46 protein-coding genes and 1 tRNA gene (2 of these 47 cut by a window edge) are annotated in these 57,671 nt (G+C 72.2%); 25 read left to right on the plus strand and 22 right to left on the minus strand.

Features of this window, described 5'->3' with window-relative positions:
- Positions 1 to 963: the 3' portion of a glutamate-1-semialdehyde 2,1-aminomutase gene (hemL, locus tag RY94_RS02210; protein ID WP_043441054.1), read on the plus strand. It extends 384 nt beyond the left edge of the window; 963 of the gene's 1,347 nt are visible here — the last part of the coding sequence; its start codon lies beyond the left edge, outside the window; its stop codon occupies positions 961 to 963.
- A 7-nt stretch (positions 964 to 970) separates the two neighbouring features.
- Here the strand turns inward: hemL and RY94_RS02215 are convergent, their stop codons facing one another.
- Complete coding sequence (locus RY94_RS02215) at positions 971 to 1,714, minus strand: 3'-5' exonuclease (protein ID WP_082045984.1); 744 nt, start codon at positions 1,712 to 1,714, stop codon at positions 971 to 973.
- Between the two features lie 66 nt (positions 1,715 to 1,780).
- On the opposite strand from RY94_RS02215, the gene RY94_RS02220 reads away from it, so the two are divergent.
- Genes RY94_RS02220 through RY94_RS02230 form a run of 3 tightly spaced genes read left to right on the plus strand, consistent with a single transcriptional unit; the run spans position 1,781 to position 9,108 of the window.
- Complete coding sequence (locus tag RY94_RS02220) at positions 1,781 to 2,245, plus strand: MGMT family protein (RefSeq protein ID WP_082045985.1); 465 nt, start codon at positions 1,781 to 1,783, stop codon at positions 2,243 to 2,245.
- A gap of 57 nt (positions 2,246 to 2,302) precedes the next feature.
- Positions 2,303 to 5,656 carry an ATP-dependent helicase gene (locus tag RY94_RS02225; protein ID WP_231554380.1) on the plus strand — a complete coding sequence of 1,118 codons (3,354 nt, stop codon included), beginning with the start codon at positions 2,303 to 2,305 and terminating at the stop codon, positions 5,654 to 5,656.
- Entirely contained in the window at positions 5,656 to 9,108 is a 3,453-nt protein-coding gene (locus tag RY94_RS02230) for an ATP-dependent helicase (RefSeq protein WP_231554381.1), read from the plus strand. The genes RY94_RS02225 and RY94_RS02230 overlap by 1 nt, the downstream gene beginning before the upstream one ends.
- A 116-nt stretch (positions 9,109 to 9,224) precedes the next feature.
- On the opposite strand, the gene RY94_RS18605 is transcribed toward RY94_RS02230, so the two are convergent.
- Positions 9,225 to 10,712, minus strand: a complete 1,488-nt coding sequence (locus tag RY94_RS18605; protein ID WP_052273832.1) for a phosphotransferase — start codon at positions 10,710 to 10,712, stop codon at positions 9,225 to 9,227.
- Positions 10,713 to 10,874: 162 nt separating this feature from the next.
- On the opposite strand from RY94_RS18605, the gene nudC reads away from it, so the two are divergent.
- The 3 genes from nudC to RY94_RS02250 all read left to right on the plus strand — a co-directional run bounded on the left by nudC (position 10,875) and on the right by RY94_RS02250 (position 14,498).
- Entirely contained in the window at positions 10,875 to 11,831 is a 957-nt protein-coding gene (gene nudC, locus RY94_RS02240) for an NAD(+) diphosphatase (RefSeq protein ID WP_043441059.1), read from the plus strand.
- On the plus strand, positions 11,831 to 13,936 hold the full coding sequence (locus RY94_RS02245; RefSeq protein ID WP_043441062.1) for an ATP-dependent DNA helicase UvrD2: 2,106 nt from the start codon (positions 11,831 to 11,833) through the stop codon (positions 13,934 to 13,936). Before nudC ends, RY94_RS02245 begins: the two co-directional genes overlap by 1 nt.
- Positions 13,937 to 14,006: 70 nt before the next feature.
- Positions 14,007 to 14,498 carry a M48 metallopeptidase family protein gene (locus RY94_RS02250; RefSeq protein WP_231554382.1) on the plus strand — a complete coding sequence of 164 codons (492 nt, stop codon included), beginning with the start codon at positions 14,007 to 14,009 and terminating at the stop codon, positions 14,496 to 14,498.
- Here the strand turns inward: RY94_RS02250 and RY94_RS02255 are convergent.
- Positions 14,495 to 15,934: a zinc-dependent metalloprotease gene (locus RY94_RS02255; protein ID WP_082046001.1), complete on the minus strand. Its 1,440-nt coding sequence runs from the start codon at positions 15,932 to 15,934 to the stop codon at positions 14,495 to 14,497. The two genes, RY94_RS02250 and RY94_RS02255, sit on opposite strands and share 4 nt — an antisense overlap.
- A gap of 361 nt (positions 15,935 to 16,295) precedes the next feature.
- On the opposite strand from RY94_RS02255, the gene RY94_RS02260 reads away from it, so the two are divergent.
- From RY94_RS02260 to RY94_RS02270, 3 genes are all read left to right on the plus strand, one after another.
- The gene (locus RY94_RS02260; RefSeq protein ID WP_043441069.1) at positions 16,296 to 17,390 is read left to right on the plus strand and encodes a YlbL family protein; all 1,095 of its coding nucleotides are present in this window, start codon (positions 16,296 to 16,298) and stop codon (positions 17,388 to 17,390) included.
- A gap of 322 nt (positions 17,391 to 17,712) precedes the next feature.
- The gene (locus RY94_RS02265; protein ID WP_043441450.1) at positions 17,713 to 20,652 is read left to right on the plus strand and encodes a UPF0182 family membrane protein; all 2,940 of its coding nucleotides are present in this window, start codon (positions 17,713 to 17,715) and stop codon (positions 20,650 to 20,652) included.
- Between the two features lie 67 nt (positions 20,653 to 20,719).
- Positions 20,720 to 20,793: transfer RNA gene (locus RY94_RS02270), tRNA-Met, on the plus strand.
- 122 nt (positions 20,794 to 20,915) lie between these two features.
- Here the strand turns inward: RY94_RS02270 and RY94_RS02275 are convergent.
- The 6 genes from RY94_RS02275 to RY94_RS02300 all read right to left on the minus strand — a co-directional run bounded on the left by RY94_RS02275 (position 20,916) and on the right by RY94_RS02300 (position 28,147).
- Complete coding sequence (locus tag RY94_RS02275) at positions 20,916 to 21,293, minus strand: DUF1622 domain-containing protein (protein WP_052273833.1); 378 nt, start codon at positions 21,291 to 21,293, stop codon at positions 20,916 to 20,918.
- A complete protein-coding gene (locus tag RY94_RS02280) occupies positions 21,286 to 22,683 on the minus strand; it encodes a hypothetical protein (protein ID WP_043441074.1) in 1,398 nt (465 codons plus the stop codon). Before RY94_RS02280 ends, RY94_RS02275 begins: the two co-directional genes overlap by 8 nt.
- Before the next feature lie 117 nt (positions 22,684 to 22,800).
- Positions 22,801 to 23,229, minus strand: coding sequence for a DUF7144 family membrane protein (locus RY94_RS02285; protein WP_043441075.1), 429 nt, complete (start codon positions 23,227 to 23,229; stop codon positions 22,801 to 22,803).
- A gap of 416 nt (positions 23,230 to 23,645) precedes the next feature.
- On the minus strand, positions 23,646 to 25,037 hold the full coding sequence (locus RY94_RS02290) for a cryptochrome/photolyase family protein (protein ID WP_043441076.1): 1,392 nt from the start codon (positions 25,035 to 25,037) through the stop codon (positions 23,646 to 23,648).
- Between the two features lie 135 nt (positions 25,038 to 25,172).
- Complete coding sequence (locus RY94_RS02295; RefSeq protein WP_043441077.1) at positions 25,173 to 25,970, minus strand: PspA/IM30 family protein; 798 nt, start codon at positions 25,968 to 25,970, stop codon at positions 25,173 to 25,175.
- A gap of 59 nt (positions 25,971 to 26,029) precedes the next feature.
- Entirely contained in the window at positions 26,030 to 28,147 is a 2,118-nt protein-coding gene (locus RY94_RS02300; protein ID WP_043441078.1) for a TPM domain-containing protein, read from the minus strand.
- Positions 28,148 to 28,513: 366 nt separating this feature from the next.
- On the opposite strand from RY94_RS02300, the gene RY94_RS02305 reads away from it, so the two are divergent.
- The 4 genes from RY94_RS02305 (at position 28,514) to RY94_RS02320 (ending at position 32,777) form a co-directional block, all read left to right on the plus strand.
- On the plus strand, positions 28,514 to 30,004 hold the full coding sequence (locus tag RY94_RS02305; protein WP_043441080.1) for a S1C family serine protease: 1,491 nt from the start codon (positions 28,514 to 28,516) through the stop codon (positions 30,002 to 30,004).
- Positions 30,005 to 30,201: 197 nt separating this feature from the next.
- Positions 30,202 to 31,029: an electron transfer flavoprotein subunit beta/FixA family protein gene (locus RY94_RS02310; protein WP_197060566.1), complete on the plus strand. Its 828-nt coding sequence runs from the start codon at positions 30,202 to 30,204 to the stop codon at positions 31,027 to 31,029.
- 44 nt (positions 31,030 to 31,073) lie between these two features.
- The gene (locus RY94_RS02315; protein ID WP_043441082.1) at positions 31,074 to 32,021 is read left to right on the plus strand and encodes an electron transfer flavoprotein subunit alpha/FixB family protein; all 948 of its coding nucleotides are present in this window, start codon (positions 31,074 to 31,076) and stop codon (positions 32,019 to 32,021) included.
- Positions 32,022 to 32,024: 3 nt separating this feature from the next.
- Complete coding sequence (locus tag RY94_RS02320) at positions 32,025 to 32,777, plus strand: PIG-L deacetylase family protein (RefSeq protein ID WP_043441084.1); 753 nt, start codon at positions 32,025 to 32,027, stop codon at positions 32,775 to 32,777.
- Between the two features lie 137 nt (positions 32,778 to 32,914).
- On the opposite strand, the gene RY94_RS02325 is transcribed toward RY94_RS02320, so the two are convergent.
- From RY94_RS02325 to folP, 7 genes are all read right to left on the minus strand, one after another.
- Complete coding sequence (locus RY94_RS02325) at positions 32,915 to 33,772, minus strand: anti-sigma factor (RefSeq protein ID WP_197060567.1); 858 nt, start codon at positions 33,770 to 33,772, stop codon at positions 32,915 to 32,917.
- Between the two features lie 16 nt (positions 33,773 to 33,788).
- Complete coding sequence (gene sigK / locus RY94_RS02330) at positions 33,789 to 34,406, minus strand: ECF RNA polymerase sigma factor SigK (RefSeq protein ID WP_043441087.1); 618 nt, start codon at positions 34,404 to 34,406, stop codon at positions 33,789 to 33,791.
- Positions 34,407 to 34,586: 180 nt separating this feature from the next.
- The gene (locus tag RY94_RS02335) at positions 34,587 to 35,423 is read right to left on the minus strand and encodes a class I SAM-dependent methyltransferase (RefSeq protein ID WP_043441090.1); all 837 of its coding nucleotides are present in this window, start codon (positions 35,421 to 35,423) and stop codon (positions 34,587 to 34,589) included.
- Between the two features lie 19 nt (positions 35,424 to 35,442).
- Entirely contained in the window at positions 35,443 to 35,910 is a 468-nt protein-coding gene (locus RY94_RS02340; RefSeq protein WP_043441092.1) for a tRNA (cytidine(34)-2'-O)-methyltransferase, read from the minus strand.
- Positions 35,911 to 35,919: 9 nt separating this feature from the next.
- Positions 35,920 to 36,912, minus strand: a complete 993-nt coding sequence (locus tag RY94_RS02345; protein ID WP_043441095.1) for a J domain-containing protein — start codon at positions 36,910 to 36,912, stop codon at positions 35,920 to 35,922.
- A gap of 242 nt (positions 36,913 to 37,154) precedes the next feature.
- A complete protein-coding gene (locus RY94_RS02350) occupies positions 37,155 to 37,898 on the minus strand; it encodes a pyrimidine reductase family protein (RefSeq protein ID WP_043441096.1) in 744 nt (247 codons plus the stop codon).
- Entirely contained in the window at positions 37,895 to 38,839 is a 945-nt protein-coding gene (gene folP / locus RY94_RS02355; protein WP_156134978.1) for a dihydropteroate synthase, read from the minus strand. Before folP ends, RY94_RS02350 begins: the two co-directional genes overlap by 4 nt.
- A gap of 102 nt (positions 38,840 to 38,941) precedes the next feature.
- Here folP and RY94_RS02360 point away from each other — a divergent pair, with 102 nt between their 5' ends.
- Genes RY94_RS02360 through RY94_RS02375 form a run of 4 tightly spaced genes read left to right on the plus strand, consistent with a single transcriptional unit; the run spans position 38,942 to position 42,804 of the window.
- Positions 38,942 to 40,165 (plus strand): cysteine desulfurase family protein, encoded by a 1,224-nt coding sequence (locus tag RY94_RS02360; protein WP_043441098.1) that lies wholly within the window; start codon positions 38,942 to 38,944, stop codon positions 40,163 to 40,165.
- Complete coding sequence (mnmA, locus tag RY94_RS02365) at positions 40,162 to 41,301, plus strand: tRNA 2-thiouridine(34) synthase MnmA (protein WP_043441100.1); 1,140 nt, start codon at positions 40,162 to 40,164, stop codon at positions 41,299 to 41,301. Before RY94_RS02360 ends, mnmA begins: the two co-directional genes overlap by 4 nt.
- Positions 41,302 to 41,357: 56 nt before the next feature.
- Positions 41,358 to 41,780, plus strand: a complete 423-nt coding sequence (locus RY94_RS02370; protein ID WP_052273834.1) for a chorismate mutase — start codon at positions 41,358 to 41,360, stop codon at positions 41,778 to 41,780.
- Positions 41,773 to 42,804: a hypothetical protein gene (locus tag RY94_RS02375; protein ID WP_043441102.1), complete on the plus strand. Its 1,032-nt coding sequence runs from the start codon at positions 41,773 to 41,775 to the stop codon at positions 42,802 to 42,804. The genes RY94_RS02370 and RY94_RS02375 overlap by 8 nt, the downstream gene beginning before the upstream one ends.
- A 24-nt stretch (positions 42,805 to 42,828) precedes the next feature.
- Here RY94_RS02375 and RY94_RS02380 read toward each other — a convergent pair whose 3' ends face one another.
- Positions 42,829 to 43,497, minus strand: a complete 669-nt coding sequence (locus RY94_RS02380) for a DUF4166 domain-containing protein (RefSeq protein ID WP_043441104.1) — start codon at positions 43,495 to 43,497, stop codon at positions 42,829 to 42,831.
- A gap of 73 nt (positions 43,498 to 43,570) precedes the next feature.
- Between RY94_RS02380 and RY94_RS02385 the strand changes: the two genes are divergently transcribed.
- Entirely contained in the window at positions 43,571 to 44,416 is an 846-nt protein-coding gene (locus tag RY94_RS02385) for a class I SAM-dependent methyltransferase (RefSeq protein ID WP_052273835.1), read from the plus strand.
- A 36-nt stretch (positions 44,417 to 44,452) separates the two neighbouring features.
- Here the strand turns inward: RY94_RS02385 and RY94_RS02390 are convergent, their stop codons facing one another.
- The 5 genes from RY94_RS02390 to RY94_RS02410 form a co-directional block, all read right to left on the minus strand.
- Positions 44,453 to 45,745, minus strand: coding sequence for a DUF58 domain-containing protein (locus RY94_RS02390; RefSeq protein ID WP_043441106.1), 1,293 nt, complete (start codon positions 45,743 to 45,745; stop codon positions 44,453 to 44,455).
- A gap of 62 nt (positions 45,746 to 45,807) precedes the next feature.
- Positions 45,808 to 46,938 carry an AAA family ATPase gene (locus tag RY94_RS02395; RefSeq protein ID WP_231554383.1) on the minus strand — a complete coding sequence of 377 codons (1,131 nt, stop codon included), beginning with the start codon at positions 46,936 to 46,938 and terminating at the stop codon, positions 45,808 to 45,810.
- Positions 46,935 to 48,227 carry a DUF4350 domain-containing protein gene (locus RY94_RS02400; RefSeq protein WP_052273836.1) on the minus strand — a complete coding sequence of 431 codons (1,293 nt, stop codon included), beginning with the start codon at positions 48,225 to 48,227 and terminating at the stop codon, positions 46,935 to 46,937. Before RY94_RS02400 ends, RY94_RS02395 begins: the two co-directional genes overlap by 4 nt.
- Complete coding sequence (locus RY94_RS02405; protein ID WP_052273837.1) at positions 48,224 to 48,883, minus strand: DUF4129 domain-containing protein; 660 nt, start codon at positions 48,881 to 48,883, stop codon at positions 48,224 to 48,226. Before RY94_RS02405 ends, RY94_RS02400 begins: the two co-directional genes overlap by 4 nt.
- A gap of 43 nt (positions 48,884 to 48,926) precedes the next feature.
- Positions 48,927 to 50,315 (minus strand): proline-rich domain-containing protein, encoded by a 1,389-nt coding sequence (locus RY94_RS02410; protein ID WP_156134980.1) that lies wholly within the window; start codon positions 50,313 to 50,315, stop codon positions 48,927 to 48,929.
- Positions 50,316 to 50,483: 168 nt separating this feature from the next.
- On the opposite strand from RY94_RS02410, the gene mtrA reads away from it, so the two are divergent.
- The 6 genes from mtrA to RY94_RS02440 all read left to right on the plus strand — a co-directional run.
- A complete protein-coding gene (gene mtrA / locus RY94_RS02415; protein WP_043441108.1) occupies positions 50,484 to 51,161 on the plus strand; it encodes an MtrAB system response regulator MtrA in 678 nt (225 codons plus the stop codon).
- A gap of 100 nt (positions 51,162 to 51,261) precedes the next feature.
- Complete coding sequence (gene mtrB / locus RY94_RS02420; RefSeq protein WP_052273839.1) at positions 51,262 to 53,064, plus strand: MtrAB system histidine kinase MtrB; 1,803 nt, start codon at positions 51,262 to 51,264, stop codon at positions 53,062 to 53,064.
- Entirely contained in the window at positions 53,064 to 54,800 is a 1,737-nt protein-coding gene (locus tag RY94_RS02425) for an LpqB family beta-propeller domain-containing protein (protein ID WP_043441111.1), read from the plus strand. The genes mtrB and RY94_RS02425 overlap by 1 nt, the downstream gene beginning before the upstream one ends.
- Positions 54,801 to 54,862: 62 nt before the next feature.
- Positions 54,863 to 55,909, plus strand: coding sequence for a ComF family protein (locus RY94_RS18540; RefSeq protein WP_052273840.1), 1,047 nt, complete (start codon positions 54,863 to 54,865; stop codon positions 55,907 to 55,909).
- Positions 55,910 to 56,017: 108 nt separating this feature from the next.
- Entirely contained in the window at positions 56,018 to 56,740 is a 723-nt protein-coding gene (gene hpf / locus RY94_RS02435) for a ribosome hibernation-promoting factor, HPF/YfiA family (protein WP_043441113.1), read from the plus strand.
- Positions 56,741 to 56,839: 99 nt separating this feature from the next.
- Positions 56,840 to 57,671: the 5' portion of a winged helix-turn-helix domain-containing protein gene (locus RY94_RS02440; protein WP_043441115.1), read on the plus strand. 380 nt of this gene lie beyond the right edge of the window; only the first 832 of its 1,212 coding nucleotides appear in the window; it begins with the start codon at positions 56,840 to 56,842; the stop codon falls past the right edge of the window.

A 57,671-nucleotide genomic window follows, 5' to 3' on the forward strand; every position in this document is an offset into this window, starting at 1 on the left:
CGGCTCGCCCGGGGCTTCACGTCGCGCAACCTCATCGTCAAGTTCGCCGGCTGCTACCACGGGCACGTGGACAGCCTCCTCGCGGCCGCCGGATCGGGCGTCGCCACCCTGGCGCTGCCCGGCTCCGCCGGCGTCACGGAGGCGACGACGGCGGAGACGCTCGTGCTGCCGTACAACGACGTCGAGGCCGTCGAGGAGGCCTTCCGCACGCACGGCGAGCACATCGCCGCCGTGATCACGGAGGCCGCTCCCGCGAACATGGGCGTCGTGACGCCGGCACCCGGCTTCAACGCGTTCCTCAGCCGCATCACCTCCGAGCACGGCGCGCTGTTCATCGTGGACGAGGTCATGACCGGGTTCCGCACCCACCCGGGCGGGTACTGGAAGCTCACCGGCGGCGCGGACGACGCCGAGCACCCGTGGACGCCGGACCTGCTGACCTTCGGCAAGGTCATCGGCGGCGGCATCCCGGCCGCGGCGCTCGGAGGGCGCGCCGACGTCATGAACTACCTGGCGCCGATCGGCCCGGTCTACCAGGCGGGCACGCTGTCGGGGAACCCGATCGCCATGGCGGCGGGTGTCGCGACCCTCACGGCCGCGACGGACGACGTCTACCGGCACGTCGATGCGCGGTCGCTCGAGGTCAGCGACGCCCTCACCGCGGAACTCGCGAAGGCCGGTGTGGACCACTCCATCCAGCGCGCGGGGAACCTCTTCAGCGTCGCGTTCGGCACCGCCGAGCACGGCGTCCGGAACTACGCCGACGCGCAGGCACAGGAGGCCTTCCGCTACGGGCCCTTCTTCCACTCCATGCTGGACTCGGGCGTGTACCTCCCGCCGTCCGTGTATGAGGCGTGGTTCCTCTCCGCGGCACACGACGACGCCGCGATGGAGCGCATCCACGCGGCTCTTCCGGCCGCCGCGCGGGCAGCGGCGGAGGCCGTGCCGGTCGACCAGCCGTAGTGGCCGGCTAGGTGTACTGGCCGACAGGCTGGGCCGGCGGACCGTCCGCCCGGTCCGCCGGCCGGTCGGGGGAGCAGCCGACGACGGGCCAGGCCCGCTCGATGACGGCGTCGGGTTCGGTCCGCCGGAGGTACTCCTCGAAGTTCGCCGCCTGCCGGTCGGCCCACACGACGAGCGAGGCATGCAGGTCCGTGGCGGGGCGCCGGAGGAACGCGAACCGCTCGGCGAGGACCGTTCCCACCCGGAGCGTCGCGAGGACGTCCGCGGCGGAGGTGTGGGCGTTCTCGAAGGGGATGGCGTAGTGCTCGCACATCGCCGTCAGGGTCCGCTTGCCGCGCCGGTAGCGGTCCGCCTGCTTGTCCATGATGTACGGGTCGATCACGGGGAAGGGCGCCGGGACCCGCGCGCCGTGGCGGCGCCCCTCCTGCGCCAGCACCGTGAAGTCGTACCGGGCGTTGAACGCCAGCACGGGGACGCCGGCGGCGAAGAGGCGTGCCAGCACGGCCGAGATCCCATGGACGACGTCCGTGGCAGGCAGGCCGTGCGCCTGCGCGTGGGACGTCGTGATGCCGTGGATGGCCGCGGCGCCGTCCGGGATGTCGACGCCCGGATCGGCCAGCCACTCATGGTGCTCGAGCACGTCGCCGTCCACGAGGACGATCGTCGCGGTGACGATGCGCGCGGTCAGCGGATCCCGCCCCGTCGTCTCGAGGTCGAATCCGGCCCTCGGCCCCTCATGCCAGCTCGTCATGGGATCACCGTACGGGCGGGCTCCGACCAAATAGGCGTGCAGCCCCGCCGGGCTAGGGTGGAGCGCATGGATCGACGACCCGCCGACGCGCACCACCCGGGCGGGCGGACCAGCCCGGCCCCCGCCGTCGGATCCGGCACCGGTGCTCCCGGCCCCGATCCCGACGACTACCGCGACGCCGTCCTCGCCGTCGCCGGGCTGATCCCCGCCGGCACGGTGCTGACCTACGGGGACATCGCCGAACTCCTCGACCGCGGCGGACCCCGGCAGGTCGGCAGGGCCCTCTCCCGTAGCACCGGGGACGTCCCCTGGTGGCGCGTCCTGCGCGCCGGCGGCCATCCGCCCCGCGGCCTGGCCCTGCGAGCCCGCGCACACTACGACACCGAGGGCACGCCGCTGTCCGTACCGCAGGGCAGTACCGACCCCGGCGCGTACCGCGTGGATCTGCGCTCCGCCCGCTGGTGGCCCACCGCGGACGAACAGGCCCTGCTCGACGACGTCGGCGCGTCCCTGGGACGCGCCGGTGCCTGATGCGCGGGCGCCGTTGCGCTGCCGCTGTTTGTCCGTGGCGTGTGATGGTCTTGACCCATGACGAGCACTCTTCCCGACGCCCCGCCGGCAGCGCCCGGTGACGGCACGGCCACGGCCGTGACCCCCGCGGAAGGGTACGACGCCGTGCTCCGGTCGCTGGCGGATGTGACCGGGCAGGTGCTGGTCCTCGGAGCGCCGGGCAGCGGCAAGTCCTCCCTGCTCACCGACCTCGCCGTCACCCGCATCGGGGGTGGAGCCGTGGAGCCGGAGGGACTGCTCCTCCTCGGGCCCACCCGTGCGGCGTCGACGCGGCTCCGGGACGAACTGACCGCCAAGCTGGACCGCAGCATCAGCACGGCTCCCGCCCGGACCTGGGCGTCCTACGCCTTCGACCTCATCCGCCGGGCCAGGGCCGAGGGACGCACCCCCGCCATCACGCGTGCACCGAGGCTGCTGTCGGGAGCCGAACAGGACCTCATCATCAAGGAGCTCCTCTCCGGACACGGACGCGACGGTGCTCCGGCGCTCGACTGGCCCTCCGGCCTCGCCCTCGCCCTGCCGACGCGCGGCTTCCGGCAGGAGATCCGCGACCTCTTCGACCGCGTGAGCGAATACGGGGTGTCCGCCGAGGAGCTCTCCGCCTGGGGCGAGCGCTTCGACCGCCCGGACTGGGTCGCGGCGGCCGCGCTCTACCGCGAATACCGCGACGTCCTCGACCTCCGCATGCCCGAGGCCTTCGACCCGGCCGGGATCCTCACCGCCGCCCGCGAGATCCTCGAGACGGACCGCGACTTCCTCGACCGGGAGCGGGGGCGCCTGCAGCTCATCCTCGTCGACGACTACCAGGAGGCCAATCCCGCCGTCCACGCCCTGCTGGGGCTCATCGGAGCAGGCAACGACGTCGTGATCACCTCCTGCCCCGACACCGTGGCGCAGGGCTTCCGCGGAGCACGCCCCGAGCTGACCGGACGCCTGTCCACCCTCTTCCGCCGCGGCGGGGGCCTGACCACCGTGACCCTGCCCGGATCGCTGACCCTGCAGGGCCCGCTCGCCGGGGCCTGGAGCAACGTCGCCGCCCGGATCGCGACGACCGGAACCAGTACGGCCTACCGGAACGTGGAGGGTGGTCCCGTCCCTCCCGTCCCCAGCGCGCCCGGGGCCAGGCCGGACGGTCACCGGCCGGAGGACTCCCGGGCCGCCGGCACGACGACGCACGGACCGGCCATGTCCGCCCACGTGCTCGACAGCGCGTTCCACGAACAGCGGTTCATCACCCAGCGCGTCCTCGAGGCGCACCTGTTCGGGGAGCGCAGCCTCGACGACATCGCCGTGATCGTCCGCAACGGAGCGCAGGTCTCCGCGGTGCAGCGGTTCCTCACCGCCCAGGGCATCGCCGTGAACGTCCCCGCCGCGGAGACCGCGATCCGGGAGGAGCCGGCCGTGCGTCCCCTGCTCGATCTGTTCGCCGTCGTCGTGGGCCGCGCGGACCTCGACACGGAGCTGTGCATCTCCCTGCTCACCTCACGGATCGGCGGTGCGGGCAGCCTGGATCTCCGGCGCCTGCGCCAGATCCTCCGGCGCACCGAGCTGCAGGAGGGTGGGGGGCGGACGAGCGACGAACTCCTCGCGGCCCTGTTCTCCGCGCCGGAGCAGATCGCCGCCCTGCCGTCGGAGGGGGCGCCGGTCCGGCGCCTCGCCCGCATGCTGGAGGCCGGACGGTCCGCCGTCGCCGACCCCGGACGCGATCCCGAGACCGTCCTGTGGGCTCTCTGGTCCGCGTCGGGGCTCGCGCAGCAATGGTCGGCCGCGGCCCTGTCCGAGGGGCCGTCCTCGACCCGCGCCGACCGCGACCTCGACGCGATGATGGCACTCTTCCACACCGCCGAGCGATTCGTGGAACAGATGCCCGGCGCCGACCCGGAACTGTTCCTGGACTACATCCTCAGCCAGGACATCCCCATGGACACGCTGACGACGCGCATCGCCCGCCAGGCGTCGGTGTCCGTGCTCACGCCCGCGAGTGCCGCCGGCAGGCACTGGCCGCTCGTGATCGTGGCGGGCGTGCAGGACGGCGTCTGGCCGAACCTCCGGCTGCGCGGAGAACTCCTCGGATCGGGCGAACTGCGCGCGCTGCTCGACCACGGGGAATCCTTCCGCAGCACCCGGGACCCGGTGTCGCTGCTGCAGGACATCCGGTTCGACGAGCTGCGGACCTTCTCGCTCGCCGTCTCGCGGGCCACGCAGGAACTGGTGTGCTGCGCCGTCGCCTCCCAGGACGAGCAGCCCTCCCCGTTCCTCGACGTGGTGGACCCCCTGCCGCCCGGGACCCCGGCCCGTCCGCGGACGGAGGTCCTGCGTCCCGTCACCCTCCGCGCGCTCGTCGCCGAGCTGCGGAAGTTCGCGCAGGACCCGCAGGCCGGCCCGGCCCTGTCCAGCGAGGCCGCCCGGCATCTCGGCCGGATGGCGGTCCTGGAGCCGCCGGTGCCGGGCGCGCACCCGTCCCAGTGGTGGGGTGTGCTCGGCATGACCAGCGAGGACCCGGTGGTGCCCGCGGACCAGCCGATCCCGGTGTCGCCGTCCAAGGTCGAGTCCGTGCTCGCCTCGCCCCTGAGCTGGTTCGTCTCCGCGGCGGGCGGGGAGCGGACCACCGACTTCGCCCGGTCCCTCGGCACGCTCGTCCACCAGATCGCCCAGGACCTGCCGGAGGCCACCGGTACCGAGTACGTGCGGGAGCTCGAGCGGCGGTGGCCCCAGCTGGGGATCAAGGACACCTGGGAGGGCCGATCCGACTTCCGGCGTGCCGAGACGATGGTCCGGAAACTCGCCGCCTACGTGCTCTCCATGCGCAAGGACGGACGGAGCCTGCTGGCCACGGAGGTCGACTTCGCGGTCGACCTCGGGCTCCGCCTGGCCGACGTGGAACGACTCGTCCGCCTGCGCGGGCAGATCGACCGGCTGGAGGTCGACGCCGAGGGTCGCTTCGTCGTCGTGGACCTCAAGACGGGCAAGAGTTCGCCCGTCGGGGCGGACATCCCACGCCACCCGCAGCTCGCCGCCTACCAGACGGCCCTCGCCGCGGGAGCCCGGCTCGGCGGCCAGGACCCGGAGGACACCTCGGACGCCGCCCAGGCCGCGCCCGGGGAGGCAGCGACGGCCGAACCGACCCCACCGGGCGGCGCCGCACTGGTCCAGCTGGGCACGAAGGCCAAGGGGGTCGCGGTCCAGGTGCAGCCACCGGTGGGACCGTCGGACACGTGGGCGAGGACCATGATCGAGGACGCCGCCGCGCTGATGTCCGCCGCGACGTTCGACACCGTCCACGACCCCCGCCGGTCGGGGTTCGGCGGCAGCGGATGCCGGCTGCCCGAAGTCTGCCCCCTGTGCGAAGAAGGAAAGCAGGTGACGCAGTAGTGGCCGCTGCACGACCGGCAGTACGGTATTCGGCCAGGGGACTGGCGGAGCTGCTGCACACGGACCCGGACGCCCCCGTCCAGTACCCCACCGACGATCAGGCACGCGTCATCGAGGCCCCCCTGGAACCGCTGCTGGTCATCGCCGGCGCGGGCTCGGGCAAGACCAAGACCATGGCGGACAGGGTCGTCTGGCTCGTGGCCAACGACCTCGTGCGCCCCGAGCAGGTCCTCGGCGTCACCTTCACCCGCAAGGCCGCCGGGGAGCTGGCGTCGAGAGTCAGGCAGCGGCTGGCCCAGCTCTATGCCGCGCTCGCCCAGGACGCCCCCGCACCGTCATCCTCACCCGCGGCCGGGGACGCGCTGGACCGGCTCGACCCCGCCATCTCCACCTACCACTCCTTCGCGAACGGGATCGTCCAGGACTACGGGCTGCGGATCGGTGTGGAACGTGATTCGGTGATGCTCGGTACCGCCCAGTCCTGGCAGCTCGCCCACGCCGTCGTCGAAGCGTACGACGGCGACTGGGAGCACTTCACGGCCGCGAAGAGCACGCTCGTGAAGGCGGTGCTCGACATGGCGGGGGAGTGCGCCGAGCACCTGGTCAGCCCGGCGACGGTCCGAGACGAGTTGCGCCGCCACATCGAGCACGTGGCGGCGCGGCCCTACGTCGCAGGCTCGAGCCGGGCCGCGACGCAGAAGGTCCAGGAGATGCTGGACAAACTGCGCACCCGCGTCACCGTCACCGAGCTGGCCGAGCACTACGCCGCGGCGAAGCTCGCGCGCAGGCAGCTCGACTTCGGCGACCTCGTCTCGCTCGCGGCGAGGATCGCCCGTGACATCCCCGAGGCCGGGGCCATGGAACGCGAGAAGTACCGGGTGGTGCTGCTCGACGAGTTCCAGGACACCTCCCACGCCCAGATGGTCCTGTTCTCGCGGCTGTTCGCCGACGGGCGGTCCGTCACCGCCGTCGGTGACCCCCACCAGTCCATCTACGGGTTCCGGGGAGCATCCGCGGGGCAGCTCGGCACCTTCCGCACCGCGTTCCCGAGGGTGACCACCGAGGGCCGGGCGCCGTCGGAGGTGGCGCACCTGTCGGTCGCCTGGCGGAACTCGACCTCCATCCTCGAGGCCGCGAACACGGTGTCGGCGCCGCTCAACGTGCCGGCCCCGTGGCTGCGCAACACCACGGTCCAGCAGGTCCCCGGCCTCGTGGCGCGGCCCGGCGCGCCGCTCGGCGAGGTCCTGCTGGGGCGGTTCCTCACGGATGCGCCCGCGGTCGGGTCCGACGCCCCGGACGCCTCTGCGGGAGCCGCAGGGCAGCCGCCGGTCGACCCGCAGCCGGCACTCAGTGAGGCCGAGGCCGTGGCCCGTGAGGTCCTGCGCCAGCGTCGGCGCAGCTTCGAGACCGGCGACGACGGATCGCCGCTCCGGCCCACCATGGCTGTGCTGTGCCGCGGCCGCAAGCAGTTCGAGCCGATCCGGCGCGAACTGGAGCGCGCCGGCATCCCGGTGCAGGTCGTGGGTCTCGGCGGCCTGCTGCGCACCCCCGAGATCGTCGACCTGCTCGCCACCCTGAGGGTCCTTGGCGACCCTGACCGTTCCGATTCGATGCTGCGCCTGCTGTCCGGTGCGCGGTGGCGGCTCGGCCCTGCGGACCTGATGGCCCTTGGGGACTGGTCCCGGCAGCTCGCCCGGACGCGTGAGGCCATGTTCCGCCGGGGTGGTCCATCCGCCGGCGAGCCCGACGGCGAGCTCGACCGCGAGCAGGGCAGGGACGCCGTCGTGGCCCCCGACCTGGCCGAGGCCGGCAGCCTGGTCGAGGCCGTCGACTACCTCCCGCCCCTGGACTGGGTGTCGTCGGCCGGCAGGACCCTGAGCGGCACCGCCCGGCAGCGGCTCGGGCTGCTGCGCCACGAACTGCGCGGACTGCGGAGCTTCGTGGGCGACGATCTCGGCAGCATGATCGGCGAGGTCGAGCGCACCATCCTGCTGGACATCGAGGTGGCCGCGAAACCGGGCGTGAGCATCCACGAGGCCCGCCGGAACCTCGACGCCTTCACCGAGGCCGTCGCCGGCTTCGTGTCCACCGCGGAGCGCGTGGACCTCCCGGCGTTCCTCGCCTGGCTCGAGGCCGCGGACCAGGAGGAGGACGGACTGCCGGTGACGCAGCTCGAAGCGAGCCGGGATGCGGTCCAGCTCCTCACCGTGCACGCCTCGAAGGGGTTGGAATGGGACGTCGTCTTCGTCCCCGGCCTCAACGACGGCTCGTTCCCGAGCGGCAAGGACTCCCGCTGGAGCAGCGGCGACTCCGCCATCCCGTGGCCCCTGCGCGGCGACGCGCCCGAACTGCCGCACTGGGACTGGGAGCAGCAGGACCAGAAGGAGTGGCTCGCCAGCGAGAAGGAGTTCACCGGTGAGGCGCGCGCGCACGCCGAACGTGAGGAACGGCGGCTCGCGTACGTGGCCTTCACCCGTGCGAAGTACGCGCTGGTGTGCACGTCCTCGGCGTGGGGCGGCGGTCGGTCGAAGCCGTCGGCGCCGTCGTCCTATCTGACGGACCTCGTGGCGCTCGCCGACTCCGGGACGGCCGGCGTCGTCCTGCCGCACTGGCTGCCGGAGGGGGAGGAGGGCGACGCGAACCCGGCGAACGCGAGCCCGGAGCGGGCGCGCTGGCCGTTCGATCCCCTCGGCGCCCGACGGGCGCCCATGGAACGTGCGGCCCAGGCCGTCCTCGAGCAGGCCGCCGCACCCGCCCCCGAGACCGAACCGGACGGCGGGCGCTGGGGGCGGGAGGTCCGGCTCGCCCTGGCCAGGCAGGCCCGCGAACGGGAACGCCTGCCCCTTGCCCTGCCGTCGCACATCTCCGCCTCGACCCTCGTGGAACTGCGCGAGGACGCTGCCGCGGTCATGCAGCAGCTGCGGCGGCCGCTTCCCCGGCGGCCGGGGTCGGCCGCCCGCAAGGGCACCGCGTTCCATGCCTGGATCGAGGAGTTCTACGGGGCCGGCGGGATGCTCGATCTCGGCGAGTACCCCGGCGGGGCAGACGCATACGTCGACGAGACCCTCGGGCTGGCGGACATGGCGGCCATCTTCGAAGAGTCCGAATGGGCCCTGCGGGAGCCCGCGGCGATCGAGGCGCCCATCGAGACGAAGATCGGCGGCATCGTGGTGCGTGGCCGGGTCGACGCGGTGTTCCGCGACGCCGACGGCGGCTGGGACCTGATCGACTGGAAGACGGGGCGGCCTCCGTCGCCGGACCGGCGCGCCGCCAAGGCGGTCCAGCTCGCCGTCTACCGGCTCGCGTGGTCACGGCTGAAGGAGGTGCCCCTCGAGACGGTGCGCGCGGCGTTCTTCTACGTCGCCGACAACCTGGTCGTGCGACCCCACGACCTCGCCGACGCGGGAGAACTCGAGAAGATCATCCGCGCGGCCGGCGCGGCCGGTTCCTGAGCGTCGGACCGGGTGCGGGCGGGTGCCTTCGCGGGCGTCGCCCCCCGTCCGGCAGCGGTGACCCTGCCCGCTTCGGGACGGTGGAGCGACGGCAACGGCCTTGCGCTCCGGCCGGGTCAGCGGCGGGACTGGACGATCGGCAGGGCGGAGGTGGCGACGTCGTCCGGGGAGCCTGCACCCGGTTCGGTGCCCGTCAGCAGCGTGACCTTCGACGAGGTCGTGACAGGCCGCTGGCGCCCCGCCGTGAGGCGGGCATGCGCCAGCGAGGATCCCGAAGGGGCCCCGTGGTCGCGGTGACGGTCGTCGTCGTCGGTCGGCGCTGCGCGCAGATGTGCCCGGTTCGCCGCGGCCTTCGGATCGAAGAGGTGGCTGCCGGTCCGCTCCGGGGTTGGAGCGTCGTCCGCCGCAGGAGCCCCGGTGTGTCCCGACGGCCGGTCGTGGTCGGCGGCGGCGCGGCCTCCGCCTGCGCAGTCCGGATCGTCGGATGCCGGATCGTGCGCGGCACGCTCCCGGGCACCGACAGCGCCGGCACCCGTACCGTCGGCATGCGCACCATCGGCACCGGCGCCGCTGGTCGGGCCGGGCGCTGCGTTCTCGGTGACGGAACCTCCGGCGGCATGCACGTCCGTGCCCAGGTCGTCGCCCCACTCGAGGCGCTGCTCGTGCTCGTGCCGTGCCCGTTCCGCTGCCTCGTGCTGTTCGCGTTCGATCGCCTCGACGTCGGCCTCGAGCGTGGCGAGCATGTCCTCCGCCTCGTCGATCATGACGGCGTCCTCGAGGGCGATCCCACGGACCAGCCACTGTGCCAGGGCGAACTCCGCAGCAAGCGCGGCGCGTCGGGACAGGTGGGGGTCGACGGCGGTGCCCCTGGCGGCCGCATAGGCCGTGTAGACGGCGTCGACGAACGAGGTGTCCTCCGCCGCGGCGAGCCACGCGAAGTCCTCGGCGGGGTCTCCGACGCACAGGTCGGTCCAACCGGTGACGGCCGAGACGCGACCCGCGGCGATGAGGAGGTGGTCCTCGTGGAGGTCGCCGTGGACCACGGCGGGGCTGAACCGCCAGAGGGCGACGTCCTCGAGCGCATGCTCCCAGCGGCGCAGCAGGACGGAGGGGATCTTCCCGGTGGTCGCGGCCTGGTCCAGTTCGTTCAGCTTGCGCTGGCGGTACTCGTCGGCCTCGTACCCGGGCAGGTCGGCGCGCTGCACCATCTCCGGCGGCAGCGCGTGGATCGCGGCGATCACACGGCCGAGCTCCTGCGCCATCGCGGGCCCGCCGGCGGTGAGCGCGTCGAGCGGGCGGGTGGTGCCGGCCAGGTGCGAGTACACGAACGTGCTGAGCTCCCCCTGGCGGACGCTGCCGGCCATGTGCGGGATGAGGAACGGCAGCTCCGCCTTGATGGCAGGCGTGAAGGCGCGCAGGGCCTGCAGCTCGGTCTCGAGACGCATGCTCGCCTCTGCATGCCGGGGCGAGCGGACCCGCCACTGCTTCCCCGCGTCGTCGACCAGCAGGGCGGAGTCGAAGTCCGCGGCGTCGTCGGGGGCGCCGGCGACGCCGGTCGGAGCGAGGCCAGGTACTGCGGCGCTGGCGATGGCTGCAAGTTCCATGGGTGTCCGTTTCACAAGATCAACCGTAGGGCGTTCCTGCTCCGGCCGCTTGCAGGAACGCGGCGAGTCGCCGGATGCACCACTCGTGTAGGCCCCCGCACTACTCCTCCACCGGCGTTCCGGTGAATGGGTTTTGGGAGTGCAAGAACGTACCGTAGAACCATGACCGATCCCCTCCGGACCCTCGTGCTCCCTCCCCTCGGATCGCTACCATTGTCGCGTGCCGCCACGGACCGGGACGGCGACGCCCGGACCGCCGAACACTTCCTCGAGGACCTGTGGGCGTCCGCGGACACACGGGTCCTGCCCCTCGCCCGGGGGAAGGCGCCGGTCGTCGACAGCGCCCTCCGTCTACTGGCTCCCGCGGACCTGGCCCGCCCGGACGTGGTCGTCTACCTGGGCCGCGTCGACGAGGGGTCCGCCGACGCCGGACGGCGCGTCGTCCTCGCCGTCCTCGAGGAGGAGGACGCCGCCGTCGCGCCCCTCGACCAGTGGTTCGGCCTGCGCGAGATCGCGGCATCGCTCGACGCGCGCGACACCGGACTCTTCGTGGCGGGGGCCGCGATCGCCAACTGGCACGCGACCCACACCCACTGCCCCCGCTGCGGTGCCGCCACGGTGCCGAGCCACGCCGGGTGGGTGCGCCGGTGCCCGCGGGACAGGTCCGAGCACTACCCACGCACCGACCCCGCCATCATCGTCTCCGTCATCGACGACGACGACCGCATCCTGCTCGGCTCCGCCGTCGCCTGGCCCGAGGGTCGCTACTCGACGCTGGCCGGCTTCGTCGAACCCGGCGAGTCCCTCGAGGCCGCCGTCGTCCGCGAGGTCGGCGAGGAATCCGGGATCGAGGTCCTGTCACCGGAGTACCTGGGCTCCCAGCCCTGGCCGTTCCCCGCGTCCCTGATGCTCGGTTTCACCGCGCGGGCCGCGCACACGAACGCCGTACCCGACGGCGAGGAGATGCGGTCGCTGCGGTGGTTCACGCGTGAGGAACTCTTCGCGGAGGTGCGCGACGAGAAGATCGTCGTGGCGGGCGGTGTCTCCATCGCGCGGGCCATGATCGAGCGGTGGTACGGCGGGCCGCTGGACGAGGAACCGTCGGGGGCGCGTCCCTAGTGTCAGGACAACTGCTCGAGGACAGCATCCTCGAGGGACTCGACGACGAACAGCGGACCGTGGCCAGCACCCTGTCCGGGCCGCTGTGCGTCCTCGCGGGAGCGGGCACGGGAAAGACCCGGGCCATCACCCATCGCATCGCGTACGGCGTGCACACGGGGGTCTACAAACCGCAGCAGGTCCTCGCCGTGACCTTCACCGCGCGCGCCGCCGCGGAGATGCGCACGCGGCTCCGGGACCTCGGGGCCGGCGGGGTCCAGGCACGGACCTTCCACGCGGCGGCGCTCCGGCAGCTGCAGTACTTCTGGCCGCAGGCCGTCGGCGGGCCCCTGCCGGCCCTCGTGGACCACAAGGCCCAGCTGATCGCGGAGTCGGCCCGCCGCCTGCGTCTGTCCACCGATCGCGCGGCGATCCGCGACGTCGCCGCGGAGATCGAGTGGGCCAAGGTCTCCATGCTCACGCCCGACGCCTACACGGCGGCGGCTGCGGGCCGGGCGGAACCGGCGGGCATGGACCTCATCACGGTGTCCCGGATCTTCTCGGCCTACGAGGATCTGAAGATCGACCGCAACCTCATCGACTTCGAGGACGTCCTGCTGACGACGGTCGCCATCCTCGAGGAGGACGAGAAGGTGGCGGCGACGGTGCGGGCACAATACCGCCAGTTCGTCGTCGACGAATACCAGGACGTCTCTCCGCTCCAGCAGCGCCTGCTCGACCTGTGGCTCGGCGAGCGGCGCGATCTGTGCGTCGTGGGCGACGCCAGCCAGACCATCTACTCCTTCACCGGGGCCACCTCACGCCACCTCCTCGACTTCACCAAGCGCTACGAGGGTGCGCAGGTGGTCAGGCTGGTGCGTGACTACCGTTCCACGCCCCAGGTGGTGCGCGCCGCCAACACGCTGCTCGCCGCGCGGGGCACGGAGGTGGACCGGCGCGCGGGCGAGACGACCTGGTCGGCCCCGCTCGAACTGGTCGCGCAGCGTCCCGCCGGCCCGGAGCCGGTGTACACCGAGTGCACCGACGACGACGCCGAGGCGGCGGAGTGCGCCCGACGTATCGGCGTCCTGCTGGGTGAGGGGGTCAAGGCCAGCGAGATCGCCATCCTCTACCGCACGAACGGGCAGTCCGAGGCCTACGAGCAGGCGCTCGCGAGCGCCGGCATCGGCTACCAGCTGCGCGGCGGTGAGCGGTTCTTCCAGCGACGCGAGGTCCGCGACGGGCTGCTGCAGCTCCGGGCCGCAGCGCGCACCCAGGGCGACGACGACGTCCCGCAGCAGGTGCGCGACGTCCTCGCGTCCCTCGGTTACACCTCCGTCGCCCCGCAGAACTCCGGCGCCGTCCGCGAGAAATGGGAATCGCTGGCCGCCCTCGTGGGCCTCGCCGACGAGCTCAGCAGGGTGCGCGGCGAGGCGTTCACGCTGCAGACGTTCGTCGCCGAGCTCGAGGAGCGGGCCGCGGCGCAGCACGCCCCGACCGTCCAGGGCGTCACCCTCGCCTCCCTCCACTCGGCGAAGGGCCTCGAATGGGACGCCGTCTTCCTGGTGGGGTTGAGCGAGGGGCTCATGCCCATCTCGTTCGCGGACACCCAGGAGGGGGTCGACGAGGAGCGGCGGCTGCTGTACGTGGGCATCACGCGCGCCCGGATCCACCTGTCGATGTCCTGGTCCACCTCGCGGTCCCCGGGCGGACGTGCCACGAGGAAGCCCTCGCGCTTCCTCGACGCGCTGCGGCCCGCGACCGCCGGCCAGGCGTCGTTCCGTCAGCCACGGGCGAAGGCCGGCCGCAAGTCCTCCGCTCCGGCGGTCTGCCGGGTGTGCAAGCGGCCCCTCCTCACGGGCGCCGAGCGCAAGATCGGTCGCTGCAGCGACTGCCCGGCCACCTACGAGGAGGAGACGTTCGAGGCGCTGCGGGCCTGGCGGCTCGCGGAGTCGAAGGAGAAGGACGTCCCCGCCTTCGTGGTGTTCACGGATGCCACGCTCGTGGCGATCGCCGAGGCGCGCCCTCAGACCCTGGATGAACTCGGGGACCTCGCGGGCGTGGGCTCCGCGAAGCTCGAGCGGTACGGTGAGGCGGTCCTGGAGATCATCAGTGACAGCGCCTGACACCGGCGGGCCGTCGCACCCCTCGCGGCTTCCGGTCGAGGTCAGGCGGTCGGCGCGGCGGAAGCGCACGGTGAGTGCGGACATCCGCGACGGCGTGCTGCGTGTGTCCATCCCGGGTCACTTCTCGCCCAGCCAGGAGCGCCAGTGGGTGGAGCGGATGGTGGAGCGGATGTCCGCGAAGTACTTCGCCCGCCCCGCCGTCGACGACGACGCGGCCGCATCTGCGCTGCAGGGCAGGGCCCAGGCGCTGGCGCGGCAGTACCTCGGCGGCAGGGGAGTGCCGTCCACGATCGGGTGGGTCACCAACCAGACCACGCGGTGGGCCTCCGCCACCCCGGCGCACCGTTCCATCCGCCTCTCGCACCGGCTGCAGGGCATGCCGGAATGGGTCGTCGACTACGTGATCCTGCACGAGATGGCACATCTGATCGAGCCCTCGCACAATGCCGTGTTCTGGGACCTGCTCTCGGCCTATCCGAGTACCGAGACGGCCAAGGCCTTCCTCGACGGCGCAGCCTTCGCCGCGCACCGCAACCTCACAGGAACGCCCGGGGAGTTCTAGGAGCGGGAATCGCCCCGCGCCCCGCCGTCGGAGCCGTCGTCCGGCTCACCGTCCGATTGCCCGTTCGAGCCGTCGTCGGATGTGCTGTCAGACGCAGGGCTGTCAGGCGCAGAGCCGTCGGGGCCGGTCGACCGCGCGGCGTCGCCGTCGTCCTCGAAGCCTCCGGCGAGGAGCCGCTGGAGGGCCGCGTCGACGTCGGCGTCGGAGGAGTCGAGCAGTCGACGGCGCCCGGCGAAGCCCGCGGGATCGTCGAGGTCCTCGGCTGTCGGCAGGAGGTCGGGGTGCTGCCACAGGGCGTCGCGCCCCTCGATGCCGCGCTCCTCGGTGAGGAGGGACCACAGGGCGGCGGCGTCGCGCAGCCTGCGCGGCCTCAGCTCGAGGCCCACCAGCGACGCGAAGGCGTGCTCGGCCGGACCCCCGGTGGCCCGACGGCGCCGGAGCATCTCCCGCAGCGCGCCTGCCGACGGCAGGTTCGCCGCCGCTGCTGCGGTCATCTCGTCCACCCAGCCCTCCACGAGGGCGAGCGTGGTCTCGAGCCGCACGAGGGCGGCGTCCTGCTCGGGTGTCTTCTCGGGCATGAACACGCCCTGCGACAGGGCGCCCTGAAGGCTCTCGGGGTTGGTGGGGTCGATGTCGCGGGCGGCTTCCTCGATCTTGCCCATGTCGATGTGGATCCCCCGGGCATAGCGCTCGATGCTGCCGAGGAGGTGGCCCGTGAGCCAGGGGATATGCGTGAAGAGCCGGACGTGGGCCGCCTCGCGCACCGCGAGGAAGAGCTGGACCTCCTGCTCGGGGATGTCGAGTCCCGCACCGAACGCCGCGACATTGGCCGGGAGGAGGGCCATCCGCCCGTCGGCGAGGGGGACCCCGATGTCCGTCGATCCGACGACGTCCTTGGACAGCGCGCCGACGGCCTGCCCCAGCTGCATCCCGAACATCGCGCCGCCCACGTTCTGGAGCATCGAGGCGGGGCCGCCCATCATGCCCATCATCGACTTCATCTCGTCGGGGAGCTGCCCGGTGATGGCGTCGGAGAGGGCCTTGGCGATGCTCGTCGCCACGGGTTCGGTGAGCCGCCGCCAGGTGGCCATGGTGGCCTCGACCCATTCGGCGCGGGACCACGCACGGCCGAGCTGTCCCGTGCTCGGGAACTCGGTCACCGGATCGAGCCACAGCTCGGCGAGTTTCAGTGACTCGTCGACGCTCCGGCGCTGGAGGGAGGTGACCGAGGGGTCGTTGTCCGACGCCGCCACCCGCCGCGCCTGATCGTGGGCCATCTGCCAGTTCACGGGTCCCTCGCTCGGCGCGGAGAACATCGCCTGGACCTGCTGCATCATCATGGCCATCGCCGCAGGATCGGAGGGGAGCCCGGCCGCCTTCGCGATCTCCTGGGGGTCGAAGCCTCCGGCCCCGCCACCGAACATCTTCGCCAGCATCTCGGACAGCGGGTCCTGGGGTGTGTCGTCGTCGTCGTTCGAGGGGTTGGATGGGTTGGTCACTGATACCACCGGTCCTGGGGGAGTCGCTCGGGTCCGGGCAGGAGGGGGGTCCCGCTCCCGCCGGCTGTTGAAGACACGCTACCGGCACGGCGTTGCCGCTGTCCCTCGAGCCGTCGGTCGTTCGCTGAGGGCAAAGCCCGCCCCGGCCCCGGGCGGCGCTCCATGACGCCGGTGGGAGGGCCGGGCGGCGAACACCCGGCATCCTCCCGGATCGACGCCGGCCGGAGCGTCTACTCTAGGTAAGCCGGGAGGCGCTGACCGCGCCGTCGCACGGCACGCGCCTACAGAGAGAAGCACAGTGACGCAGCCTGTCCACTTCGAGACGTACAGCCCCGAGGAACCCGCCCGTCCCAGGGATCCTCGCTTCCGTGCCATGGCCGTCTCCGGGAGCCTCGCCGTCGTCCTGTGCGCGGCCGCCGTGCTGCTGCCCTCGCCCTACATCATCGAGTCGCCCGGTCCCACCTTCAACACCATCGGGGAGATCGACGGCCAGGCGCTCATCCAGGTGGACGGCACGGAGAGCTTCCCGCCGGAGGGCGAGCTCGATCTCACCACCGTCCTCGTCAGCGGTGGTCCGAACGGCCGGGTGAACGTCCTCGACACCTTCCGGGCCTGGGTGGATCCGGACGAGAACGTCCTGCCGGAGCAGCTGGTCTACCCGGAAGGAACCACCTCCTCCGACGTCCAGGAGCGGAACGCCGTCGCCATGACGTCCTCGCAGGAGTCGGCGATCGCCGCCGCGCTCTCCCACGAGGGGATCGAGTACACCGAGGAGCTGTCAGTCGCCGGGCTGGCGGACGAGTCGGCATCGGAGGGTGTCCTGCAGGTCGGGGACATCCTGCGCACCATCGACGGGCGCGAGGTCGAGAACATCGAGACCCTCCGCAGCGTGCTGGCCGAGGCGGGCGGCGCTGCCGCCACCCTGGGGATCGTCAGGGACGGCGCGGAGACCGAGGTCACGGTCACGCCGAAGGAATCGGACGAGGGCGAGTTCCAGCTGGGTATCCTGCTCGCCTCCACGTTCGACTTCCCCTTCGACGTGTTCATCCAGCTCGACAACGTGGGTGGCCCTTCGGCCGGCACCATGTTCGCCCTCGGGATCATCGACAACCTGACGGAGGGCGACCTCACGGGCGGCAGGCACTTCGCCGGCACCGGCACGATCGACTCCACCGGCGTCGTCGGCCCGATCGGCGGGATCGCCCAGAAGCTCGTCGGAGCCCGCGCCGGCGGGGCGGACTACTTCCTGGCGCCCGCCGACAACTGCGACGAGGTGGTCGGCAACATCCCCGACGGCCTGACGGTCGTGAAGGTCGGGACACTCGAGGACGCCGTCGACGCCGTCGAGACACTGGGAGCCGGCGGGGACGCGTCCGCCGTGCCCTCCTGCTGAACCGCCGTCACGGGTCGGCGTCGCCCGACCGCCCGGGACGACACGGTTCGGTGACGATCCCCGCCCCCTCGACGCTGGGCGGGAACCTAATTGGTCCGGCCGAACGTGAACAGGGCAGAATGAAATCACGAAGGGCCTGACTGCGCGCTCTCCCCTGCCCGAGCCCGGGCTCGGGAGCGACGCGGAAGACCGGTCGGCGTGACCCGCAGCAGCTAACGATGAGGTAGATGTGACATCCGGACCAGACCGTCCGTTCGGCAGTAGCCCGAGCCCAGCACGTGGAACGACCAGCAGGCGCCGCAGTCCGCTGATACCGACGATCATCGTCGTGGCGGTGATCGTCATCGCCTTCGTCTACCTGTCGCAGGTCTACGCGGACGTGCTCTGGTACAACCAGCTCGGGTTCCTCGAGGTCTTCGTGACCGAGAACCTGACGCGCATCCTCCTCTTCGTCGTCGCGTTCCTCGTCATGGCGGCGGCCGTGTACTTCAGCCTGCGCATCGCGTTCCGCAACAGGCCGATCTACGCGCCGGACAGCGCCATCCAGGACAACCTCAACAGGTACCAGGCACAGCTCGAACCGATCCGCCGCCTGCTGATGCTCGGCATCCCCGTGGTCCTCGGTGCCTTCGCGGGCACGGCCGCCTCCTCGCAGTGGCAGCAGGTCCTGCTGTTCATGAACCAGGAGCCGTTCAACCGGCAGGACCCGGAGTTCGGCCTGGACTACGCCTTCTACATGTTCACGCTGCCCTTCCTGAACTTCGTGACGGGGTTCCTGATCAGCGTGGTCATCATCAGCGCCATCGCGACGGTCCTCACGCACTACCTCTACGGCGGCATCCGCCTGGAGGAGAAGGGCCTGTTCACCACCAAGGCGGCCCGGGTGCAGATCGCCGTCGTCGCGGCACTCTTCCTGGTGCTGCAGGGCATCAACTACTGGCTCGACCGGTACGACACGCTGCTGAACCAGGGCACCTGGGCCGGCGCGCTCTACACGGACGTCAACGCGGTCATCCCCACGAAGGCCATCCTCGCCGTGGCCGCGATCATCGTCGCCGCGCTGTTCGTCGCCTCGGCGTTCGTCGGCCGCTGGCGGCTGCCGCTGATCGGCACCGCGATGCTCATCATCACGGCGCTGCTCGCCGGCGGCGTCTACCCGTCGGTCGTCCAGCGCTTCCAGGTGCGCCCCTCCGAGCTCAGCCTCGAGGAGCCGTTCATCGAACGGAACATCCAGCTCACCCGCGAGGCCTACGGCCTCGACCAGGTCGACGTCGAGGCGTACGCGCCGGAGTCGATCCCGACGGCAGGCGCCCTGAACGAGGACGGCGAGACCACCGCGAACATCCGCCTGCTCGACCCGAACCTCGTCTCGGACGCCTTCAGCCAGCTCCAGCAGTTCCGCCAGTACTACCAGTTCCCGGAGACCCTCAACGTCGACCGGTACGAGATCGACGGCGAGGTCCAGGACACCGTGATCGCGGTGCGTGAACTGGACACCAACGGTGTACCCGACGGCTGGGTCAACGAGCACGTCTTCTACACGCACGGCTACGGTGTCGTCGCCGCCGCCGGGTCGACCGTCGAACCCGACGGCCGCCCGTCCTTCCTGCAGTCCGGCATCCCGTCCACGGGTGTGCTGGGCGACGAGTCCACCTACGAGCCGCGCATCTACTTCGGGGAGGAATCCCCCGAGTACTCGGTCGTCGGAGCGCCCGAGGGCGAGGCCCCCGCGGAGATCGACCGCCCGCAGAACGAGAACTCCGACACCGAATCGCGGACGACCTTCGACGGCGACGGCGGACCGAATGTCGGCAACACGTTCAACCGCCTCGTCTATGCCCTGAAGTTCCAGTCCACGGACCTGCTCCTGTCCAACCAGGTCAACAGCGACTCGCAGATCCTCTACGACCGCGACCCCGTGGACCGCGTCCGCAAGGTCGCTCCCTACCTGACGCTCGACGGCAACAGCTACCCCGCGATCGTCGACGGCCGCGTGAAGTGGATCATCGACGGGTACACCACCAGCGACAGCTTCCCCTACTCGATGCAGCAGGAACTCGAGCAGGCGACGCAGGATGCGCAGACCGCCGAGGGCCTGGCCACCGCGCTGCCCGCCGAGCGTGTCAACTACATCAGGAACGCAGTGAAGGCCACCGTGGACGCCTATGACGGCTCCGTGACCCTGTACGCGTGGGACGACCAGGACCCCGTGCTCAAGTCCTGGCAGAACGTGTACCCGTCCTCCCTCGAGCCCTACAGCGAGATGTCGGCCGACCTCATGGCCCACGTCCGCTACCCCGAGGACCTGTTCAAGGTGCAGCGCGAACTCCTGGCGCGCTACCACGTCACCGACACCGACGCGTTCTACAACAACAGCGAGGCGTGGAGCGTCCCCGCGGACCCGGGTGCGGCGTCGGACAGCGCCACGACGGCGTCCACGCCGCGGCAGCCGCCGTTCTACCTCACGCTCCAGATGCCCAACCAGGAGCAGGCGGCGTTCTCCCTGACGACGCCGTACATCCCCTACGTGCCCGTGGGCCAGACGCCGAGGAACGTGCTGTACGGCTTCCTCGCCGCCAACGGTGATGCCGGCACGGGCGAGGACGGCGTCAAGAACGAGGACTACGGCCGGCTGACCCTGCTCGACAGTTCCGGCCAGGACTCCGTGGTCGGCCCCGGGCAGGCCCAGAACCTCTTCAACTCGGACACGACCGTGTCGCAGGAGCTCAACCTCCTCCGGCAGGGTGCGTCCGAGGTCATCAACGGCAACCTCCTGACGCTGCCGATCGGCGGCGGGATCGCCTACGTCCAGCCCGTCTACGTGCAGTCCTCGGGCAGTTCGTCCTTCCCGGTCCTGCGCCGGGTCCTGGTGAGCTTCGGGGAGACCGTCGGGTTCGCGCCGACCCTCGCCGAGGCACTGGACCAGGTGTTCGGCGGCAATTCCGGTGCCACGACCGGCGACCAGGAGAACGTCGGGGAGACCCCGGCCGATCCGGCAGCGCCTCCGGTGGAGGGCGAGGAAGCGGCGCCGTCGCCCACGCCGGCGCCGTCCGAGGGCGGGACCCCCGGCGGTGCGACCGGGGACCCGGCCGCCGACCTGCGGGCGGCGCTCGATGACGCGAACCAGGCGATCCAGGACGGCAATGCCGCCCTCGAGTCGGGCGACTTCACGGCCTACGGCCAGGCGCAGGATCGCCTGGAGCAGGCCATCCAGCGGGCGCTCGACGCCGAGGAGCGCGCCGCGGCCGCCGGCGGGCAGTAGCCCGGTCACCCCGGGCAGCCGCTCGATTTGCTTCTCCACCCCGCGGCCGGTAACGTTAGTTACACGCCGCGGGGTGGAGCAGTTCGGTAGCTCGCTGGGCTCATAACCCAGAGGTCACAGGTTCAAATCCTGTCCCCGCAACGGAAGAGAAGTCCGGTCCACCATCTGGTGGGCCGGACTTCTTGCTTTCCCGGGTGCCGGTGCCGTGGCGGGCACGGTGTGCAGGCGGTCCGATCGGTGTCGGGACCCGGCCGACACCGTGGTCAGCCCTGCGAGGTGTCCTGGGACCGGACGGATGCGACGCGCCACTTGCTCCAGGGCCACATGCCGTCGATCTCCACCTCGAGCGAGAAGCTGAGCGCTATCCGGATCGCGACGATGCCGCCGAGCACCGCGACGCTCTGCGGGGTCTGGTCGACGAGGATGGTGCGGATGATGTCGGCGACGATGAGCACCTCCAGCCCGAGGAGGATCGCGCGGCCCACGTTCCGCCGCAGCCGCTCGTAGGCCTTCCCACGGCTCTCCGGGCGCCGCATCGAAGGCACCGCGGCCACGAGGGCGAATCCGGCGCCGACGATCATGATCAGCGCGCCGACGGTCTCGATGACGAGGACCCAGACGCCGACGATCTCCTCAAACACGCTCGGTATCCCTCGCCGGTGGGGCCATGCCGACGACGGGTTCGCCGTCGACCCGCACGTCGACGTCGACCGCCGGCGGCCGTTGCAGGAGTTCGAGCAGCAGGATGGCGATGAGCGCGCCGAACGCCGTCCAGAGGGTCACCCCCGGCGTCAGCGGCCGCACGAACAGCACGATCGCGGCGCCGACGACGGCGATCGCGATCCGGATGTACCGGCGGGCGCGGTAGAGGAACGCGCCGAACCGGCCGGTGGTCGCCCCGTTGCCCTCCGCCGCCGCGCGTACCCGTCGGGCCGTGTCGACCGTCAGGCGGCGCACCACCATGGCACCGTGGAACGGTCCGGCGAGGTAGGCGACGACGGCGGTGGTGACACCCGCCACCCCGACGGCGAGGGCCGTCGAGTAGAGCAGGGGCACGAGGGCGTCGTAGATCGCCTCGGCCGCGCTCGACGGCATGTACTGCGGTGAGATCGCCGCGACCGTGGCGATCCGTCCGATGGCCACGCCGAGGGCGAGGAACACCATCGCGACGGCCAGGCCGAGGCCGGCCCAGATCAGTGCCCTCGCCTTCCTCCTCGCGGTGAGGACGCCGGCGGCGAGCAGCCCGATGCTCACCCAGGGGAGCACGAACCCCAGCACCTCGACCCCCTGGTAGGCCGTGCGGGCCTGGGCGAGTTCGTCGGACTGCGCGACGACGATCGTGCGGTCGACCGCGGGGATGCGGTCTGCCAGTGCGAATCCCTGCGCCGTCAGCTGCTCCTTGACCGCGGCGATGATGGGCCCCAGCTGGATGCCCACCTCGCCCGTGTCGCTGATCACGACGGCCCCGGAGGTGTCGCCGCTAAGGGCGCCGGTCAGTCCGCTGTGGCTGCTCCGCAGCGCCTGGTCCCACACCTGTTCGAAGGCGTCGGAGGCGATGAGCTGCTCGGTCGTGGAGCGGATCAGCGACTGGGCCCCCGCCACGGCAGGCTGTTCGAGCAGCTGGAGTGCGTCGGAGGCCCTGGGCGGGAGGTCGAGGGTGGCGATCCCGTCGAACAGGTCGGACGTGAGCGTCTCGATGTCGACGCTCTCGTTGATGGCCGCGGTGATCTCGTCGACCAGGTAGGCCTGGAAGGCCGGGTCGTCGAGGATCGGCGACACGGTGGCGACGAACTGGTCGGTGTCGGTGACCTCGGCCTTCGTCCACGCCGCGCAGACGGCGAGTGGGGCGAGGAGCACCCCGAGTGCGATCAGCACCACGGCGAGGAACGCGCGCCCGCGTCCCCGTCGGGCGCGCCGCGCGGGTGCCGGGGGTGGCGCTTCGAGCGAGTCGGTCTGGAGCTGCGACTGCAGCCTGGCGACCTCCGCCGACAGCCGTGCGATTTCCTGGTCTCGGGTCTCGGTGACATCCATCGGCGATACGCCTCTCGAGTCGGAGGATGGCGTGGGAGCACGCCTCGGATCCGCGCCGGTCTCCCCCGGGCGGTACGGGCCGGGGGAGTGCGCTTGGACCGGGGTGGACCCGGTTGGTCAGTTTTCGACGATGTCGCGCCCGTGGAGGACGGCCGCCCAGATGACGAAGATGTCGAGCGCGATGACGGTGAGGCTCCACAGCGGGTAGTAGGGCATCCACACGAAACTCACGGCCATGCTGATGCAGGCCATGATCACGGCGATGGTCCTGCCCCAGGTGGCGCCCCGGAACAGGGACGCACCGGCGAACGCCACGACGAGGCCGAGGATGAGGTGGACCCAGCCCCACGTGGTGATGTCGAACGCGAGAACGTACTCGGGCAGGACGACGTAGAACGTGTCGTTCAGGAGTGCGACGATGCCCTGGAAGGCGTGGAAGACACCGATCATGATCATCAGGGTGCCGGCGAGGACGGTCACCCCGACAGCTCCTTCGCTGCGCTGGTGGTCGAGATGGGTGGTCGAGGTCCTGCTGTCGTTTGACATGCTGACTGCTCCTTTGTCGGGCCCCCGGGGGGGGGCATTGACTGTCGGTCCTGCCCTTGCGGGCAGTCCACCGTGACCCTGCCCGAGGCCGGGCCGCGCGGACCGTGTGTACACCCAGAGAATCCCGCACGGGAGCTGCGCACACATCACCCCAAGATGGTGAGTATCCGGACGGTGTCCGGCGGGACGACGACGGTCTCGTGGACGGCGGACCTGAGGGGGTCATCCCTGCCGGATGATGCGTCGCACGACGGGACGTGGGCGGCTACCCCGAGGACTGGCTTCGACGCGCACGCAGGAACGTCCGGCCCACCATCGGGTGGACCGGACGTCGGGGTGTCCCGCCGCGACCTGCCACGGCATCGCGGAGCCGCCGGAGGTGGCGGGGACGGGGACGACGGGACGGAGGAGCGTACTCAGCCCTGCGAGAGGGCCTTGAAGGCGCTCAGGGCCCGTTCCCGGCTCTCCTTGAGGTCCACGACGGGCTCGGGGTAGCCGGGGGCCGCCCCCTTCCACGGCTCGTGGATGTTGTCGGCGTCCGCGAGTTCGGGGACGAAGCGGAGGAGGTACCGTCCCTCGCGGTCGAATTTCCTGCTCTGCAGCACCGGGTTGAAGATCCGGAAGTAGGGACTGGCATCAGCCCCCGATCCGGCCACCCACTGCCAGCTCGCTGCGTTGCTCGCCGCGTCGGCGTCGACGAGGCAGTCCCAGAACCACCGTTCGCCCACGCGCCAGTCGATCAGGAGGTTCTTGATGAGGAAGGACGCCGTCGCCATGCGCACCCGGTTGTGCATCCAGCCGATCTCCCACATCTGGCGCATGCCGGCGTCGATCAGGGGATACCCGGTGCGGCCGCGCTGCCAGGCCTCCAGCTCCGACTGCGTGGAGCTCTCCCAGGCGAAGGCGTTGAATTCGGGCCGGTAGTTCACGGTGGCGAGTTCGGGATTGAAGTAGAGGAGCTGCCAGCTGAATTCGCGCCAGCCGAGTTCCGACCCGAAGACGCGGATGTCCTCCGCCGTCGAGCTGTCCTTGTGGTCCTGGGCCGCGTGCCAGACCTCGAACGGGCTGATCTCGCCGAACCGCAGGTGGGGGGAGAGCATGCTGGTGCCCTGGACCGCGGGGAGGTCGCGGTTGTCCTTGTAGCCATGGGCGGCGCCGTCGAGGAAGTCGTCGAGGCGGGCGTGGGCGCCCGCCTCTCCCGGCGTCCAGGTCTCCCGCAGGCCCTGCGCCCAGTCGGGCGTGGTCGGGAGCAGTCCCCAGGTGTCGAGGTCGTCGGAGGCCAGCTGCGGGCCCCTGAGGGATGTCGGGGCGGGCAGGGGAGTGCGGGGGGTGCGGAAGGTGAGGCAGGCCCTCCAGAAGGGCGTGAACACCTTGTAGGCCTCGCCCGCGCCCGACATCACCTCCCAGGGCTCGTACATGAGGTTGGCCTGGAAGCTGGTGGCCTCGACCCCCCGGTCCGTGAGCGAGGCCTTGAGCGTCGCGTCCACCGTGCGCTCGACCAGACCGTAGCGCCGGTTCCAGAGGACCGTCCGCGCCGAGGACTCCTCGACGAGCCGCGGAAGGACCTCCGCCGCTGCCCCGCGCCGCAGGACGAGGGGGATCCCCAGGTCGGTGAGGGATTCGGCCAGGGACGCGAGCGAGTGATGGAGCCACCAGCGCGATGCGCCGCCCAGCGGGCGGATGCCGTCGGTCCCGTCATCGAGCACATAGCAGGCGACGACGTCGTCGCCCTGCTCCGCAGCCCTGGCAAGTGCCGGGTTGTCGGAGATCCGAAGGTCGTCGCGGAACCACACCAGAGTCACAGCCATGCGCCCAATCTACCGGTGGGCTCCGACAGTCCGGGCTGCGGACGCGACAGGGGACCGCAGCCCGGTCGGCTGCGGTCCCCCGGTCATCCACCTGGTTCCTGACCGGCTACTGATCCGCAGCCGGTCCTGAGCGGATCAGTAGGTGGTCTCGCTCCTCGTCGCCGGTGCGCCGGCGGCGTCGGCATCGCTGTCGGCGCCCTGGCCGATCGCGGACTGCGACCCGGAGCCGGATTTCAGCGCCGCGAGGCGGGCTTCGATCTCGGTCTGCTCCCCGAGGTCCTCGAGGCTCTCGAACTGGGCATCCAGGCTCGACGTGGCGAGTTCCTGCTGGCCGCGGACCTTGGCCTCCTCCCGACGGATCTTCTCCTCGAAACGGCCCACCTCGCTCGTGGGGTCCATGAAGTCGATGCTCTTGACGGCGTCGTGCACCTGCTGCTGGGCCTGCGCGGTGCGCGAGCGGGCGATCAGCTGGTCACGCTTGACCGTCAGCTCGTTGAGCTTGCCCCGCATCTGGTTCAGGCCGTTCTTGAGCTTCTCGACGATCTCCGTCTGGGACGCGATGGTCGGCTCGGCGCCCTTCGCCTCGTTCTCCGACGCCATCTGGCGCTGGATGGCGACCTTGGCGAGGTTGTCGAACTTCTGGGCGTCGGCCGTGTCGCCCGAAGCGCGGTACTCATCGGCCTTGCGGGAGGCGGCGAGGGCCTTGTTGCCCCAGCTGCGGGCGTTCTCGACGTCCTCGTTGTAGTCGTCCTGCATCATCCGCAGGTTGCCGATGGTCTGGGCCACGGCGCTCTCCGCCTCGGCGATGCTGTTGGTGAAGTCCCGGACCATCTGGTCGAGCATCTTCTGCGGATCCTCCGCCTGGTCGAGCAACGCGTTGATGTTGGCCCGGGTGAGCTGAGCCATCCTGCCGAATATCGACTGCTTTACCATTGATTTCCCTTTCGATTCTGCGCATGGTCGTGTGTCCTGCTGGGGAGGGGCATCGGCGGTTAGAAGTCGCCGCCACCGCCGCCGAAGTCCCCGAAACCGCCGCCGCCTCCGCCGAAGCCGCCGAAGCCGCCCCCTCCGAAGCTCCCGCCGTCGCCGCCGAAACCGCCTCCGAAGCCGCCGCCGTCGTGGTGCCCGCCGCCGAAGCCGCCACCGTTGAGCAGGCCGCCGAGCAGGATGCCGCCCAGCAGGGCACCGCCCATCCCGTCGCCGCCACGTCCTCCGTACCTGCCGCCCATGCCGCCGCCGAAGCCGCCGCCGAAGCCGTCGACATCCTGCTCGGCGAGCTGGGCCGCCTGGCCGGCGAGCATCGTGGCCTGCTGGGCGTGGGACAGCGCGGTCACGGGGTCCGAGCGCTGGAGGTCGACGGCGTAGTCGAGATTGCGTTCGGCTTCGGCCAGGCGGGTCCGGGCTTCGCTGCCTACCCCGCCGCGACGTGCGCGGATGTAGTCGGCGGTCCCGGAGATGCTCGACTGCGCCGCGATCAGAGCGTGCTGAAGGGCGTCCTGGGCGCGTCGGGTGTTCTCCGCCTGGTCGCGCACGCCGCCGAGCGCGGCGTCGAGCTGTGCGTGGGCCGCCTCCAGGCGCTGCAGCAGCGCCACCGGATTGCTGCGTCCGTTCTGCCGCTCCTGCCGCACCGTCGCGACGGCGGACTGCAGGGCCGCGATCGGCCCCGCGAGGTCCCGGTACTGCCCGGCGCGGTCCATGGCCTGGGCCTGCGCCAGGTCCTGCTCGGTGTCGGGCAGCGCGCGGTCGAGCTCGCGCTCGGCGCCGGCCAGTTCCTCGGCGCGCTTGTCGATCGCATCCAGCAGGACCGTGCTCTGGTGCACGGACTCCTCGGCGGCGCGGACGGCGACGACGGCACGCCCGGTGTCGTCCTGCGCCATCCGCGACCGTGCTTCCGTCGCCGCGCTGTCGACGAAGGCCAGGCGCTCGCGTGCCTGCTCGATGTTGTCCGAGACCTGGGTGGTGGCGGACTCGAGGTATCGGCCCTGCAGGGTCCTCAGGGTCTGCTCGGCCGCGGAGAACCGGCGGCGCGCCTCGTCGGCCGCGGACTGCGCACGGAGCAGGGCGTCCGGGGCGTTCCGCTCGAGTTCGCGCAGCGCGTCGAAGTCCTCCTTGTGCTCCTGCAGGGAGGCATTGACGTCCTCGCAGCGCCGGATGATCTCCCCGAGCCACTGGCGCTGCTGCTCCTCGGTGTCCGGGATGTGGTCGTCGAGCTGCTGCTGGAGCTTGAAGGACTCACCCATGTGCTGCTTCGCGGTCGCGATGTCCTGGGAGAACGTGGCGATGGCCTCGGCCCCGTACTGCGCCTCCGCGAAGCCGAGTTCCTGCTCACTGGACTTGATGGCGTCGTCGGCGGCGATCAGGAGGCTGCCGGCCCGCTTGCGCAGGTCCTCCACGCTCAGGGCCGCGAGCGGGTCCACGATCTCGCCCTCTGCCGACGGCACCGGCCCGTACCCGTATTCCTCGCGCTTGCGCTGGGCGCTGCCCGCGCTGCGCTTCTTGAGCAGCATGTAGCCGCCGGCCCCCGCGACGGCGACGAGCCCGCCGACGAGCACGAGGCCGCCGAGGCCGCTGCCACCCGAACCGCTGCCGTCGGGGGACGTCCCGCCGCCGGTGGAGCCACCGGTGCCGCCGGCGAGCGCCTGGTCGATCCCCTCGACGGCGGCGAGGCCGCCTCCGAGCCAGTCATCGGCCTGCAGTTCCGGGATGACGTAGCTCGTCCGGATCTCCTGGACGGACGAATAGACGCCCGACTGCTCTCCGGCGACGAGCCCGACCTCCTGCTGGTCCACCGCGACGGCGAGGACGGCCTCGTCGGCCGACGAGGCGTTCGCGATGGCGACCTCCTCCGCCCACTGCCCGGAGTTGCTCGGGTTCTCGAACGTGTCGACGTAGGCCACCCGGAGGGTGAACCCCTGCGACGACTGCAGGTCTGCGACGGCTGCTTCGAGCTCGCTCTCCTCCTCCGCGCTGAGCACCCCGGCGTTGTCGATCACGTAGTCCCCGGACGGGAAGGTGATCGGTTCGTCGGCGAAGGCCGCCGTCCCCGAGACCAGCGGGATCGCCACGATGGCACCCAGGACAGCAGAGACGCGGGTGCGCCTGCTCATCATTCGCATTTTCGACCCTTCAGCACGTCCTCCGGACCTGTCCGGTCCCAGGACTGAGGCCGGTGGATGCCGGAGGCTCCCTGTCTTCCCGATTCTATGGTTGGGGTGCGGGAGCGTCCACCACCGACACCTATGCCCCTAGCGAAAGGCGCATCCCCGGTGAACGCCCGACGGCGGCGCGTTCCCGCTCCGCCGGCACCGGATGTCGGTGGATGTCGGCGGATGTCGGTGGATACTGGGAGACGAGTCCGACGGCGGCGTGCCGTAGCGGCACATCTCCAGCGGCCTCCCAGATCCCGCACAGCGAACGCATGCGGAAGGCTCAGGGAAAGTTGCCATGATGTGGTCAACAGCAACGAAAGGATCCCCATGAACGAGCAGCCGGGTAACTCCGACCGTCCCCTGCCTCCCCAACCGCAGACCCCGCCGTCGCGGGGCACGAATGTGTCCCGCGACGCGACGGAGGCGCAGCCGGTCGTGGGACCGCCGACAGTGCAGCACCCCGGCGCCGCACCGGCACCGATGGTCGAACCGCAGGCAGCGCCCCGGCAGGCTCCGGCCGCCTCCCACCCCGCCTACGCCGGACACCAGCCGTTCTACGGCGAGCAGAACCCGGCCTACGGCCACGCCCGGTCGGACGGCGGTCGCGGAGGGACCCGGGAGCGTCGGCGCGTGGGCCTGGCCACCTTCGCCGCGGGCGTGCTCGCGGCCGGCCTGGTCGGCGGAGGCGTCGCGACGGCAGGCCTCAACGCCCTGGACGACGGCCCGGCGGCGGGGATCTCCCAGGGCGCGCCCGAGTCGATCGTGGTGAACAACACCGACGACGTCAACACCATCACCGGTGCGGCCGTCACGGCCTCGCCCAGCGTGGTCACGCTCGCGGTCAGCGGCGGGACCTCCGGCGGGTCCGGTTCCGGCATCATCCTCGACACCGACGGCCACATCCTCACCAACACGCACGTCGTGACCCTGGGCGGCCAGGTCTCGGACCCCACCGTGGAGGTCAAGCTCGACGACGGACGGGTCTTCCCCGCGACCGTCGTCGGCACGGACCCGCTGAGCGACCTCGCGGTCGTCAAGATCGACGCACCGGACCTCACCGCCGCGACCCTCGGCAACTCCGACGAACTGAACGTCGGAGACACGGCGATCGCGATCGGGGCGCCACTCGGGCTCAGCGGCACGGTGACGGACGGCATCGTCTCGACGCTGAACAGGACCATCAGCGTCGCGTCCTCCGCCGTCCCCGAGGAACAGCCGGACAGCGGCCAGTCCGAGAACGGCGAAGGCTTCAACTTCCTGCCGCCGGGCGGCTCCGGCGGGCAGCAGCCGCAGTCGCAGGGGTCCATCTACCTCAACGTGATCCAGACCGATGCCGCCATCAACCAGGGCAACTCGGGTGGCGCGCTCGTCGACGCGGACGGCCGCATCATCGGCGTCAACGTGGCGATCGCCTCGGGCGGCTCCGGCGAGTCCACGGGCAACATCGGTGTGGGGTTCTCCATCCCGATCAACTACGCGGACCGCATCGCCCAGGAGATCATCGCCGAGGGCGAGGCGACGCACGGCTTCCTCGGCGTCAGCGTCACGGCGGCCGGGAGCGACGGCGCCCAGAGCACGTCCACCTTCTCGTCGGGAGCGCTCGTCGAACGGGTCGAGCCCGGGTCGCCCGCCGAGGGCGCCGAACTGCAGGTCGGCGACGTGATCACCCGGGTGGGCACCTACGCCATCAGCGACCCCCAGTCCCTCACCGCGGCGGTCCGGATCCAGACGGTCGGGCAGCAGGTGCCGGTCGAGGTGGTGCGCGGCGGCGAGACGCGGACGGTGGACGTGACGCTGGCCCAGGCGCCGACGCAGTAGCGGACACCGAACACGCCGACGACCCGGCAGGTCGGCGGCACAGCAGGAGGCGGTCCCGGAGCGGGGGCCGCCTCCTGTTCGTTGACCGGGGGAGCGCGGAGTGCGCTGATCGCGGCCGGCCCGCAGTCCTGCGGCCGGTGTCACCCCACTATGGTTAGCTAGTCGATGGGAAGATCCCCGGACGAGGAAGGTCATCAATGGACGAGGCCACAGCAAGCGGACTGCGCATCGCGGTCCTGGTGAAGCATGTTCCGGACGCCCAGTTCGATCGCCATATCAGCGGCGACGACCTGACGACCGTCCGTTCGGAGAGCATCCTGTCCGAGCTCGACGAGTACGCGCTCGAAGCGGCCCTCCAGCTCGTCGAGGCCCACGGGGGTGCCGCCGCCGGGCACCGCGTCACGGCGATCACGATGGGCCCCGCGGCCGCGGTGAACGCAGTGAAGAAGTCCCTGCAGATCGGGGCGGACGACGGCGTCCACCTGACCGACGACGCCCTCACCGGCTCGGATGCCTCCGCTACCTCCCGGGCCCTCGCCGCCCTCCTGCAGCACGCCGGCCCCTTCGACCTGGTCCTCACCGGGATGGCATCGACGGACGGCGAGACCTCGCTCGTGCCGGCGCAGCTGGCCGAACGGCTCGACCTGCCCCAGGTGACGTTCGCGGCGTCGCTCGAGCTGACGCCCGGTGACGGCGGCTGGACGCTCGCCGCGCGGCGGGACAGCGACACCTATGCGGAGACCATCGAGGCGCCGCTGCCCGCCCTGGTGTCGGTGACCGACCAGATCAACGACCCCCGGTACCCGAACTTCAAGGGCATCATGGCGGCGAAGAAGAAGCAGATCCAGGTCCTGTCCCTGCAGGACGTCGGCCTGCAGGCCGACGAGGTCGGATTCGCCGGATCGTGGACGACCGTGGAGGCGGCTGCTCCGAGGCCGCCCCGCAGCCAGGGCATCGTCATCACCGACGAGGGTGACGCCGGCATCAGGCTCGTCGACTTCCTCGCCGGACAGAAGCTCCTCTAGCCGTTGCCCGCCCGCTCGTCCGTTCCTTCCAGGAGGGTTCCCTCATGACCTCGGTCCTCGTGTTCCTCGACCACCCCGCAGCGAGTCTCGCCAAGAGCGAGCGCGAACTCCTCTCGCTCGCCGCCTCGCTGGGCGACGTCGTCGTCGCGCTCGCCGACGAGGCCGGGCAGGCCTACCTCGACGGCATCGGATCCTACGGCGTGCAGCGGTACTACCGGCCGGAGGACGCGGCCGTCTCGGACGTGCTCGTGGCCGGCAAGGCCGCGTTCCTGGCCGAGGCCGTGCGGGCCTCAGGCGCCGGGATCGTGCTGCTCGGCAACTCCTACGAGTCCAAGGAGATCGCCGCCCGGTCGGGGATCAAGCTCGACTCCGGAGTCATCACGGACGTCGTGGCGCTCGACGGCGACCTGACGGCGACGAAGTCGGATTTCGCCGGCTCCTACACCGTCCACTGCCGCGTGACGACCGGCGTCGCCATCCTCACCGTCAAGCCCAACAGCTTCGAGGCCGTGGAGGCGGGTCCTCCGTCCTCCCCGGAGGCGGTCCGGGTGGCCGTCGAGCGTCCCCGTGCCGCGGCGCGCATCACGGGTCGGGTGGAGAAGCCTGTCAGCGGCCGGCCGGAGCTCACGGAGGCCCGCGTGATCGTCGCGGGTGGCCGCGGTGTGGACGGCGACTTCGGCCCGCTGGAGGACCTCGCGGACGCGCTGGGCGGAGCGGTCGGTGCATCGCGGGCCGCCACGGATGCCGGGTGGATCGAGCATTCCGCGCAGATCGGACAGACGGGCAAGACCGTCTCGCCCCAGCTCTACATCTCCGTGGGCATCTCCGGAGCCATTCAGCAGAAGGCCGGGATGCAGACCTCGAAGGTGATCGTCGCCGTCAACAAGGACGCCGATTCACCGATCTTCGAGATCGCCGACTTCGGGATCGTCGGTGACCTGACCACGGTGTTGCCGCAGGCCACCGAGGAGATCCGGAAGCGCGGGCTGTAGGGGGTGCCGACCATACCGGACACCGCGCCTCCCGGGCGCGTCCTCGTCCTCGCCGCCCACCCGGACGACATCGACTTCGGCGCGTCCGCCACGATCGCCGGGTGGACGGCCGCCGGCGCGGAGGTCGGCTACTGCATCCTGACGGACGGCGACGCGGGAGGGTTCTCCGACGAGGACCGGCCCGGACTCGCCGCGCTCCGCCGCGAGGAACAGGTCGCCGCAGCGAAGCTGGTGGGGGTCACGGACGTCACCTTCCTGGGAGAGCCCGACGGCTACCTCCAGCCGACGGACGGCGTCATCCGGGAGATCGTCCGGCGCATGCGGGAGGTCCGCCCGGACATCGTGGTGTCCATGCATCCCGAACGCAGCTGGGACCGGATCCAGAAGAGCCACCCGGACCACCTGGCCTGCGGGGAAGCCGTCACGCGCGCCGTCTACCCGGCGGTCGAGAACCCCTTCGCCTACCCGGAACTCGAGGCGGCGGGGCTGAGGAGCTTCCGCGTGCCCTGGCTGTGGTTCTACGGCGGTCCGGCGCACCTCGAGAACCGCTTCGTCGACGTCACGGGGCTCGAGGACACCAAGATCGCGGCCATCAGCGCCCACCGCAGCCAGCACCCCGACGTGGAGCGGATGCAGTCGCGGGTCCGGGACATCCTCCGGGAGAACGCGCGGCGCGGCGGCCTGCCGGAGGGGCGCAGCGCGGAGTCCTTCCACGTGGTGGGCATCAACACCGACGAGACGATCGCGGGTTTCTAGCCGGACCGTAGCCGACACCGGATGCGGGTGGAGTGCGCACCCCCGTGGCAGGGGCACGTGCCCCATGGCCCCCGACGACGTCCGACCCCGGCGATGTCATCGCCGGGGTCGGGATCGGATCGGATGCGTGCTGGTGCTCAGGCCCCGAGCGGGATCTGGGCGACGATCGGCAGGGTGGGCGTCGCCGACCCGCCGTCGGGCTCGACGGTGATCGCGATCGCGCTGAACCCGCTGATGTCCTCGAGTTCGGTGACCTTCGATCCGGCGACGTCCTCCCCGGTCATCGTGCCCTCGGACACCGGGTCGGTGCCGTCCGCCGGGATCCGCCACATCTGGTAGACGTGCCCGGGGATCGGCGCGGGGACTCCGCTCAGTGTGACCACGGCCGCGTCCTCCTCACCGGAGACCGCGAGGTCCGCCGTCCCGCCCGAGGCGAGGGCGAGCTGGGCTTTCCGGACGTCCGAGGCCTGGAGGACCTGCTCCTGGAGCGTGGTCTGCTGCAGGTTCTGGGCGATGGTCACGCCGCCGACGGCGAGCACGGTGGCCGCGGCAGCTGCCACCACCCACCGTGCGGCGCGCGAGGACATCGAGGCCCTGGCCGTGCGGCGCCTCGCCAGCTCGTCCTGCCCGGCGTCGTGCGTGACGTCGTGCGGATGTGACCGAGGAGGTTCGGACACCTCTGCGGCTCCGCCGGCCTCCACGGGCGTCGGGACCGCGTCGCCGACGGCCCCGGGGAGCCTGGCGAGGATGCGGTCGAAGAGGTCGGCCGGCGGGTCCATCTGCTCGTTCGCATAGGCGGTCGTCACCGTCTCACGGCACGCGCGCACACGTTCGAGGAACGTCGCACCGACGGCCGGATCGGCGTCCGCCAGGAACGCATCGATGATGCGGCGTTCGTCAGCGCTGATGGCGTCGAGCGCGTAGAGCTCGGCCCACTCGAGCACATGGCCCCGGGCGAGGTCCGTGCCGAGGTCATCGGCGAATCGTCGGTTCATATCCTTGTCCTGCATCTCAGGTCACCCCCAAACATGTCTTCAGTCGGAGTAATCCGTCACGGATCCTCGATTTGATGGTCGGTACCGCGACGCCGAGTTTCTCGGCCACCTCGCGGTAGGTGAGTCCGCCGTAGTAGGCGAGCTTCACCGACTCCTGCTGCGTCGCCGTCAGCGTGTCCAGGCAGCGCACCACGCTCTCCGCCTCGAGGCGCTGGGTCACGGTGTCCACGACGTCGTCGTGATCCACCGTCTGGGTGGCGGCCCCGTACCGCGCCTCACGGTCCGTAGCGCTCTGTTCCGAGCGCACCTTGTCCACGGCGCGGCGGTGGGCCAGGGTCATGAGCCAGGCCATCGGGCTGCCGAGGGCCGGGTTGAAGCGGTCCGCGGTGTTCCACACCTGGAGGTAGACCTCCTGCGTCGCGTCCTCGCTGAGATCCGGGTCGATGAGCACGCGCCGTGCGAGTCCGTAGACCCGCTTCGAGGTCTGCTCGTAGAACAGGGCGAACGCGGCGCGGTCCTGTCCGGCGATCCGCGACAGCAGGTCGGCCAGGGTAGGACCGGCACCGGGATCAGCTGAGAACTCGTCTGATGCGGGAGCGACTGGGCTGACCCGGCTTACTCGTGGCGTTTCCATAGGGCTCCAGCATAAAGCGCGGCCGGCTCCGCGCCGAACGCTTCCGTCACCCGCGCGGCGCGGTGGTGGTGTATGCGCCCCGAGAACGAGCACCATCCCACACCCCCCTGCCGATTTTGAACTTTCCGCTGTCGGATGGTATTCGGAGCTGCCCGGCCGGCGGATGGCCCGGGGGAGGGGCTACTGTGCGGGCCGGTACTCGGCGACCGCGATGAGGGAGTCGGCATTGAGGACGAACGCGGTGCCGAGCCGCTCCGCGAAGGCCGACCGCACCCGGTGCAGGGCCTCGGGGTCGTCCGGCAGCAGCCCGCGGTACCCGCTGCCCAGCGCGAGGGACCAGGCGCTGTCGGGGTCGAGCGGGACCGTCAGTCCGAACTGCTCGATCCGCACGTTCGTCAGCCCGCGGGCGTGCAGCCAGTCCCTCAGGCGGTCGGTGGAGGCCAGCTTCCTGCAGTTCTCGACGAAGGCCATCCCGGACCGGCCCGCGCCGCCGGCGTCCTCCCGGTCCGCGTCCGCGGGGAGGACCTCGCGCAGGACGTCGAGGAGGACGTCCCCGAACGGTTCCAGGGCGCCGTCGTCCCAGGTGCTCAGGGCGATCCTCCCGCCCGGCCGCAGCAGGCGGACGATCCGGTCCATGCCGGCATCCAGGTCGTCGAGGAGGAGGACGCCGTAGCAGCTCACGACGGCGTCGTACGGCGCCTCGGGCGTCCACTCATCCGGTTCCACCGGATGGAAGAACACGCCGTCGAGGGCGAGCGCCTCCGCCTTGGCCTTCGCGAGGTCCAGCATCGCCGGGGAGCGGTCGACGGCGTCGACGCGTCCGTCGGGTCCGGTGAGCTGGGCGGCCGGGATCGTCCCCGTACCGGTTGCTGCGAACACGTCGAGCACGCGCTCGCCGACGAGGATGTCGGCGGCCGCGACCACCGCGTTGCCCACCGGGTTCCAGACGGCCGGAGCGAGGCGGTCGTGGTCCTCGGCCCCGCCGTCGGGCAGTGTTGCGGCATGGCGAGCGGACATGGGGGCTCCTAGGCGTGGATCATCGCTGGGCCCCTGCGAAGCCCTGTTGGCGCCAGGCTTCGTAGAGGACGATGGATGCGGTGTTGGCGAGGTTGAGCGATCGGCGGGACGGCAGCATGGGCACGCGGACGCGGGAGGTGACGTGGGGGTCCTGCTTCACCGCGGACGGCAGGCCGTCGGATTCACGCCCGAACAGCAGGACGTCGCCGGGCTCGTAGGCGATGTCCGTGTAGGACACATCGCCCTCGGACGTGAACGCGAACACCCGGTCCGGCTGCAGGGCGGCCCAGGCGTCCTCGAGGTTCCTGTGCACGTGCAGCACCGTGAGGTCGTGGTAGTCCAGCCCCGCCCGTTTCAGCTTCGAATCCTCCAGGCTGAAGCCCAGCGGTTCGACGAGGTGCAGTTCGGCGCCGGCCACGGCTGCGAGCCGGATGGCGGCACCGGTGTTGCCCGGGATTTCTGGCGTGTGGAAGAGGATGCGGAACACGCCTTCATCCTAGCTTCCGGCCGCGGCCAGCAGGCGCGCGAGCACGGGCAGCTGCACGACGTTCGGCGTGGGTCCCGAGGACAGGAAGGAGCGGATGGTGCGCACGGCGGTGCCCGCATTCACCACCTGGACGAGGGTCGTCGACGCACGGTCGAAGCCCGGCGGGACGTCGATCACCGGGGCGAAGGGATTGTCCGGCGCCCCGTGGATCACCACCCAGCCGGCCACGTTGCACTCGGGGAAGAGGTCCTGCACCACGCGCACCGTCCGCGGTACCTCGAGCTCCACCGGCCGCCCCTGATGGCGGAGGGACCGGCCGTCCCAGGAGAAGTTGCCGGGGGACGCGGTGAAGGAGTCGATCACCGCGATCCTGTAGCCGGCCAGCAGCACATGGCCCGCCGTCGTCCCGTCGCGGTCGTCGAACCGGACACCGTTGACCAGGCGTGCGGCCGGGTACGTGGACAGGAGCGCCCGTTCGAGCAGCGCGGCGGTCCGGAGCTCGCCGTCGGTCCTCGCGCGCACCTCGGAGGAGAGCCGCGCGAACATGCCCGGCTGCCGGGGGGACCCGTGGAGCTGCCGGCCGGCGAGGATCAGGGGGACGGCGGGCGGGGACGACGGCGAGAACGGCGGCAGGTAGTTCGGCGCGGACCTCGCTGCCTCGTCGTCCTCGACGCTCGTGCGCGTGGAGCTGCGGGGCGCCGGTGCCCCGTTGCGATCGGCCGTCGCCGCCGCGCCGGGGGAGCGGCCGGTGCCCGGGGCACCGGCGGCTCCGGTGGCGGAGGTCCGCCCGCGGCCGGTGTCGGCGTCGTAGCGCTCGCGGCGCCGGGGGTCGCCCAGCGTCTCGTAGGCGACGGCGACGTCGTGGAACCGGGTCGCGCTGCCCCCGAGGTCGGGGTGCGCGGAGCGGGCCGCACGGCGATAGGCGTCCTTGATCTCCTTGGCGTCGGCGTCGGGGGGCACCCCGAGGATGTCGTAGTACGACTTCCGTGCTGCCTCTGCCATCGATCGGCCCTTTCTGGTGTCCGGCGTGTCGGCGCGACCAGGAGTCGCTCCCGGAGCCGCGGCCCCGGCCGTGCTGCGCTTCCCCCCGACACTAGGGGCACGGGCGGGCCCGGACAAAAGCGGTCGTCCCGGCGGCGCCCCCGCCCCTGACGGGACTGCCTGCGGATGCAGGCCCTGATACAACGCCGCGGCGGGCGGAGAAGTTCACCGACCCCTCCCGGTGGTCCCGCCGCGGGACCGGCTCAGCCCGCGCGCCGGTACAGCGTGTAGAGGGCGGAGTCCTCCATCAGCAGGGAGGAGAGCGTCAGCCCGACGGCGTCCTCGGGACTGCGGCCCACCGCGATCCTCGGTCCGTCGCCCCCCGCGAGCAGCGGGCTGATCGACAGGCACAGCTCGTCCACGGTCCCGGACCGGGTGAAGTCGCCCAGCACGGCGGGCCCGCCCTCGCAGAGGACCCTCGGCAGTCCGCGCCGGCCGAGCTCGGCGAGCACGGCAGGCGCCTCCACGGCGTCGGTGCCGCAGTCGACGACGTCGGCGACCCGCTCGAGGGCGGTCCGCCGGTCCGCCGGCGCACCGGCGGTCGTGAGGATGAGCGGGCGGACGGGCGCCCTGCCGAAGAAGTCGGCGGCCGGGTCGAGATTCAGGCTGCCCGAGATCACGGCCACGGCGGGGTGTGCGGCGAGGCCGTGCGCGCGGCGCCACGAGCGGGCGTCGTCGTCGACCAGCTCGCCCCCGTAGCCCTCCGCGCGGATGGTGCCGGCGCCCACCAGCACCACGTCCGCGAGGCGTCGCAGGACCGCGAAGATCCGCTGGTCGCCGTCGTTCCCCAGTCCCGCGGAGAAACCGCCGCTCGTGGCGGCGCCGTCGGCAGCGGCCACGAAGTTGAAGCGGACGTAGGGCCGGTCGGTCACCGGGTAGGCGTAGATACGGTGCAGGGCGTCGGCGTCGACCGCCGCGCCGGTGGCCGGGATGAGTGAGGTGATCATCGCGTCACCGGCTCGTTGACCTCGCCCATGTTGTGTCTGAGGTAGGCGGGTTGCCGCCATCCGAGGACCGCCTCCGTGAGGTCGATCGCCGCCCGGGACGCCGCGACGTTGTGCATGCGGACCACGCGGGCGCCGCCGAGGATGCAGATGACGGCGGCGGCGAGCGATCCCTCCACGCGTTCGCTTTTCGGGCGGTCGAGCGTCTCGCCGATGAAGTCCTTGTTGGACACCGCGGCGAGGGTGGGGAAGCCGAGCCCGGCGATCTCGGGGAACCGCCGCGTGATCTCGAGCGAGTGCAGCGTGTTCTTGTTGAGGTCGTGCCCGGGGTCCAGGAGGATGCGGTCCTCCGGGATGCCCAGCCGCACGGCGTCGTCGACCTTCCGGAGGAGGAAGTCCGCGACCTCGCCCACCACGTCGCCGTACGTGGGCCTCGGGTACACGGTGCGCGGCGCGGCGAGGCTGTGGGTGATGACCAGGTGGGCTCCGGCCTCGGCGACCACCGCCGCCATGTCCGGGTCGCGCAGCCCCGTGGTGTCGTTGACCACGGTGGCCCCGGCGGCGAGCGCCTGGCGGGCGACCTCGGGCAGGAACGTGTCCGCGGAGATGATGACGTCCGAGGCTGCGCGCACCGCGCTGATCACGGGGACGATCCTGTCGATCTCCTCCGACGCCGGGATGGCGTCCCCCGGCGAGAAGGGGGCGCCGCCGATGTCCACCCAGTCGGCGCCGTCCTCGACCGCCCGCAGGGATGCGTCGACGGCGGCCTGGAGCGCGAACGTCGCGCCGCCGTCGTAGAAGGAGTCCGGCGTCCGGTTGATCACGGCCATGAGCGCGACCTGGCGGTCGAAGTCCAGGGTGCGCGTGCCGAAGGTGTACACCGGGTGCCGGAATCCGGGCCGGTAGGAGCCGGAGGGGGAAGGAGCCGCTGCATGACTGTCCATCCTGTCTTTCTACCACTGCGGGCCGGCGGGCCGCCCCTGCGCCGGTGCGTGACGGGCGCCACCGGAATCGGCGGCCCGGGGCGGCGCCGGTAGAATCGGTCCATGCCCGTGTATGTCGACCACGCGGCGACCACGCCGATCTCGGCGCCCGCGCTCGCCGCCCTCACCCGCGAACTCAGCCTCAGCGGGAATCCCTCCTCCCTCCACGGCTCCGGCCGGCGCGCCCGGCGATCGGTCGAGGAGGCCCGCGAGAGGATCGCGGCGGCTGCCGGGGCCCACGCCTCGGAGGTCGTCTTCACCTCCGGCGGGACCGAGGCGGACAACCTCGCGCTCAAGGGCCTCTTCTGGGCGCGCCGCGCGGCGGACCCGTCCCGCACCCGGATCCTCTGCAGTGCCGTGGAGCACCACGCCGTGCAGGACACCGTCGAGTGGCTCGAGCGCCATGAGGGTGCCGAGGTGGTGTGGCTCCCCGTCGACGCCGCCGGCCTCGTCTCCCTCGATGCGCTGCGGACCGCGCTCGCGGACGCCCCGGAGCGCACCGCGCTGGTGACGGTCATGTGGGCCAACAACGAGGTGGGGACCGTCCAGCCCGTCCGGGCGATCACCGCGGAAGCCGCCCGGTACGGGATCCCCGTCCACAGCGACGCCGTCCAGGCCTTCGGTTCCCTCCCGCTGTCCTTCGCCGAGTCGGGACTCGCGACCATGGCCGTGAGCGCCCACAAGATCGGCGGTCCCGTGGGCGTCGGGGCGCTGTTCGTGGGACGCGCGGTGACGCTCACCCCCGTGCAGCACGGCGGCGGGCAGGAGCGGGACATCCGGTCGGGCACGCTCGACGGCGCGGGCATCGCCGCGTTCGCCGCCGCGGCCCACGACGCCGTCGTGCACCTCGGCGACGAGGCGCCCCGGCTGGCCGCGCTGCGGGACCGCCTCATCGAGGGCATCCGCCGCGAGGTCCCGGAGGCGGTGCTGCGCGGTGTCCCGCACCCGGCCCCCGACGCCGCCCGCCTCCCCGGCAACGTGCACTTCACCTTCCCCGGCTGCGAGGGCGACTCGCTCCTGTTCCTCCTGGACCTCGCGGGCATCGAGTCCTCCACGGGGTCCGCCTGCACCGCGGGCGTGCCGAGGCCGTCGCACGTGCTGCTCGCCATGGGCCTCACGGAGGACGAGGCCCGGGGCGCCCAGCGCTTCAGCCTGGGGCATACATCCACGGCCGACGACGTTGACGCGGTGGTGGGTGCCATCGGCGCGGCGTACGCCCGCGCCCGCAAGGCCGGCATGGCCGGGCACGCATCGACCATCCAGACGGCAGGAACAGGTTTCTCATGAGGGTATTGGCAGCGATGAGCGGCGGCGTCGACTCCGCGGTGGCGGCGGCGCGCGCGGTGGAGGCAGGGCACGACGTCGTCGGCGTCCACCTCGCCCTCTCCCGCATGCCCGGGACGCTCCGGACGGGCAGTCGCGGCTGCTGCACCATCGAGGACTCGCGGGACGCCTGGCGGGCGTGCGACATCCTCGGCATCCCCTACTACGTCTGGGACTTCTCCGAGCGGTTCAAGGAGGACGTCGTGGACGACTTCGTCGCCGAGTACGCCGCCGGCCGCACCCCGAACCCGTGCATGCGCTGCAACGAGCGCATCAAGTTCGCGGCGCTGCTCGAGAAGGCGCTCGCACTCGGGTTCGACGCCGTCTGCACCGGCCACTACGCGAAGGTCGTCCAGGACGCCCGGGGGAACCCCGAGCTCCACCGGGCGGCGGACTGGGCCAAGGACCAGTCGTACGTGCTCGGCGTGCTCACCCACGAGCAGCTCGAGCACTCCATGTTCCCGCTGGCGGAGACGCCGTCGAAGGCGGAGGTGCGTGCCGAGGCGGAACGCCGCGGCCTGTCCGTCGCGAACAAGCCCGACAGCCACGACATCTGCTTCATCCCCGACGGCGACACCCGCGGCTGGCTCGAGGAACGCATCGACATGACCGAGGGCGACATCCTCGACGTCGACGGCGGGAAGATCGGCAGCCATCCCGGGGCGAACGCGTTCACGGTCGGCCAGCGGCGCGGCCTCAAGCTCGGCACCCCGGCCGCCGACGGCAAGCCCCGCTTCGTGCTCGAGATCCGGCCCAAGCAGAACGAGGTCGTCGTCGGGCCCGAGCACCTGCTCGCCATCGACGAGATGCGGGGCATCAAGGTGTCCTGGGCCGGCGTGCCCATCGAGGCCGTCCGGACCGGCGACACGTTCGACTGCATGGCGCAGGTCCGGGCGCACGGCGATCCCGTCGCGGCCCGCGCGAGGGTCGAGGAGGACAGCGGTGCCCAGCAGCTCGTGGTGCGGCTGATCGAGCCGATGCGCGGCGTCGCGCCCGGGCAGACCGTGGTGCTGTACCAGGGCACGCGGGTGCTCGGCCAGGCGACCATCGACTCCGCACGCTCCGCCCTCCGCCCCGCGCCGGCCGCCGCGCAGGGCTAGTCGCAGTTCCTAGTCGCAGTTCACGGAGCCGCGCGGGGTTCTGCTTGACTGGAGTCATGACGCATCCACGCAGTGGCTTCGACCCGGCCGCCAGTTCGCTCGCAGGAGACGTGGCCCCCGAGGTGATGGCCGAGCTGCTCTCGGTGAGGAGCTCGATCGACAACATCGACGCCACCCTCGTGTACCTCCTGGCCGAACGCTTCAAGGCGACGCAGCGGGTGGGACACCTCAAGGCCGAACACGACCTCCCCGCCGGGGACCCGCAGCGCGAGGCGGCCCAGATCGCCCGCCTCCGCATGCTCGCGGAAGAGGCGCAGCTCGATCCGGCGTTCGCCGAGAAGTTCCTGAACTTCATCATCTCGGAGGTGATCCGCCACCATCAGGCCATCTCCGAGAACCGCCGGCCGTCGGCGGAGGCCCCCGCCGTCCCGTCACACGGGACTCCCACCGGACCGGGAACGACCGGCCCGCATGCCTGACGGGACGCGGGGACCCGCCGTCGGGGCGACGGCCCCCGGCGACTGGCCGGGGACGGATCCGCACGAGGCGAACCGTGCCGTGCGGGGCGAACTCGGGGGAGCGAACCTGCCCTTCCTGCCCTCCCTGCCGGCGCGGGGACCCGGCAGCGACGCCGTGGGACGCACGCTCGGCGTGCTCGTCGAGCTGCCGTTCGACCTCCAGCCGCACGGCTGGCGCCTCGTCCAGCGTCCCGGCAAGGACCAGCGCCGCGCCGAATCGGCGCTGTCCTCCGACATCAACGCCCTCGGTGACATCGCCGGCGCCGAGGATGGCTCCGCACCGCGAGTGAAGCTGCACCTCCACGGACCGCTGTCCCTGGCGGCCGGCGCCCACCTGCACGCCGGCGAGCGCGTCCTGATCGACCACGGCGCCCGGCGCGAGCTCTACGAGTCGCTCGCCGCGGGCGCCGCGGACCTCGTCCGCCGGGTCGCGGCGGTGGCGCGCGGGGCCGAGGTGCTGGTGCAGTTCGACGAACCCGACGCCGACGACGTCCTCACGGGCAGGGTGCCCACCGCGAGCGGCTACCGGTCCCTCCGTGCCCTGGACCGCCGGGAGGCCACCGAGGCGTGGGACCTCGTGACGGCGTCCGTCACCGCCGCCGGGGCCGCGGGCAGCGTGCTGGCGCCGGGGCACGGCGACGTGGCCGTCGACGCCGCACGGGCCAGTGCGGCACATGCCCTCTCCCTGGACCTGTCGCGCATCTCCGACCGCCGGTGGGAGGACCTCGCCGGGGACATCGAGTCCGGCCGGCAGCTCTGGCTCGCGATCCTCGACGCGCGGCCCGGGCTCCCCCGGGTGAGGGTCCTCGCGGAGTCGGTGCTCTCCGCCTGGCGGCGGGTGGGACTGCCCGTGTCGGCACTCGACGCCCTGACGGTCACCGCCCTGCCGGGCCTCGGCACGCTCACCCCGACCGGTGCGACGCAGGCGCTCACGCGGCTCGCCCAGACCGCCGACGCCCTGGACCAGGTCCGCGCCGAGGGGTGACCCGCGCCGGGCGCGGGGGAGAGGTCAGACGCGCTCCTCCCAGCGCCGCGGGCGGACCTCGGGGGGCAGCACGCCGTCGAACTCCTCGAGGACGTAGTCGAAGCTCCCCGCGTAGACGAGCAGTGTTCCCAGCTGGCGGTGGACCACCCGCGTGCTGATCCTGAAGCGGCCGGCGTCGTCGTCCCACCACTGCTCCACGTAGGCGAGTGCGCCGAGCGCGTCGGGGAGCGGCAGCCGCAGGCCCGCGAAGAGACGCGTCTGCGAGGACACCATGCGGATGCGGCCCTCGTCGGTGGCGGTGCACGTCAGGAGGGTGGCCATGCGCCGGTGGCGGCCCACGTAGTCGGTGAGGACGCCGTCCTGCAGGGACGTGGTGTCCTCGAAGACGCGCAGGGCGGTCCCGAAGTCCAGTTCCCGGCGTGCCGTGAGCGCCGGGCGCCCGAACGGGTCGAGGTGCGGGTAGTTGCGGATGGTGAACGGGACGTCGCTGTTGTACTCGGGGAAGAACGCGTTCTCGAGGGCGGTGAGGCGGAAGGCGGGGCGGGCGAACCACGCAGGGCAGCCGGCGACGTCGAACACCCCGCGACCGGAGCCCGACAGCCCGCTCTCCGCGTGCAGGCCGAAGTACTCACGCAGTTCCGGCTGGAGGCGACCGAAATCGCTGCCCATCGCCTGCTGGTAGATCGAGGTCATGTCGGTCCCGCTTCCGTCGCTCGGACCCCCAGTCAACCACGATGGCGGGCCCCGTCCCTCGTATGCTCGGTCCATGGGTGAGAACCGGAGTGCGATCGACTGGGACGCCGCGCGTGCCGCCAACCGCGACAACTGGGAGGACCGGGTGCCGCTGCACGAGAAGGCGTACGCGGTCGGGGACCTCGATGACCCGGATCACCTGAGCAGCGTCGTCAGGGCGGACCTCGGCGTCCTGGCGCCCTTCCTCCCGCACGGCTCGGTGGCCGGGCTGGACGTCTGCCACCTCCAGTGCCACATCGGCACCGACACGGTGTCCCTGGCGCGGGCCGGCGCCCGGGTCACGGGCGTGGACTTCTCCCCGGGGGCCCTGCGCTCGGCGGCCGGGCTCGCACGGCACCTCGGCCTCGACGCGACGTGGGTGGAGACCGACGTCCTGGATGCCCGCGCGGCCGTGAGCGGGGACTTCGACCTCGTGTACACCAGCATCGGGACCATCACCTGGCTGCCCGACCTCGAACGCTGGGCGCAGCAGGTCGCCGGGCTGCTCCGGGCCGGGGGCACGTTCTACATCCGGGACGGCCATCCCGTGCTCTACGCGCTCGACGAGAACGCCGACGGACTGCAGCTCCGCTACCCGTACTTCAGCACCGGGCAGGCGCAGGTCTGGGACGAGGACTCCACGTACGCGGGTGACGGCAGGGTGGCCCACCCGCGCACGTACGAATGGGCGCACCCGCTGTCCGCCATCGTCAACGCGCTCCTCGGCGCGGGCCTGCAGCTCCTCCGCCTGGACGAGGGGACCACCCTCCCGTGGAGGTTCTCGCCCCGCATGGTCGAGGTCCCGGACGGTTTCGCCTGGCCGGAGGCCGAGCGGGACCTCGTGCCCTGCACCTATACGATCATCGCCCGGAAGCCGTGAGCCCCACCCGCCGGGCCGGGACCTGCCGGCGGTCCGTCAGAGGCGCCCGGTGGCCTTGAGCCTGATGTAGGTATCGGCGAGGAGCGGCGGGAGGTCCGCGGGAGCCGCGTCCACGACCTCCGCCCCGAGCGCCCGGATCTGCTGCGCCACGGCGCCGCGGTCCAGGAGGGAACGCTCGGCGGCTGCCGCCCGGAACGTCGCCGCCGCCGTCGAGCGGTCGGCGCCCATCTCCTCGAGCCGCGGGTCGCGCACGGACGCGACGACGACGACGTGGCGTTCGGTCAGGCCCGGCAGCGCAGGGAGCAGGCCCTCCTCCACGGCCCCGGCATCGAGCGAGGTGAGCAGGACCACGAGGGAGCGGTGCGCGGAGACGGCCCGCACCTGGGCGGGCACGCGGGACCAGTCCGCCTCGATCAGCTCCGCCTCGAGCGGGGCCATGGCGGTCACGAGCGAGGCCAGCAGGTTGCCCTTGGCGGTCGAGTCGACGCGGGCGCGGAGCCGGCGGTCGTAGGCGATGAAGTGCACCTTGTCACCGCCGCGTTCGGCCAGCACGGACAGCAGCAGCGCGGCCTCGATCCCCGTGTCCAGCCGCGGCTCGTCGAGGACCCTCGCGGCGGAGGTGCGGGAGGTGTCCAGCACGACGACGACGCGGCGGTCCCGTTCGGGGCGCCAGGTCCTGACCACGGTGTCGCGGCGACGCGCGGTGGCGCGCCAGTCGATCGATCGGACGTCGTCGCCCCGGACGTAGTCCCGCAGGGAGTCGAACTCGGTGCCGGCGCCCCGGATCTGGACGGCGGCCCGGCCGTCGAGTTCGCGCAGGCGGCGCAGCTTCGACGGCAGGTGCCGCTTGGAGTTGAACGGCGGCAGCACCCGCAGGACGCCCGGCGCCGGCACGGTGACCTGCCGCGCGGCCACCCCGAGGGGACCGGCGCTCCGCACCGTGACCGTGTCCACGCGGAGGATCCCGCGGCGCGTGGGGCGGAGGTGGAGCGTCATGCGGCGGGCCTCGCCGGAGGGCACGACGACCGACTGCTCCGGGTCCACGGCACCCGCGGAGGGCTGCCAGGCCTCGCGCACCGTGGCGCGGAGGGTGCGCGGGGTGTCGTTCCGCAGGACCACGGCGCTGGTGCACTCCTCGCCCAGCCGCACACTGTCCGGCAGGGTCCGGCGGAGGCCGACGCGCCGGGGGGACGCGGCGAGGGCGAGGTCGAGGCCGACGACCGCCGCGAGGAGCAGGACCCACAGCAGGATCGACGTCGCGCCCGGGTACACGATGACGGGCACGACGCCGAGCAGCGCCAGCAGGACCAGGCGACCGGTGATGACCATGGGAGAGCTCCTCTCGGACCCCGTGCGCGGCGGCGCGTGCACGGGTGGTCGGGGTGATGGACCTACCGCGGGACGGGGACGGAGCCGAGGATGCTGCCGAGCACGTCGTCCACGCCGACACCGTCCATCTGCGCCTCCGGCCGCAGGGCGACCCGGTGGCGGAGCGCCGGCAGGGTGAGGGCCTTGACGTCGTCGGGCGTCACGAAGGAGCGGCCGGAGAGCCACGCCCAGGCGCGCGAGGTGTTGAGCAGCGCGGTGGCGCCGCGCGGCGAGACGCCGAGCTGGAAGGACGGGGAGGTCCGCGTGGCGCGGACCAGGTCCACGATGTAGGCGAGGACCTCCGGGGCGATCGCGACGCCGGACACCGCGGCGCGCGCCCGGTCGAGGTCCGCCGCGCCCGCCACGGCCCGCACGCCGGCCGCAGCGAGGTTGCGGGGGTCGAACCCGACGCTGTGCCGACGGATCACCTCGATCTCGTCCTCGCGCCCGGGGAGCGGGAGGGTGAGCTTCAGCAGGAAGCGGTCGAGCTGGGCCTCGGGCAGGGGATAGGTGCCCTCGTATTCCACGGGGTTCTGCGTGGCCGCGACGATGAAGGGCGTCGGCAGGCGCCGTGACACGCCGTCCACGGAGACCTGCCGCTCCTCCATCGCCTCGAGCAGTGACGCCTGGGTCTTGGGCGGGGTGCGGTTGATCTCGTCGGCGAGCAGGATGTTCGTGAACACCGGGCCCTCGCGGAAGGTGAACTCGGAGGTCTTCGACTCGTAGATGAGCGAACCCGTGATGTCGCCCGGCATGAGGTCCGGGGTGAACTGGACGCGCTTCGTGTCGAGGTCCAGGGCGGTGGCCAGCGTCCGGACCAGCAGCGTCTTGGCGACGCCCGGCACGCCCTCCAGCAGCACGTGCCCGTCCGCGAGGAGACCGATGAGGAGGCCCGTGACCGCCGCGTCCTGGCCCACGATCGACTTGCCCACCTCGGCGCGCACCCGCAGGAGGGCGTCCCGGGCCGAGGCGCCGTCGGCGGCGGCCTGATCGGCCGGGCCGGCTGTCCGGCCGTGCCCCGCGCCGTCGACCCGCCCGTCGACCTGCCCGTCCGACAGCGCGCCCGGGTCCTCCGTGCGTGTCGCCTGGTGGGCACCTCCGGCGGGTGCTGCCTGCTCGTCCTGCTCTTCCTGCCGGCGTCCGGTCTGGTTCATGAGGGCGTGATCTCCTTCTCGAGGTCGAGGATGTCCTGTGCCCAGAGCACAAGCTGGTGGTTGGTGGTCGGGACGCTGAGCAGCCGCTGCTCGATCTCGGTCCGGGGCCTGCCGCTGTGGCGGGAGGCCGCGTCGATGACCTCCGCGGCGGAGGCCGCACGGTCCACGCGGAGCCGTCGGGCCATGCGGGCGAGGCTTGCCGCGCGCAGGGTCACGGCTGCGTGTCCCACGGCCCGGGAGTCCTGGTAGAGGCGGGCCCGGCCCTCCGCCGTCTCGGCGGCGCGGACGACGACGGGCAGCGGCTCGGCCGCGAGGGGGCCCATGCGCCGGCCCCGCCACAGCATGGCGAGGACCGCACAGGCCAGGAGCCAGACGAGCAGGGGATCCACCCAGGGCGGGAGGAGCGTCATCGGGTCGACGCCCTCCCCGGTGGAGACGACGTCCGCCCCGCTCGGTTCGTACCAGACGAGCGTGGGCGAGGAGCCGAGCGCGCGCAGCGCGAGGGCCGCGTTGCCCTCGTCCGTGATGGCCTCGTTGGACAGGATCGACGGGGCGCCCAGGACGGCGACCGAGCCGTCGTCGCTCGTGGTGTACAGGCCGCCGGTCGCGTCCTCGATCGCGACCTGGAAGCATTCGACGGCGCCGGAGTAGGCGGTCCCGGACGCGGTGAGCGTGCCGGCCGCTATGGCGTCCGTGTCGGGGCAGTCGGCGGACAGGGCCGGGGCGTCGCCGGCCAGGTCGAGGGGCGCGGCGCCGACCGGCGCGAAGTCGTCGTCGAGGGCGGCCAGCTGGCGCGCTCCCGGTGCGGCGAGGACGGCGCGGTCCGCCAGGACGGTCACGTCCGCCACCTGGCCGGCGCTGAGGTACTGCTGGGCGTCGTTGAGGAACAGGGTCGCCGGCCCCCGCTCCAGGGCGGCGATCGCCTCGTCGTACGAATCGGCCCGGACGACGTCGACGCCCTCGGACGCGAGGACCTCCGCGACCGCTCGTGCACCCTGCGGCGCCGCGTTGCCGGGGGACAGCGGGCGCGCGTCCTCCTCCGGACCGGAGACGAGGTTGATGAGGAGGATCAGGGCCAGGACGAGGGCCCCGAGGATCAGGGGACGGGAACGCCGGAGCCTGGAGCGGGCGGTCGTCAGCGCGGTCCCGCCGTCGCCCATGACCTCGTGCCCTGCCACCCCTCCCGTCGCCCCTCCCGTCGGGGCGGGTCCGGCGCGGTCCGGCATGCCGGCGTCGGGGGAGGTGCCGTCGGCGGGGGTCGCCGCGGGGGTCCGCTGCCCGCGGGTCACCGGGGTGCCGCCGGGGCGGTCGTGTCCGCGGACGGGATGGGTCGTTCCGCGGAGAGCCGCGCATCGAGCGCGGCCGCGCGCCGGTAGGCGTCCCCGGACGCGGTCCCGCTGCCGTAGTGGGTCTCGTTGAACACCTCGGCCAGCCAGGCGACGTCGGCGGACAGGGGCGCGAACACGGCGCCGAGCTGGGCGGCGGCCTCCGTGGCCGTCCGTCCGGGCTGGTCGGCGACCACGAGGCGCTCCTCGGCCGACCGGATGACGGCCCGCAGCACTTCGGCGACGGCCCCGTTCCAGTCCCGGGCAGTCGCCAGCGCGGCTGCCCGGCCGCGGTGGTGGTCGGCGGAGTGTGTCGCGTCGTCGTCGAACACCGCGGACTCCTGCTTCCTGCCGCGCGCGTTCAGCCGTGGCTTGATGAGCACGACGGCCACGATGACGGCGAGCACCGCGCCGAGGGCCAGCACGAGGGTGCCCGGTCCCGGCGCGAGCCCGCCCATTCCGTCGAGGAGCCGGGCGATGCCGCGCAGGATCTCGGAGATGATGCGTTCGACGATCCCGGGCTGTGCCTCGACGTACGGGGGTTCGGTCAGTTCCTCCTCGAGCAGGCGCCGTGCCTCGTCCGTGTCAGGGGTGAGGAGGAAGCGGATCCCACCGCTCATGCGCGCACCCCCGGGTGGGGGCCGTCGGGGGCGCCGTCCGGCATCAGGCAGGTCCGCCCGGCTGGTGTCCGAACGAGGTGGTGCCGCCGGGCAGGATGTCCGTCGTCCCCGGGCCGGCCTGCTCGTGTTCGCGCATGAGGACGACGTCGAAGCCCTCCCGGCGGATGCGGAGGTCGACGTACAGCAGGGAGGTGACCCCCGCCTGGAAGGCGTAGCCCACCGCGGTGAACAGGGCCGTGATGGCCTGGGACGCGGCGAGGACCGGCAGCGAATCCATCGCGTCCGGTGTGGCTGACGCACTGGTGCTGAAGCCGAAGAAGAGCGTCACCGCGAACGAGAGCGGGGCCGAGATGACGGAGGTGATGATCGAGACGATGATGCTGGTCAGGAGCACGATGCCGAAGGTGCGCCACCAGTTGCCCCGGGTCAGTTGCCACGAGCGCCTGACGGAGGACCAGGGTCCCACGCCCTCCAGCATCAGCGCGGCGGGGGCGACGACGAGCTTGGTGCTCACCCACACCATGGCCACCAGCGCGCCGAGCACGAGCGGGATGATGACGAGGGCCGAGTACTCCTCGAGCGCGACGATCGCGAGGGCCGAGATGCCCACGAGGAGGGCGAGCCCCGCGAGCCCCGCGCCGAAGGCCAGCAGGCCGAAGCCGAGCAGCGGGAGGATCCGCCGCCGCGCGAGCCGCCAGGCCTGGCCGAAGGTCGTCGTCTGGTTGATGACGGCGCGGGCGATGGGGATCACGAGGATGCCCTGCAGCACGAGCAGCGCGACAGCGGACACGACGCCTGCCACCGATGCGAAGACGCCGAGGCCGGCGAAGGCGCTGATGAGGCTGTCCGGCGTGGGGTTCGCGGATTCGAAGACCTCGAAGGAGGACAGGAGATTGCCGAGCAGGAGCACGGTCACGAGCGCGACGACGGCCTGCAGGAGGATGGCGATGCCGAACGTCGCCAGGGGGTTCTTCCGGCAGGCCTGGAACGCGCCGTCGAGGATCTCGCCGAGCCCGAGGGGCCGCAGCGGGATGACACCCGGCTTCGGCGGAGCCTGGTAGCCGGGGTGCCGATCGAAGCCGGGGCCGCCCTGCCCCGACCCGCGCGGCGGATAGGTGTCGCCCCAGCCCTGGCTGCCCGCCGGGGGGCCGTAGTGCGGCGGGAATCCGCTGCCCGGCGGCGGCCCCTGGTATCCGGGGACGTCTCCGTGGGCCGGGCCCGCGGGCCGACCCCACGGGTTGGCGGGTGCGGGTCCGCCCTGCTGCGCGCCCCAGACGGGGGCGGGGGGCGTCTGCTGCCGGCCGGGGGACTGCCAGGGCGCGGGTGGCTGCTGCGCCTGGTCCTGGTGGGGGGCCGGGCCGGGGGTGTGGCGGGGCGGTGTCCCGTCGCCCGCAGGGCCGCCGTCCGGCGGGCCTTCCACCTGGTCATTCATAGCGTCCCCTCGGTCGGTGCTCGCGGAGGCAGGCGATCAGCGGCCCCCTCCAGCATCATAGTGAGGCGGACGCCCATTCGAGGCAGCCGCGCAGCACCGATTCCGACGCGACATCCCGCACCCCGCGGCAGATGGGACTTTGCGTGGTCGATACGACAGTATTGAGGCATGAAGGCACGCATACTGGTCATCGACGACGACGAGGCCCTGTCCGAAATGATCGGCATCGTCCTGCGCAACGACGGCTTCGACCCGGTGTTCTGTGCCGACGGAGCGGCGGCGCTCGGCGTCTTCCGCTCCGCGCATCCCGATCTGGTGCTGCTGGACCTCATGCTCCCGGGCATGGACGGGATCGAGGTGTGCCGCCAGATCCGGGCGGAATCAGACCTCCCCATCGTCATGCTGACCGCGAAGTCGGACACCTCCGACGTCGTGCGCGGCCTCGAGTCGGGGGCCGACGACTACGTCCCCAAGCCGTTCAAGCCCGCCGAACTGGTGGCGCGTGTCCGTGCGCGCCTGCGGCCCGCCGAATCCAAGGCTCCCGAGACGCTGCGGATCGGCGACGTGACCATCGACGTCGCCGGGCACGAGGTGGCACGGGCGGGCCAGCGGGTCTCGCTGACACCCCTCGAGTTCGACCTGCTGGTGGCCCTCGCCCGGAAGCCGTGGCAGGTCTTCACCCGTGAACTCCTCCTCGAACAGGTGTGGGGGTACCGGCACGCGGCCGACACGCGGCTCGTCAACGTCCATGTGCAGCGACTCCGCTCCAAGATCGAGCGCGATCCCGAGGCACCCGAGATCGTCCTGACGGTGCGTGGTGTCGGATACAAGGCCGGACAGGGCTGATGGGGGGAGCGGGGAGCGCCGCTCCTCCGGCTCCCGCGCTGCTCCCACCGACACCCCGGCCCCGGAGCCCGCACCGGACCGGGATGCCGGGGCAGGCCACGTGACCGCCGCGACGGCGGTGCGTGCCGACCCGGCCTCCGGTACCACCGATCCCCGGGCCGCCGACGGGCCTGCTGCCGACGGGCCTGCCGCAGGGGAGGGCACGCCCGAGGGCGGGCCGTCCGCCACGACCGGTCCGCACGCCGCGCGGCTGCACGCCGCATCGGCCCGCGCCCGGTCGGTGCTGCAGTCGGTGGCGCAGCGCTGGCGCCGCTCCCTCCAGTTCCGGACCGTCGTCGCGACGATGCTCCTCACCTCGGTCTCCTTCGTCGCCGTCGGCGGGTTCCTCTCGAACCAGATCGCCGGGGCCCTCTACGACCAGCGCTTCGACCAGTTCAGCGCCGAGGCCACCGAGGAGCTGACCCGGACGAAGGCCGTCTTCCGGGAGTCCTCGGCGACCGACCGCGACACCACCAGCCGCCTCGTGCTGGACTCCGTCGAGGCCCTCGCCAGCCTTGACACCGACGCGCCGCGCCACGCGATCCTGGTGCCGATCTCGGGTGACGTCCTCGTCCCGACGACGGCGAGCCAGAACGGCGTGACGGCCGGCATGCTGCCGCAGGACCTGCAGGCCGCCGTGGCGGAGGGCCAGGACATCCACTGGGCCCCCCTGCAGATCCCCGTCACCGAGAGCGGCGCGACCGACGCGCCCGGCATCGCGTTCGGGACCCAGGTGCAGCTCCCACCGGACCAGGCCTCGTACGCGCTGTACGTCTACTACGACCTGTCGGCCATGCAGTCCACCCTCGACGACATCCACCGGGTGCTGTGGCTGGCCGGTGTCGTCCTCCTGCTCGTCATCGGTGCGATCGCCTGGTACGTGACGCGGAGCGTCGTCCGGCCGGTGAGCCACGCGGCGTCGGTGTCGGAGAAGCTCGCCGCGGGGCAGCTGCAGGAGCGCATGGAGGTCAGCGGGGAGGACGAGGTGGCCAGGCTCGGCGTCTCCTTCAACCACATGGCCGGGAGCCTGCAGGACCAGATCACCCAGCTGGCGCAGCTGTCGCAGATGCAGCAGCGCTTCGTGTCCGACGTCTCCCACGAACTGCGCACCCCGCTCACCACGGTCCGGATGGCCGCGGAGGTCCTCTACGACGCGCGCGCGGACTTCAACCCCATCAACAAGCGGTCGGCCGAGATCCTGTTCGACCAGGTGGAGCGGTTCCAGGCGCTGCTCGCGGACCTGCTCGAGATCTCCCGGTTCGACGCCGGAGCAGCCGTCCTCGAGGCGGAATCGGTCGACATCGTGCAGCTCGTCCAGCACGCGATCGAGGGGGCGCGGCCCCTGGCGGAGCGGCTCGGATCAGAGGTGACGATCGTGTCGCAGGAGACGCGGTGCATCGCGGATGCCGACGCACGCCGGATCGACCGCATCCTGCGCAACCTCATCGTCAACGCCCTCGAGCACGGCGAGGCGAAACCGATGGAGATCCACATCGCGAGCAGTCCCGAGGCGGTCGCCGTCGCGGTCCGGGACCACGGCATCGGCATGACCACGCTGCAGGCCTCGCGGGCGTTCGACCGCTTCTGGCGGGCCGACCCCGCCCGGGCGCGGACGACCGGGGGCAGCGGGCTCGGACTCTCGATCGCCCTGGAGGACGCCCGGCTGCACAACGCCTGGCTGGAGGCGTGGGGCATGCCCGGGGAGGGCGCGTGCTTCCTCCTGACGCTGCCCCGGACCCAGGGGACCGAGCTGACGTCGTCGCCCCTGACCCTGCCGCCGCCGCCGGCCGGCGGACCGGGGCCGGAACGTCCCGCCCACGATCACCAGACGGAATCAGTACACGGACCGAGCGAGGGAGAGTAGTGGGAGATCACGCGACGGCCGTCCATCGGAGGGAACGTGCCCGCACCGGCGCCGCCAGGCTCGTCGTGCTGCTCGTCGCCTGCCTCCTCGTGCTCACGGGGTGCTCGGCCATCCCGACGACGGGGCCGGTGGGGGTCATCGAGGCGTCCGACGGCGAACCGGACGCCGTCGCGCCGGTGTTCGACCCCGAGGGGCCAGCGCCCGGGGCGACGCCCGAGCAGATCCTCCGCGACTTCATCACCGCCGGGACGGGCGCGAGCGACGGCTACAGCGTGGCACGCCAGTTCCTGAGCCCCGAGCTGCGCGCGACGTGGCAGCCCGAGGAACGGATCGTCCTGTTCCGGTCCGACCCGCGCGTCGAGAAGCGCGAGTCCGAGGGCGTCTACCAGATCCAGCTGGAGACCGCGGGGACCGTCGACGCCCGCGGGGTGCGCACCAACACCGTCGTCCCCGCGACGGAGACCCTGGGCGTGCGGATGGTCCAGCTCGACGGCGAATGGCGGATCGGCGAGATCCCGGACGGCATCATGCTCGCCCAGAGCAGCGCCCGCGATCTCCTGATCTCGCACAGCCTGTACTTCTACAGCAGCAACTACCGGTACTGGGTGCCCGACGCCCGCTGGTTCGTCCGGCGCACCGGGGTGACCGCGCGGATCGTCGGCGCGATGCTCGCCGGCCCGGCGCCCTACCTGCAGGGGTCGGTCACCAGCGCCTTCCCCGAGGGTGTCACGCTCGCCCGGGATTCCGTCCCGATCACCTCGGGCAGGGCGACCGTCGAACTCTCGCCGGAGGTCCTCGAGAACGCGACGAACCTCAAGCTCCAGCAGATGAACCAGCAGCTCCAGGCCAACCTGCTCGACCTCAACGACGTCACCTCGGTGGAGATGGCCAGCGACCAGCCCATCCAGCTGGGGCCGCCGGCTCCGGACCTCATCGTCCCCGAACCGACCCCCGATGTCGGCGGCGAGCAGGTGGCGGTCGCGGAGGGCGAGCTTGTGCGGGTCCGCAACGGCGCCGTCACCGCAATCGAGGGGCTGGAATCCGTGGGAGCGCTCGACCCGCGGGACCCCGCGATGTCCGTCTCGGGCAGCGCCTACTCCTTCCTCGACGCGGATCGGGAGACCCTCTACATCACGGCGCCCGGCAGCGAGGCGCGCGCCGTCGTCCGGGGCAGCGGCCTCACGAGGCCTTCGTTCGATCCCGAGAACTGGGTCTGGACCACCCGATCGGCCGGGGGGCGGAGCGAGGTGCTCGCCGTCCCGCCGGGCGGCACGGAGGCGAATGCCGCGGTCCTCTCGGCCGGGTGGCTGGGGGACAGGAGAGTCAAGGAGCTCCGCATCGCCCGCGACGGGTCGCGCGCGCTGATCGTCACGGATCGTGGCGGTGTGGGCGAGGTGCTGCTGGCGGGGATCACCCGGTCGACGGAGGGTGTCCCGCAGTCGCTCACCACGCCGCTCACGCTACCGACGGACGGCTCGATCGACACGGCCACGTGGGCAGGACAGAGCGTGATCGTCGCCTCCTCCGTCGGAGCGGGGGAAGCGATCCCCGTGATCCTCCACCTCGACGGCGACCGCGAGTCGATGGCCGCGCTCGACGGCGTCCTCGGCCTGAGTGCCGGATCGGACGCCGAGGACACCCTCTACGCCGAGGCGGGCAGCACGCTGTACTCACGTATCGGCAGCAGTTGGGTGGACGAGCAGCTCGCGGTGACGGATCCGGCGTTCCCGGGGTAGCGGATGTCCACATGGCGGCGGTCCGGCCCCGGGCCTGCGCCGCCGGATGATCATCTGGGGTGATGCACGCCACCGACCCCTCGACCGTCCTGGACCGGATCGTCCTCGCCGGTCCCTGTCGTCGCATCGCCGATGCCCTCACGGCCTTCGCGGCGCTCGTCCTGCCGTCGTCCTGCGTGCTCTGCGGGCGGTGGGACACGTCCCTCTGTCCAGCGTGCAGCGCGGCCTTCCGTCGTGCGACGTCGCGCCCGTTCCGTGCGGAGGCAGGAGCCGAGTCCCTGCCCGATGTCGCCCTGGGCCCGGACGGGAGAGCCGGGCACGACGACGACGGCGCCCACGCCTACGGTCCGCTGCCCGTCGTCGCCGCCGGGCGGTACGGGCGGGCGGTGTCGGGTGTCCTGCTCGCCTACAAGGACCACGGGCACGTCGACCTCGCGGCTCCCGTGGGGGCGGCCCTCGCCGGAGCGCTGCACGAAGCGGTGGCGCAGCTGTGCCGCGGCCGGGCCGGCCCGGCGGCAGCCCGCCCGGTCCTGCTCGTCCCGGTACCGGGACGGGCCTCGTCCCGCCGGCGGCGCGGCTACGACCCGCTCATGCTGCTGCTGTCCCGCCTGGACCGGAGAGGCGACCTCCCGGCCGGCGCGAGGCTCGCTGCGGGGGCCCGCCACGTGGCGCCGGGGTCGCGCCTGGCCGGCACCCTGGCCCGGGCAGGGGTCGGAGGGGTCGTCCGGGCCGGTCTGGGCGCGCTGTCCGGACCGGGCGGCGGGCAGAAGGCCCTGGGCCGCCGTCGGCGCCGCGTGAACGTCCTGCAGTCGATGCGTGCGCCGAGGCACGCGCGGGCGCTGCTGGCGGACCGCGACTGCATCATCGTCGACGACGTCCTCACCACCGGCGCGACGATCGGCGAGGTGCACCGCGTCCTGCGGAACTGCGGGGCGCGGGTGCTGGGTGCGGTCGTCATCGCCGCGACGTCCTCGCCCACCGGCGGCCACCCCGGGACACAGGCCGGGCCGTCGGCGGCGGGGCATGGTGCCACCGACCCTGCACAGGCCCTGGCCGGCGACATACAGGAAGTTCGGGAGTGGCGAAGGGTGAATAAAAGAGGGGGGTGAACTACCGTGAAGTACGGGTACAACACAGTGACGATACGTACCCGTCGGTGGCGGCTCTGCGGGTACGCCTCGGCCGCCGTCGTATCACCTAGTGATGTGGAGGGCACCATGGAATTCGTGATCAATGGTCGGAACCTGGCGGTATCGGACCGTTTCCGTGAGTACGCTACGGAGAAGATCGACAAGATCGAGCAACTCGGCGACAAGGTACAGCGCGTCGATGCGAAAATCACCAAGGAGCCCAGTGCCCGCATGGCGGATACCTCCCTCACGGTCGAGCTCACGGTGATCTGCAGGGGCCCGGTCGTCCGGGCCGAAGCGTCCGCGGCCGACAAGTTCGCCGCCTTCGATCTCGCCTACGGGAAGCTCCTCGAGCGCCTGCGCCGTGCCCGCGACCGTCGCAAGGTCCATCACGGCCGCCACACCCCCGTGGCCGTCCGCATCGCCACGGCCGATCTCGAACCCGCCGATCCGGCGCAGCCCCTCTATCTCGAGACGGCGGCGAACGCCCCGACGTCCCAGGAGCCCGCACCGCAGCCGGACGACGTCGACGCCTACGCCTCGCCCGACGACGTGCCCGCGGGCGACTCACCGGTCCTGATCCGCCGCAAGGTCTTCTCCGGGGTCCCGATGACCCTGGACGACGCCGTCGACAGCATGGAACTCGTCGGGCACGACTTCTACCTGTTCGTCGACTCCGAGACCGGAGCGCCGTCGGTGGTGTACCGGCGCCAGGCATGGACCTACGGGGTCATCACGCTCGATTCGAACGGTGCGGAAGGAACCGAGGAGCTCCTGGCGTACCGCGCCCGGGAAGCGGCCTCCGCCTAGCCGGGTCCACCACGGCCGGCGCCCGCCGGCCGTGGTCCTCATCGACGACCACGGAACTGCCTCCGCGCCGCGCGCGGAGGCAGTTCCGTGCAGGAGCCCATGCCGAACCTCACCCTCGCCCAGGCGCGGCGGATCGCCCTCGCCGCCCAGGGACTGCACCGCCCCCGTCGTGAGACGCCTTCATCCCCACGCGCCGTCGCGACCGCCGCGCGGCGCCTGCAGGTCATCCAGATCGATTCGGTGAACGTCCTGACCCGGTCCCACTACCTGCCCCTGTTCTCACGCCTCGGATCCTACGATCGCGCCCGGTTCGACGCCCTGTACTCCCGGTCGCCGCGCAGGCTCGTCGAGTACTGGGCCCACGAGGCGAGCCTCGTGCCGCCCGAGCTGTTCCCTCACCTGAGAGTGTGGCAACGCAGGACATGGATGGGCGCGGGCAGCGTGCCTGCCGCCCTGCGCGAGTCCCTGGGATCCGCGGTCCTCGACCTCCTCGGCGCAGGGACACCGCTCAGCGGGTCGAGCATCCAGCGGCTGCTCGGCGGGGACGCCGTGCGCCCCGCCGAGGGGTGGGGGTGGCGGTGGACCGCCCTGAAGCGCGTCCTCGAGGATCTCTTCGCCCGCGGCGAGATCGGTTCCGCCGGGCGGACGGACCAGTTCGAGCGCCTGTACGCCCCCGTCGCGCGCGTGCTGCCCGACGCCGCCCTCGCCGTCGCCGCCCCGGACCGGACGGAGTCCCTGTCGGTGCTGGCCGAGCGGGCGGCGGGAGCGCTCGGCGTCGCGTCCGCCCGCTCCGTCGCCGACTACTTCCGCACCCCCGTCCGGGAGACACGGTCCGTCCTCGACGCCCTGGCGGGCGCCGGGGTGCTCGAGACCGTGACCGTCGACGCCGGCGTGGAGCCGTGGTACCTGCATCCCGCGGCGGCCCGCCCGC

The organism is Arthrobacter sp. L77, assembly GCF_000816565.1.
Classification (GTDB): Bacteria; Actinomycetota; Actinomycetes; order Actinomycetales; family Micrococcaceae; genus Arthrobacter_D; species Arthrobacter_D antioxidans.

Bases quoted from the DNA above. Each gene is read 5' to 3' on its own strand.
- RY94_RS02385 (WP_052273835.1), top strand. From the start codon at position 43,571: ATGGGTGAGAACCGGAGTGCGATCGACTGGGACGCCGCGCGTGCCGCC.
- RY94_RS02215 (WP_082045984.1), bottom strand. From the start codon at position 1,714: ATGACGAGCTGGCATGAGGGGCCGAGGGCCGGATTCGACCTCGAGACG.
- hpf (WP_043441113.1), top strand. From the start codon at position 56,018: ATGGAATTCGTGATCAATGGTCGGAACCTGGCGGTATCGGACCGTTTC.
- RY94_RS02255 (WP_082046001.1), bottom strand. From the start codon at position 15,934: ATGCTGGCGAAGATGTTCGGTGGCGGGGCCGGAGGCTTCGACCCCCAG.
- RY94_RS02375 (WP_043441102.1), top strand. From the start codon at position 41,773: ATGCCTGACGGGACGCGGGGACCCGCCGTCGGGGCGACGGCCCCCGGC.
- RY94_RS02290 (WP_043441076.1), bottom strand. From the start codon at position 25,037: ATGGCTGTGACTCTGGTGTGGTTCCGCGACGACCTTCGGATCTCCGAC.
- RY94_RS02360 (WP_043441098.1), top strand. From the start codon at position 38,942: ATGCCCGTGTATGTCGACCACGCGGCGACCACGCCGATCTCGGCGCCC.
- RY94_RS02225 (WP_231554380.1), top strand. From the start codon at position 2,303: ATGACGAGCACTCTTCCCGACGCCCCGCCGGCAGCGCCCGGTGACGGC.
- RY94_RS18605 (WP_052273832.1), bottom strand. From the start codon at position 10,712: ATGGAACTTGCAGCCATCGCCAGCGCCGCAGTACCTGGCCTCGCTCCG.
- RY94_RS18540 (WP_052273840.1), top strand. From the start codon at position 54,863: ATGCACGCCACCGACCCCTCGACCGTCCTGGACCGGATCGTCCTCGCC.
- folP (WP_156134978.1), bottom strand. From the start codon at position 38,839: ATGGACAGTCATGCAGCGGCTCCTTCCCCCTCCGGCTCCTACCGGCCC.
- RY94_RS02220 (WP_082045985.1), top strand. From the start codon at position 1,781: ATGGATCGACGACCCGCCGACGCGCACCACCCGGGCGGGCGGACCAGC.
- RY94_RS02410 (WP_156134980.1), bottom strand. From the start codon at position 50,315: ATGAATGACCAGGTGGAAGGCCCGCCGGACGGCGGCCCTGCGGGCGAC.
- nudC (WP_043441059.1), top strand. From the start codon at position 10,875: ATGACCGATCCCCTCCGGACCCTCGTGCTCCCTCCCCTCGGATCGCTA.
- RY94_RS02390 (WP_043441106.1), bottom strand. From the start codon at position 45,745: ATGGTCATCACCGGTCGCCTGGTCCTGCTGGCGCTGCTCGGCGTCGTG.
- RY94_RS02325 (WP_197060567.1), bottom strand. From the start codon at position 33,772: ATGAACCGACGATTCGCCGATGACCTCGGCACGGACCTCGCCCGGGGC.
- mnmA (WP_043441100.1), top strand. From the start codon at position 40,162: ATGAGGGTATTGGCAGCGATGAGCGGCGGCGTCGACTCCGCGGTGGCG.
- RY94_RS02285 (WP_043441075.1), bottom strand. From the start codon at position 23,229: ATGTCAAACGACAGCAGGACCTCGACCACCCATCTCGACCACCAGCGC.
- RY94_RS02370 (WP_052273834.1), top strand. From the start codon at position 41,358: ATGACGCATCCACGCAGTGGCTTCGACCCGGCCGCCAGTTCGCTCGCA.
- RY94_RS02345 (WP_043441095.1), bottom strand. From the start codon at position 36,912: ATGGCAGAGGCAGCACGGAAGTCGTACTACGACATCCTCGGGGTGCCC.
- RY94_RS02315 (WP_043441082.1), top strand. From the start codon at position 31,074: ATGACCTCGGTCCTCGTGTTCCTCGACCACCCCGCAGCGAGTCTCGCC.
- RY94_RS02305 (WP_043441080.1), top strand. From the start codon at position 28,514: ATGAACGAGCAGCCGGGTAACTCCGACCGTCCCCTGCCTCCCCAACCG.
- RY94_RS02395 (WP_231554383.1), bottom strand. From the start codon at position 46,938: ATGAACCAGACCGGACGCCGGCAGGAAGAGCAGGACGAGCAGGCAGCA.
- RY94_RS02335 (WP_043441090.1), bottom strand. From the start codon at position 35,423: ATGTCCGCTCGCCATGCCGCAACACTGCCCGACGGCGGGGCCGAGGAC.
- sigK (WP_043441087.1), bottom strand. From the start codon at position 34,406: ATGGAAACGCCACGAGTAAGCCGGGTCAGCCCAGTCGCTCCCGCATCA.
- RY94_RS02300 (WP_043441078.1), bottom strand. From the start codon at position 28,147: ATGATGAGCAGGCGCACCCGCGTCTCTGCTGTCCTGGGTGCCATCGTG.
- RY94_RS02405 (WP_052273837.1), bottom strand. From the start codon at position 48,883: ATGAGCGGTGGGATCCGCTTCCTCCTCACCCCTGACACGGACGAGGCA.
- RY94_RS02380 (WP_043441104.1), bottom strand. From the start codon at position 43,497: ATGACCTCGATCTACCAGCAGGCGATGGGCAGCGATTTCGGTCGCCTC.
- RY94_RS02350 (WP_043441096.1), bottom strand. From the start codon at position 37,898: ATGATCACCTCACTCATCCCGGCCACCGGCGCGGCGGTCGACGCCGAC.
- RY94_RS02280 (WP_043441074.1), bottom strand. From the start codon at position 22,683: ATGGATGTCACCGAGACCCGAGACCAGGAAATCGCACGGCTGTCGGCG.
- RY94_RS02295 (WP_043441077.1), bottom strand. From the start codon at position 25,970: ATGGTAAAGCAGTCGATATTCGGCAGGATGGCTCAGCTCACCCGGGCC.
- mtrA (WP_043441108.1), top strand. From the start codon at position 50,484: ATGAAGGCACGCATACTGGTCATCGACGACGACGAGGCCCTGTCCGAA.
- RY94_RS02310 (WP_197060566.1), top strand. From the start codon at position 30,202: ATGGACGAGGCCACAGCAAGCGGACTGCGCATCGCGGTCCTGGTGAAG.